The following is a 56,201-nucleotide window of genomic DNA, read 5'->3' as shown; positions in this document are numbered from 1 at the left end:
ATCGTCTGGGACACGATCGGGAAGGCGGACAGGTACGCCTCACCCCACGCCTGCACCAGGCCGATGCCGAAGCCGGCGGCGACCGAGCCGAAGATCGAGCCCAGCCCACCGATCACCACCACGGCGAAGACCACGATGATGAGGTCCGCGCCCATCAGCGGGTTGACTGCCCGCATCGGCGCGGCCAGCACGCCGGCCAGCCCGGCGAGCCCGATCCCGAAGCCGAACACCGGGGTGACCCAGCGCCCGACGTTGATGCCGAACGCGCGGGTCAGCTCCGGCCGCTCGGTCGACGCGCGGACCACCATGCCGACCCGGGTACGGGTCAGCGCCCACCACACGCCGACGCAGACCGCCACGGCGAACCCGAGGATGAACACCCGGTACGTCGGGAAGTCGAAGAGCCCGAAGTCGACCGACCCGCTCAACGCGGACGGGGTCTCGTACGGGCTGGACTGCACGCCGTACCGGAGCTTCACCAGGTCCTGGAGGATCAGCGTGAGGCCGAAGGTGAGCAGGAAGTTGTAGAGCGGGTCGAGCCGGGTGAGCCGGTGGATGAAGGCCCGTTCGAGGGCCATGCCGAGCAGCGCGAGCCCCAGCGGCATGATCACCAACGCCGCCCAGAACGGCACGCCCGCCTCGCTCAGCAACACGTACGCGCCGAACGCGCCGAGCATGTAGAACGCGCCGTGGGCGAAGTTGACCACCCGGAGCATGCCGAAGATGACCGCGAGCCCGAGGGCGAGCAGGGCGTAGAACGCCCCGCTCACCAACCCGTTGAACGTGTTCTGGAGAAAACCGGTCACAGCTTGCAGTCCGGGGACGGGGTGCGGAACGCCTCCGCGGCCGGGATGGTCTTCAGGATCTTCACGTAGTCCCACGGCTCGGTGACCTCGGACTGCGGCTTCACCTGGGCCAGGTACGCGTCGTGGATCACCCGGTGGTCCTCGGCGCGGATCTTGCCGTTGCGCAGGAAGACGTCGTTGACCTCCTTGCCCTCCAGCTCCTTGACCACCGTGTCGGCGTCGTCGGTGCCGGCGGCCTGCACGGCCTCCAGGTACTGCATGGCGGCGGAGTAGTTGGCCGCGTGCGCGAACGACGGCCGGGTGCCGGTCTCCTTCTGGAACCGGTCGGCGAACTCGCGGTTCTGCTGGTCGAAGTTCCAGTACCAGGCGTCGGTGTACGTGGTGCCGGCCAGCGCCGCCGGGGTGAGCGAGTGGATGTCGGTGATGAACATCAGCCCGACGGCCAGCCCGACGCCCTTGTCCCGGAGCTTGAACTCGTTGTACTGCTTGACCACGTTGACCAGCTCCGCGCCGGCCTGCATGGTGCCGAGCACGTCCGGCTTCGGGTTCAGCGTCGGCGCCTTGAGCAGGAAGGTGGAGAAGTCGCCGCTGGTGTTCGGGAACGGCGCGCCGTCCTTGCCGACGACCTTGCCGCCGGCGGCGGTGATCGCCGTGGAGAAGCTCTTCTCCATGTCCTGGCCGAAGGCGTAGTTCGGGTAGAGGATGTACCAGTTCTTGCCGACCTGCTCGGTCGTGGTCTTCCCGGTGCCGTTGGCCAGCATGTACGTGTCGTACGCGTAGTGGAACGTGTACTTGTTGCAGCTCTTGCCGGTCAGGTCGGTGGTCGCCGCGCCAATGTTGAAGTAGAGCTTCTTCTTCGCCTTGGCCACGTCGGCCACCCGCAGCGCCGCCGACGAGGTGGGCACGTCGAGGATGATGTCGGCGCCCTGCCGGTCGTACATCTCCTGGGCCTTGCTGTTGGCCACGTCCGGCTTGTTCTGGTGGTCGGCGGTCTCCACGGTGATGTCCTTCGCGACCGCCTTGTCGCCGTGCTTGGCCTTGAAGTCGGCGATGGCCATCTCCACGGCCTTGACCGAGTTCTTGCCGGACAGCTCCGAGTACGCGCCGGACTGGTCGTTGAGCACGCCCAGCACGATCTTGCCCCCGGTCAGCTTCTCGTCGCCGCCCGACTGGGGACCACCGCCGCCGCAGCCGGCGACCACCATCATCGCGGCCGCCGACGCGGCGGCCACACCCACCGTCCTACGCATGCTCATCCCTTTCGTCCGCGCGGCGCGCGGGGTCGGTCGTCGGTAGAGAAATCAGATGCCGAGGTACGACAGCAGTTCGCGTTCCCGCGACCGCACCTCGGAGTTGTCCATCGCCTCCGCGATGCGCCCCTCGGCCAGCAGGTAGTGCCGGTCGGCGACGCCGATGGCGAAGTGCAGGTTCTGCTCGACCAGCAGCACGGTCACGCCGTGCTTCTTGGCCTCGCGCAGGAGGTCGCCGACCTGCTGCACGAGCAGCGGCGAGAGCCCCTCGGTCGGTTCGTCGCAGAGCAGCAGCCGGGCGCCCATCCGCAGCACCCGGGCCAGCGCCAGCATCTGCTGCTCGCCACCGGAGAGCATGGTGGCGGCCGAGTCGCGCCGCTCGTACAGGGCCGGGAACGCCTCGTACACCCGCTCCAACGACCACGGGTCGGGCCCCACCGTCGGCGGCAGCGTCAGGTTCTCCGTCACCGTCAGCGTGGCGTAGCTGCCCCGGTCGTCCGGCACCCAGCCCAGCCCGAGCCGCGCCCGCTTGTACGCCGGCAGCCTGCCGACGTCCTTCCCGTCCAGCTCGACGGTCCCCCGTTGACCGCCGTGCAGGCCCATCACGCAGCGCAGCAACGTGGACTTGCCGGCGCCGTTGCGGCCGACCAGCGTCACCACCTCGCCGGCCTGCACCTCCAGGCCGACCTCCCGCAGCACCTGCGCCTCGCCGTACCAGGCGGACAGGTTCTCAATGCGCAGCATCAGCGGCTCCCAGGTAGGCGGTGATCACGCGCTCGTCGGTGCGGACCTGCTCGTACGGGCCCTCGACCAGGACCTTCCCGGCCTGAAGGACGGTGACGGTGTCGGCCAGCCGCCCGACGACGCTCATGTTGTGCTCGACCATGACGACGGTCCGGCCCTGCCGGACCCGGCCGATCAGGTCGACGGTGCGATCGACGTCCTCCAGGCCCATGCCGGCGGTCGGCTCGTCCAGCAGCAGCACCTTCGGGTCGAGGGCGAGGGCGATCGCGAGCTCCAGCGCCCGCTTGCGCCCGTACGCCAGGGCCTCGGCGGGCGCCTCGGCCAGGTCGGCGAGCCCGACCATGTCCAGCAGTTCGGCGGCCCGGTCGGTGTAGCGCCGCATGAGCTTCGCCGATCGCCAGAACCGCCAGCCCAGCCCGCTCCGGCTCTGCAACGCCAGCTCGACGTGCTCGCGTGCGGACAGCTGCGGGAAGAGGCTGGTGATCTGGAACGAGCGCGCCACGCCGAGGCGGGCGACCTGCTCCGGGGCCAGCCCGGTGATGTCCCGGCCGTCCAGCTCGATCCGCCCGCCGCTGGGCGCGAGGAACCCGGTGAGCAGGTTGAACAGGGTCGTCTTACCGGCGCCGTTCGGGCCGACCAGCGCGTGCACGCTGTCCGGTGCCACGTCGAGGTCGACACCGTCGACCGCCCGGAAACCCCGGAAGTCGCGGGTCAGCCCGCGAGCCGACAGGAGCGCTTGCCCGGCCATCGCCACATCCTCCGCAGTTCTGGCGCGACGTCCGGTTCGGTGACCGTGGTCACAGGGCCGTCGCGTGCAGGAAACCTACGGCCGGGCCGCCGAACGCAGCCATGTTGACGGCCCACATAATCCCCGGCCCGGAACCGGGCCCGACAGCCACCTCGACCGCCGGCCGGGTCATCGAGGACGGTGACTGTGTGCGCTCCCGGCCGTGCCGGCGTGGGCCGCCCACACCCCACGCCGGCAACCCGTCACGACGTGCCCGCGGTGCATGGACGCAGCGTGCACGACGTGCCCGCGGCGCGAGGGCGCAGCGCGCCGGGCGTGCCGGCGGCCCTGGACGCTACGTGGCGGCCGGGGTGGTCACCCCGCGAGGGCGTCGAGGGCCAGATCGACGTCGTCCGTCGTGGAGTACAGGTGGAAGGACGCCCGGACCCGGCCGGCCCGGACCGCCGCCCGCACACCGGCCCGTTCCAGCTGCTCCTGCGCGCCCGGCACCTCCACGGTGACGATCGCGCTGTCGCCCGGCGGCCGGCCCAGGCCGGCGAGGAACCGGTTGGCCAGCGCCACGTCGTGGGCGTGCACCGCCGGCAGCCCGATCTCCGCCAGCAGCTCCAGGGCCGGGGCGGCGCCGACCCAGCTGAACCAGGCCGGGGAGATGTCGAAACGCCGAGCGTCGTCGGCCAGCCGCAGCGGCGGCCCGTAGTAGGCGGCGTGCGGGTCGGCACCGGCGTACCAGCAGGCGGCGTCGGGGCGCATCCGGTCGCGCAGCTCCGGCGCGTAGTACGCCAGGGCCACGCCACGCGGGGCCATCAGCCATTTGTACGCGGCGACCACCACCGCGTCGGCCCGGGAGGCGTCGAACGGGAGCCAGCCGCAGGCCTGGGTGGCGTCGACCGCCACGAGGGCGCCGTGCGCGCGGGCGGCGGCCACGATCTCCTCGTACGGGGCCACCGTCCCGTCGGACGACTGCACCAGGCTGAACGCGACGAGGTCGATGTCGGCGTCGATCGCGTCGACGAGACCGGCCAGCGGGACCGTGCGGACGCGGACCCCGCGCTGCTCCTGCACCAGCCAGGGGAAGAGGTTGGAGGTGAACTCGACCTCGGGGACCACCACGGTCGCGCCCGCCGGCATCGCCGCCGCCACGGGCGCCACCAGCTGCGACGCGGTGCTGCCGACCGTCACGTCCGCGACGGCCACCCCGACCAGCCGGGCGAACGCGGCGCGGGTCCGTGACGTGGCGATGTCCCAGCTCTCCCACGCCATCCGCCCGACCCGCCAGCCGGCCAGCGCCTCCTGCAACGCCTCCCACGCCGGGTCCGGCGGCAATCCGTAGGTGGCCGTGTTCAACCAGCCGGGCTGGGGCTGCCAGAGCTGCTGCGCCTTCTCGATCTCCACCTCACCGACGCTAACCGGGCGGTGCCGGCCCGAGGAGGACCAATCACGCGCTGCTGGCCCGCGCCGGGGTCACCTCTCGATCCGCACGTGCTGCAGGGCGCGACTGCTGCCGGCCATGGCGAACACGATCTTCGCGCCGCAGCACATCCCCGGTGGCTGGTGGGTTCCAGGTGATAGCCGAGCTGGGGGCCGGCCGCCGTCAGCTGACGTTGGCCGGGCCGAGGACGCTCTTCAGGTCACCCATCAGCGCGGTGGTGGCCGCCACCCGGAACGGGCCCAGCCGCAGCGTGGTCACCTTGCCGCCGTTGAGCAGCTTGACGTGCACCTCGGTGTCGCCGGGGTGCAGCACGAGCGTCTCCTTGAGGCGTTCCACCAGCGGCGGCGTGCACCGGTGCACCGGGATGGTGAGCGTCACCGGCTTGTTGGCCGGGTTGCTGCTGATGTCCGGCATCGACATGTCCATCGCCATGATCCGCGGGACGTCGTCGCGGCGGTCGACCCGCCCCTTGACCACCACGATCGCGTCCTCGGCGATGTACTGCCCGATCACCTCGTAGGTGTTGGGGAAGAACAGCGTCTCCACGCCGCCGGCGAGATCCTCCAGCGTGGCCGACGCCCACGCGCGGCCCTGCTTGGTGACCCGGCGCTGCACACCGGAGAGGATTCCGGCGAGGGTCACCACCGCGCCGTCCGGGACGGTGCCCTCCTCGGAGAGCGCGGCGATCGTGCAGTCCGCCGCCGCGCCGAGCACGTGCTCCAGGCCGAACAGCGGATGGTCGGAGACGTACAGGCCGAGCATCTCGCGTTCGAAGGCGAGCTTGTCCCGCTTGTCCCACTCCCCCTCGGCGATGGTCGGCATCACCGTGGTGCTGGCGGGGGCGTCCGTGTCGCCGAAACCGGCGCCGAACAGGTCGTACTGGCCGACCGCCTCCTTGCGCTTCACGTCGGCGTACGCGTCGATGGCATCGGCGTGCACGGCGAGCAACCCCTTGCGCGGGTGCCGCAGCGAGTCGAACGCGCCCGCCTTGATCAGCGATTCGATGGTCTTCTTGTTGCAGACCACCGCGTCCACCTTGGACAGGAAGTCGTAGAAGTCGGCGTACGCGCCCTTCTCGTCACGGCAACGCATGATCGCGCTCACCACGTTGGCGCCGACGTTGCGGATCGCGGCGAGGCCGAAGCGGATGTCCCGGCCGACCGGGGTGAACGGCCCGGCCGAGTCGTTGACGTCGGGCGGCAGGACCTGAATGCCCATCCGGCGGCACTCCGACAGGTACAGCGCCATCTTGTCCTTGTCGTCGCCGACGGACGTGAGCAGCGCCGCCATGTACTCGGCCGGGTAGTGCGCCTTCAGGTACGCGGTCCAGTACGACACCAGCCCGTACGCCGCGGAGTGCGCCTTGTTGAAGGCGTAGCCGGCGAACGGCACCAGGACGTCCCACACCGCCTGGATCGCCTGGTCGGAGTAGCCGCGCTCGCGGCAGCCGTCCCGGAACGGGATGAACTCCTTGTCCAGGATCTCCTTCTTCTTCTTGCCCATCGCCCGGCGCAGCAGGTCGGCCTGGCCGAGGCTGTAGCCGGCGAGGATCTGCGCGGCGCGCTGCACCTGCTCCTGGTAGACGATCAGGCCGTAGGTGGGGGCCAGGATCTCCCGCAGCGGCTCCTCCAGCTCCGGGTGGATCGGGGTGATCTCCTGGAGCCTGTTCTTGCGCAGCGCGTAGTTGGTGTGCGAGTCGACGCCCATCGGACCGGGCCGGTACAGCGCCAGCACCGCCGAGATGTCCTCGAAGTTGTCCGGCTTCATCAGCCGCAGCAGCGAGCGCATCGGCCCACCGTCGAGCTGGAACACGCCCAGCGTGTCGCCGCGGGCCAGCAGGTCGTAGGCGGGCTGGTCATCCAGCGGCAGGGCCAGCAGATCGAGCTTGGTGCCGTGGTTGAGCTCGATGTTCCTGACCGCGTCGTCGATGATGGTCAGGTTGCGCAGGCCGAGGAAGTCCATCTTCAGCAGCCCGAGCGACTCGCAGGTCGGGTAGTCGAACTGCGTGATGATCGTCCCGTCGGCGTCCCGCCGCATCAGCGGGATGTGCTCGATGATCGGCTCGGCGGACATGATGACGCCGGCGGCGTGCACACCGGTCTGCCGGATCAGCCCCTCGATGCCGCGCGCGGTGTCGATGACCTTCTTGACGTCCGGGTCCGACTCGTACAGCCCGCGGATCTCGCCGGCCTCCGCGTAGCGGGGGTGCTTCGCGTCGAAGATGCCGGTCAGCGGGATGTCCTTGCCCATGACGGCCGGCGGCATCGCCTTGGTGATCCGGTCACCCACCGCGTAGGGGTAGCCGAGCACCCGCGCCGAGTCCTTGATCGCGGCCTTCGCCTTGATCGTGCCGAAGGTGGCGATCTGCGCGACCTTGTCCTCGCCGTACTTCTCGGTGACGTACTGGATGACCTCGCCGCGACGCCGGTCGTCGAAGTCGATGTCGACATCCGGCATCGAGACCCGCTCGGGGTTGAGGAACCGCTCGAAGATCAGGCCGTGCGGGATCGGGTCCAGGTCGGTGATGCCGAGGGCGTACGCGACGAGCGAGCCGGCGGCCGAGCCACGACCCGGACCGACGGCGATGCCCTGGCTCTTGGCCCACTGGATGAAGTCGGCGACCACGAGGAAGTACGACGGGAAGCCCATCTGGATGATGACGCCCAACTCGTACTCGGCCTGCTTGACGTGCCCCTCCGGGATGCCCTGCGGGTAGCGGCGGGCCAGGCCGACGAACGTCTCCTTGCGGAACCAGGACTCCTCGGTCTCCCCGTCGGGCACGGGGAAACGCGGCATGAGGTTGTGGAACTCGAACATGCCGGCCGGGTCGACCTTCTCGGCGACCAGCAGGGTGTTGCGGCAGCCCTCCAGCCAGAGGTCGGACGTGTCGACGCCGCGCATCTCCTCGGCGGACTTGATGTAGTAGCCGCTGCCGTCGAACCGGAACCGGTTCGGGTCGGCGACGTTCGCCGCGGTCTGCACGCAGAGCAGCACGTCGTGCGCCTCGGCCTGCGACTCGTGCGTGTAGTGCGAGTCGTTCGTGACCACCGGCGGGATGTCCAGTTTGCGGGAGATCTCCATCAGCTCCTGGCGCACCCGGCGCTCGATGCTGATGCCGTGATCCATGATCTCCAGGAAGTAGTTGTCCTTCCCGAAGATCTCCTGGTACCTGGCCGCGGCCTTCAACGCCTCGTCGTACTGGCCCAGCCGCAACCGGGTCTGCACCTCACCCGAGGGGCAGCCGGTGGTCGCCATCAGGCCGTCGGCGTGCTCGGCGAGCAGTTCCGCGTCCATCCGCGGCCACTTGACGAAGAAACCCTCGGTGTACGACCGGCTGGTGAGCTTGAACAGGTTGTGCAGGCCGGCCTTGTTCCGCGCCCAGATCGTCATGTGCGTGTAGCCGCCGCTGCCGGAGACGTCGTCGCTCTTCTGCTCCGGGCGGCCCCACCGCACCCGCTGCTTGTGGAACCGTGACTCCGGCGCCACGTACGCCTCGATGCCCAGGATCGGCTTCACGCCGGCGGCCACGGCCTGCTTGTAGAAGTCGTTCGCGCCGTGCATGTTGCCGTGGTCGGTCATCGCGACCGCCGGCATCCCCTGCCGACTGACCTCGGCGAAGAGATCCTTGAGCCGGGCGGCACCGTCGAGCATCGAGTACTCCGTGTGCACGTGCAGATGCGCGAACGAATCGCCCATGCGTGGCGCCCCCCCGGGTCGGCTTCATGGATGGTGAGAAGTCGGTCGGCTCACCCTATCCCCGCCCGGGAAGGCACCTCCAGCAGCCGCGCGGACAGATCACCGTCGGGTGGTGTGGATCTCCACGGACGGTCCCGCTGCACCGGGGACAGCGTTGTGACGGAGCACGTTGTTCTACCCGTAGACAATACTGTGTGTCACACACTATTGTGTGATGCATGGTCAGCGAAGAGATCCTCCGGACCCACCTCCAGGAGCTGCGCCGAGGCACGGTCGTGGTGGCGAGCCTCGTCGCCCTGCGCCGCCCCGACTACGGCTACGCGCTGCTGCAACGCCTGACCCACCACGGCTTCCCCGTCGACGCCAACACGCTCTACCCGCTGCTGCGCCGCCTCGAGGACCAGGGGCTGCTGACCAGCGAGTGGAACACCGAGGAGAGCCGGCCGCGCAAGTTCTACCGCACCAGCCCCGACGGCGAGGCGGTCCTCGACCGGCTCCTCACCGACCTGTCCGCCGTCCAGACCTCCATGACCGCCCTGCTCGAAGGAGTGGACCGATGACCACCCTGACCGACCGCTACGTCGCCGCGACCCTGCGCTCGGTACCCGCCGCGCGGCGCGAGGAGATCGCCACCGAGCTGCGGGCCTCGATCGAGGACATGATCGAGGGCCGGGCGGCCGCCGGGGAGGACACCTCCGCCGCCGAACGGGAGGTGCTCACCGAGCTGGGCGACCCGGCGCAGCTCGCCGCCCGGTACGCCGACCGGCGCCTCCAGCTCATCGGCCCCACCTACTACCTGGTCTGGCAGCGACTGCTGGTCACCCTGCTCAGCGTCATCCCCGGCATCGTCGGCGTGGTCGTCGGTGTCGTGGAGGCCACCGCCGGCGACAACCCGGGCGGCGCCATCGGCGCCGGCGTCGTCGCGGCCGTGCAGACCGCCGTGCAGATCGCGTTCTGGGTGACGGTGGTCTTCGCGGTGCTCGAACGGCTGGGCACCCCGCTGAACCTGCCCGGCTGGACCGTCGACGACCTTCCCGACGAGCCCGTCGAGCGGGACGTCACGCTGACCGACACGTGCGCCTCGCTCGTCGCCGTGGTCCTGACCGCCGCGTTCCTCGTCTGGCAGCACTTCCAGACGCTGGTCCCGGCCGACGGTGACCGCCTGGCGATCCTCGACCCCGCACTGTGGACGTCCTGGCTCCCGGTCCTGCTCGCGGTGCTGGTCGTCAGCGCCGGCCTGGAGATCACCAAGTACCGCGTCGGCCGCTGGACCTGGCCCCTCGTCGCGCTCAACGCCCTGCTGCACCTGGCGTTCGCGGTGCCGGCGATCTGGCTGCTGCTCACCGACCGGCTGCTCAACCCGGAGTTCGTCGCCCACATCCCCTGGCTGCGCGACGGCGACAACCTCGACACGCTCTCGAACGGCGTCGTGATCGGCATCGTGGCCGTCGTGATCTGGGACATGGTCGACAGCGTGGTCAAGGCGCTACGTGCCCGCCGCTGACACACCCGGTCCCGGCGGCGCATGATCGACTCGATGCCGGCGGCATCGCGGTGTCCCGCCGCCGTAGATCACGCGATGCCGGCGGCACGGAGTGGATCACACCGACCGGGCGAACGCCGTGCCGCCCCGCCCGTCGGCCGGCGCGGCGGCCAGGTGGGGTTCCGAACGGGCGCCGGCCGGTCGGATGAGATCCTGACCAGGATGAGCACGGAGGCGGGTGAGGACTGGCGTCGGCCCGGACCGACGCCGGAGCAGCAGCGGCGCGACGTCTACGTGGGGCTGGCGGTGACCGTGCTCGCCCTGGTCAGCCTCACCCTCGCCCGCAGCACCGGGACATTCGTCCTGGGCCCGCCGCCGTGGGTGGCGGAGCAGATCCTCTGGACCGTCGCGACCACTCTGCCGCTGATCTGGCGGCGGCGGTTCCCCGCCGCGGTCACGCTGGTCGTCTCCGCCGCGTACATCGCGGGGCAGGCCCGCGCCGCACCGGAGTTCCAGGTGACCTCGGGCGCGCTCTTCGCCGCCCTCTACACGCTCGGCGCGTGGGGCCGGGACCGCCGCCTCGCGCGGCGACTGCGGATCGGCGTGATCGCCGCCATGTTCGTCTGGCTCGGCGTCTCGTACGCGATCAGTGTCGCCCGCATCCCGCCCGACGCGTTCGCCGGCGCCGTCGGGCCGGTCCCCCCGGTGATCGCGATGATGGTCAACGGGGTGCTGCTCAACGGCCTGTTCTTCGGCTTCGCGTACTTCTTCGGGGAGACCGCCTGGCTGGCCGCCCGCCGGTCGCACGCCCTCCGGGCGCAGGCGGAGGAGCTCCGCCGGTCGCAGGCCGAGGTCCGCGAGCACGCCGTGGTCGGCGAGCGGGTCCGCATCGCCCGGGAACTGCACGACGTCGTCGCCCACCACGTGTCGGTGATGGGCGTACAGGCGGCCGCCGCCCGCCGGGTCCTCGACCGGGACCCGGCCAAGGCCCGCACCGCGCTCGGCGCCGTCGAGGAGTCGGCCCGCACGGCGGTGGACGAGCTGCGCCGGATGCTCGGCGTCCTGCGCGCCCGCGACCGCGAGCCGGCGGCTGTCGGGCAGCCCGCCGGGATCGACCAGGTCACCGCGGTGGTCGACCGGGCCCGGGAGGCGGGGCTGCGGGCCAGCCTCGGGGTGTACGGGAACCCGGTGCCGCTGCCGGACTCGGTCTCCCAGGCCGCGTACCGGGTGGTGCAGGAAGCGGCGACGAACACGCTGAAACACGCGACCGGGGCGACCGCGCTGGACGTGCGGATCCGCCACCTGGCGCACGACGTGGAGGTGGACGTGACCGACGACGGACGGCCCACCCGCCCACCCAATCCCGACGGGATGGGCCTGGTCGGGATGCGCGAGCGGGTCGCCACCCACGGCGGTGTGCTCGAGGTCGGCCCACGCGCCGGCGGCGGCTGGCGGGTACGGGCCCGCTTCCCGCTGCCCGCCCCGGCGGAGCGCCCGGCATGAGCGCCGAGGCGACGGCCGGCCGGCCGATCCGGGTGCTGCTCGCCGACGACCAGCACCTCGTCCGCACCGGGTTCCGGGTCATCCTCGAGGTGGAGGACGACATCGAGGTGGTCGGGGAGGCCGCCTACGGCGAACGGGCGGTGAGCATGACCCGGGCGCTGCGCCCCGACGTGGTGCTGATGGACGTGGAGATGCCCGGCGTCGACGGGCTGGAGGCCACCCGGCGGATCACCGCCGACGCGGACCAGTCGGGCGGGCCGGCGGTGCTGATCCTCACCACCTTCGACCGGGACGACTACCTGTTCACCGCGCTGCGCGCCGGGGCGAGCGGGTTCCTGCTCAAGAACGGCACCCCGGAGGCGCTGGTCGAAGCAATCCGGGTGGTGGCCCGCGGCGAAGGGCTCATCGCCCCGGAGCTCACCCGGCGGGTGATCGCCACCTTCGCCCGCTCCGGCGCCTCGGCCACGGCGGGGACGGCACCGGAGGCGGCGCTGCGGGACCTCACCCCCCGGGAGCGGGAGGTGCTGGTCCTGGTCGCCGGAGGCGCGAGCAACGCGGAGATCGCCGCCGCCCTGCACCTGGGCGAGGCGACGGTGAAGACACACGTCAGCCGGGTGCTGACCAAACTCGGCCTGCGCGACCGGGTCCAGGCGGTGGTCTTCGCGTACGAGCACGGGGTGGTACGCCCCGGCGGATGATCTCCGGTCCGTCCCGCGGGGGATCCGGAGGCTCAGCCCGTGGACGGACGGCGGACGGCGCCCGGTGACCTAGCGTGGCCGCCGTGACGAACGTCCTCCGTCTCGACGGTGTCGACCGCAGCTTCGGCGACCGTCGGGTGCTCCAGAACGTGTCCTTCGAGGTGCCGGCCGGGCGGATGACCGGCTTCGTGGGCGGCAACGGCGCCGGCAAGACGACAACCATGCGGATCATCCTCGGCGTGCTCGCCGCCGACGCCGGTCAGGTGACCTGGCAGGGCAGACCACTGACGCGGGAGGACCGCCGACGCTTCGGCTACATGCCGGAGGAACGCGGCCTCTACCCGAAGATGAGCGTCCGGGAGCAGGTGACCTACCTGGGCCGGCTGCACGGGATGACCACGGCGGCGGCCCGCCGCAACACCGACGTGCTGCTGGAGCGGGTCGGCCTCGCCGAACGCGGCGACGACCTGCTGGAGACGCTCTCGCTGGGCAACCAGCAGCGCGCCCAGATCGCCGCCGCGCTGGTGCACGACCCCGAGGTGCTGGTGCTCGACGAGCCGTTCTCCGGCCTCGACCCGCTGGCCGTGGACACGGTCGTCGCCGTGCTGCGCGAGCGCGCCGCGGCCGGCGCACCGGTGCTCTTCTCCAGCCACCAGCTCGACGTCGTGGAACGGCTCTGCGACGACCTGGTGATCATCGCGGGCGGCGTGATCCGGGCCGCCGGTAGCCGCGAGCAGTTGCGCTCGACGTACACCTCGCCCCGCTACGAGCTGGTGGTGGAGACCGACGCCGGCTGGCTCCGCGACCAGCCGGGGGTGACCCTGGTGGACCTGGACGGCGCCCGCGCCGTCTTCGACCTCCCGCCGGGCACCGACGAGCAGCCGGTGCTGCACGCGGCGCTCGCCCGGGGCCCGGTCCGCGCGTTCCGCCCGGTCAGCCCCTCCCTCACCGAGATCTTCCGAGAGGTCGCCCAGTGAACACCCTGCAGGCCACCCGCCTGGTCGCCGCCCGGGAGGTCCGGGTCAAGCTGCGCGACCGGACCTTCCTCATCAGCACGCTGTTCTTCCTGCTCATCGCCGCCGCGGCGACGATCCTGCCGCCGCTGCTCTCCGGCGGTCCGTCCACCGTGGCCGCGACGGAGGCGGTGGCCGGTCCGCTGCGCGCGGCGGGGCTCGAGGTACGGACGCTGCCGGACGACCGCGCCGCCGAGCAGGCCGTCCGCGACGGCGACGTGGACGCCGCCGTCGTGTCCGGCCCGACCGTGCTCGCGATGGACGAGGCGCCCGACGACGTCGTGACCGCCCTGAGCACCCAGCCGCCGGTGCGGCTGCTGAACCCCGACGCGGTGGACCCGGCGGTGGCGTTCCTGGTGCCGTTCGCCTTCGCGTTCGTCTTCTTCGTGACGTCACAGACGTTCGGCGTGCAGATCGCGCAGAGCATCATCGAGGAGAAGCAGACCCGCATCGTCGAGATCCTCGTCGCCGCGGTGCCGGTCCGGGCACTGCTGGCCGGCAAGCTGGTCGCCGGGACCCTGCTGGCGCTGGGGCAGATCGCCCTGGTCGCCCTGGTCACGGTCGCCGGCATGACGTTCGGTGACAGCGGCGGGCTGCTCTCGCTGCTCGCGCCCGCGATCGGGTGGTTCCTGCCGTTCTTCCTGCTGGGCTTCGTGCTGATCGCGGCCATGTGGGCGGCGGCCGGGGCCCTGGTCAACCGCCTCGAGGACATCGGCGGGGTGTCCACACCGGTGCAGCTCGCCGTGATGCTGCCGTTCTTCGCGGTCATCTTCCTCAACGACAACGCGACCGCCATGCGGGTGATGTCCTACCTGCCGTTCTCCGCGCCGACGGCGATGCCGCTGCGGCTGTTCACCGGTGACGCCGCCGGCTGGGAACCACTGGTGTCGCTGGCCCTGCTGCTGGTCACCGCCGCCGCGTTCCTGGCCGCGGGAGCCCGGGTGTACGAGGGCTCGCTGCTGCGTACCAACGGCCGCACCTCGATCGGCACGGCCTGGCGCTCCCGGGAGACGCTGGGCTGACGCGGACGCGAAACGGGCCCGGCACCACCGATGGCGGGTGGTGCCGGGCCCGGCGCGAAGCGCTCCCGGCGGCGGATCAGCCGACGGCGGCCATGATCTCGTCGCTGACGTCGAAGTTCGCGTAGACGTTCTGCACGTCGTCGCAGTCCTCCAGGACGTCGATCAGCTTGAAGATCTTCCGGGCGCCCTCCTCGTCCAGCGGGACGTTGACGCTCGGGATCAGCGAGGACTCGGCCGACTCGTACTCGATGCCGGCGTCCTGCAGCGCGGTGCGGACCGCGATCAGGTCGGTCGGCTCGGAGACCACCTCGAACGCCTCGCCGAGGTCGTTGACCTCCTCGGCGCCCGCGTCCAGGACGGCCATCATCACGTCGTCCTCGCTGGTGCCGGCCTTGGGGACGATCACCACGCCCTTGCGGGAGAACATGTACGACACCGAGCCGGCGTCGGCGAACGAACCGCCGTTGCGGGTCAGCGCGGTGCGCACCTCGGTGGCGGCGCGGTTGCGGTTGTCGGTGAGGCACTCGATCAGCAGCGCGACGCCGTTCGGGCCGTAGCCCTCGTACATGATCGTCTGGTAGTCGGCGCCGCCGGCCTCCAGGCCGGAGCCCCGCTTGACCGCGCGATCGATGTTGTCGTTGGGGACCGAGTTCTTCTTGGCCTTCTGGATCGCGTCGTAGAGGGTCGGGTTGCCGGCCGGGTCGCCGCCGCCGGTGCGCGCCGCCACCTCGACGTTCTTGATCAGCTTGGCGAACATCTTGCCGCGCTTGGCGTCGATGACCGCCTTCTTGTGCTTGGTCGTCGCCCACTTTGAGTGGCCGGACATCAGTTACCTCCGTTGCTACCCGCCGTCTGCATCGACCGCACCGCACTCGCCCCCGCTCCCGCCGGCGCACGCGGAGAGTGCCGGTCAGCTCTGGTGGAAGCCGTGGCGGGCAGATGGCCCTGCCGAATCTCGGCAATCCTACCGGCGGGCCGCGGGTGGATGTCACGCACCGCACGCCGCCGGCCCGCCCCGTGCGGCCCGAACAGGCACAACGGGGCGGGCCGGGTGGTCATTCCCCGAAGCCGTACGACCCGACCTCGGTGAATCCGGAGGTGCTCCGCTCCGCACACCGGTCCTCCAGCCCGGCGCGGTACCGGCGGAACGATTCCAGCTGCGGCAGCGGTCCCGGCAGCTCCGGGGCCAGGGCGATGTCGACGAAGCTGCGCCCGTCGTCCAGTTGCAGCGTCACGAAGCGCAGCCCGGCCGGCCGGGTCCGGGACAACTCGGCGTAGACGGCACGCAGGAGGGCCAGGTGCGTCCCGACGTGTTCGGGACGCACCTGGTACTGGATGACGATCGTCTCCACCGCTCACCCCACCAGCTCGGGCCGGCGGTCCGTCGCGACCCGCAGCGCGGTCGTCCAGGTCAGGATCTCGGTGAGCATGGTCGTGAGCGACTGCTCCCGCCCGTCCTCGGGAGCGAGCCGGGCCGGGTGGGTCGGGTCATCCGGCGCCGCGTCGGAGAAGTCGAAATCGGTGAAGAGCCCCAGGGCCACCCGCGTCGGTACGACCACGACCCGCACCTCGCCGAGGACGGTCTGGAGGTGGTCGCCGGCCCGGGTGCCGCCCTGCACGCCGTAGGTCAGCACCCCGGCGACCTTGCCGTTCCACTCGGCGTACAGGTAGTCGACGGCGTTCTTCAACGCGGCCGGGACGGACCGGTTGTAGTCCGGGGTGACGAACAGGAAGGCGTCGTACCCGCCGACCACGCCCGCCCAGCGCCGGGTGTGCGGGTTGCGGTAGTCGCCGAAGAACGCCGGCACCGGCTCGTCGAGCAGCGGCAGGTCCTGCTCGGCCAGGTCCACCAGCTCGACGGCGGCGTCGCCGTCGCGAACGGCCGGGTGCCGGGACGCGACCCGGGTCACCCAGCCGGCGACGGCGGTGCCGCGCCGGCCCGGTCGGGTGCTGCCCACGATCACGCCGATCCGGACCGGCGCGGAGGTCTGTGTGTTCTGCATGACCTGAGCCTCGCGCCGGGGCGGCTGGGTGGGGAGGCCGGCGCGAGGGTGGCCCCGGCAGGGACACCCTTCGCCGGGTGTCCGGTGTCAGACTGGGCCGGTGATGGACGGAGAGCTCGGCGCGTTCCTGCGCAGCCGGCGGGAAGCGCTCCCGCCCGGACGGGTCGGCCTTCCCGAGGGGCCCCGGCGCCGGACGCCGGGACTGCGCCGCGCCGAGCTGGCGACGCTCGCGCAGGTGAGCGTGGAGTACCTGACCCGCCTGGAACAGGGCCGCGACACCCGCCCGTCGCCGGAGATCCTCGCCGCGCTCGCCGACGCGCTGCGGTTGGACGACGCCGACCGCGAACACCTCCGCCAGCTCGCGGCCGCCCACCACAGCAGGCAGCTCTGCCCGCGCGGGAGGACCGCGGTCACGCGTACGGTGCGGCCGTCCGTCCGCGCGCTGCTCGACGCCTTCCGCGACGCGCCGGCGCACCTGGCCAACCGGCTCGGCGACGTCCTGGCGTGGAACGACCCCTTCGACCGGGTCGCCCGGCCGCTGGGTCTGCTCGACGGCTCCCGCCCCAACCTGACCTGGTACGTCTTCACCGACGAACGGGCCCGGGAGGCGTTCGCCGACTGGGCCGGGACGGCCGACCACCAGGTCGCCGAGCTGCACCGGCTGCGCCAGGGCGACCCGGCGACCGACGAGTTCGCCGGCCGGCTGGTCCGGACCGTGGGCACGCCGTTCGCCGACCGGTGGCGGCGGCGTCCGGTGCCGGCGGCGCACCACGGGGTACGCGAGCTGCGCCACCCGCACGTCGGGCCGCTACGGCTGTCCTACGAGACCCTGACGGTCGGCGACACGGGCGACCAGTGGTTGATCGCCCACATGCCGGCGGACGCGGCCACGGCCGCCCGGCTGGACAAGCTCCTGGGCCGCGTACCCGGCCGCCTGCGCGCCGTCGCAGGCTGAGCCCTTCGCCCACCCGCCCGGTCGATCACCCGCTCGGGTCGATCAAGAGGCGGCCGCGCAAACCTCTTGATCGACGAGCGCCGGCGCGCGGGTCGGGCGGGGTCAGCGGGCGGCGCGCACGAGGTTCACGAAGTACGCGTGCAGGCGCCGGTCGCCGGTCAGCTCCGGGTGGAACGAGGTGGCCAGCAGGTTGCCCTGCCGGACCGCGACGATCCGCCCGGCGGCGGGGCCCTCGGTCACCGTGCCGAGCACCTCGACGCCCGCACCGACGCGCTCCACCCAGGGCGCCCGGATGAACACCGCATGGAACGGCCCGCCGCCGACGCCGGTGACCTCCACCGGCGCCTCGAACGAGTCGACCTGGCGGCCGAACGCGTTGCGCCGGACGGTCATGTCGATGCCGGCGAAGCCGCGCTGGTCCGGCCGGCCGTCGAGCACCTCACCGGCCAGCATGATCATGCCGGCGCAGGACCCGTAGACGGGCATGCCACCGGCGACGCGCTTGTCGATCGGCTCGCGCAGCTCGAAGATGTCGGCCAGCTTGCTGATCGTGGTGGACTCGCCGCCCGGGATGACCAGGCCGTCGACCGCGTCCAACTCCTCGCGGCGGCGGACCGGTCGGGCGTCCGCTCCGGCGGCGGCCAGGGCGTCGGCGTGCTCCCGGACGTCGCCCTGGAGGGCGAGCACACCGATCAGGGGTGCCGTCACGTTCGCTCCTTCCGCAGTCGTTGAGAGGGGGCCCCTTCTCTACCGGAGGCGTAAGAAGGGGCCCTTCCTTCACCAGCCGCGCTCGGCCAGGCGGTGCGGCTGCGGGATCTCGTCGACGTTGATGCCGACCATCGCCTCGCCGAGGCCGCGGGAGACCTTGGCCAGCACGTCCGGGTCGTCGTGGAAGGTGGTGGCCTTGACGATCGCGGCGGCCCGCTGCGCCGGGTTGCCGGACTTGAAGATGCCGGAGCCGACGAAGACGCCCTCGGCGCCGAGCTGCATCATCATGGCGGCGTCGGCCGGGGTGGCGATACCACCGGCGGTGAACAGCACCACCGGCAGCTTGCCGGTCTCGGCGACCTCCTTGACCAGCTCGTACGGCGCCTGCAGCTCCTTGGCGGCGACGTACAGCTCGTCGGCCGGCAGCGACCGGAGCCGGCGGATCTCCTTGCGGATCTTGCGCATGTGGGTGGTGGCGTTGGAGACGTCACCGGTGCCGGCCTCGCCCTTGGAGCGGATCATGGCCGCCCCCTCGGTGATCCGGCGCAACGCCTCACCCAGGTTGGTGGCGCCGCAGACGAAGGGGACGGTGAAGGCCCACTTGTCGATGTGGTTCTCGTAGTCGGCCGGGGTCAGCACCTCGGACTCGTCGACGTAGTCCACACCGAGGGACTGCAGGATCTGCGCCTCGACGAAGTGGCCGATCCGGGCCTTGGCCATCACCGGGATGGAGACGGCGTTGATGATGCCGTCGATCATGTCCGGGTCGCTCATCCGGGAGACGCCGCCCTGGGCGCGGATGTCGGCGGGCACCCGCTCCAGCGCCATCACGGCGACGGCGCCGGCGTCCTCGGCGATCTTGGCCTGCTCGGGGGTGACCACGTCCATGATCACGCCGCCCTTGAGCATCTCGGCCATGCCGCGCTTGACCCGGGCGGTGCCGGTCACGGGGGTGGCAGTGGTGTTCGGGGAGGTGGTTTCGGGCACGGGTCATCGCTCCTAGAGACGTGCTGGGAGGGTGGCTGCGGAGATGCTACGACGGGGTGAACGCGCGTCCGACAGCCAATCAGACCCACGGTGGCCTGCTGTGTGGCAGCCGTCACGGGCCGGGAGGTGTCGCGCGCTCAGCCGGCGGGGACGTCGGCGGGTGCGGTCAGCGTCGGATCGTCGATGTCGAAGTACCGCGGCCAGGGCTGCCGTCGCCCCATCCGTAACAGGCGCACCAGCGGTCGCCCCCGCGCCGCCCGGGCGTCACGGACCAGGTCGGTGTGCACCTGCCGGGCCAACGCCAGCCGCCGGCTCGCGGCGATCACGGCCTCCGCGTCCGGATCGCCCGGATCGAGCTGAACCGCGCGCAGTTGGCGGGTGAGGTCGTTCTCGGCCGCCTCACGCTCGTCGGGGCGGGCATCCAGCGCGATCCGCGCGGCCGCGTACAGCTCGACACCGTAGCGGCGCTCGGCGAGGACCGCGGCGGCCGCCGCGCGGCGCAGCAGGTGGGCGTCGAGCGCCCGGGCCGCCGACTCCGCCCGCGCCTGCAGGCGCCGAACCCGTCCGGCGGTCCAGACGAGGTACGCCGCCAGCAGCCCGACGACCAGCGTCGCGCCCACCGCCCACCACATGCCCGGCATCGTAGTGTCGCTCCGTTCCCGTCTCCGCCGGCCAAGGCCGGCCGACCGCCGGCCTCCCCCGCACCACCGGCCCCACCGGTCAGCCCAGCCCCACCCATTCCTGGTCGATGACCCGACCGTCGGTGGCCTCGATCGCCGCTGCGTATACCTCCAGAACCCGGCGGGCAACCACGGGCCAGTCGAAATTCGCCACCACCTGGTCGCCGCAGGCGGTCAGCGTGGCCCGCGTCTCCGGGTCGTCGAGCAGGTCGGCGAGGGCGGTCCCCAGTGCCGACGGGTCGCCGGTGCGGAACAGCCGGCCGGCCCGGCCGCCGTCGAGCACCCGGCGGAAGGCGTCCAGGTCACTCGCGACGACCGTCGTCCCCGCCGCGAGCGCCTCCGTGAGGATCATCCCGAACGACTCGCCGCCGGTGTTCGGCGCCACGTAGAGGTGGACGCTGCGCAGCATCCGGGCCTTGTCCGCCTCGGAGACCAGGCCGAGGAAGGTGATCTGGTCACGCAGCTCGGCCGGGAACTTCTCGTACAGGTCGTCGGAGTCACCGGGCCCGGCGACCAGCAGCCGCAGCCCGGGGCGTTCGGACGCGAGGTGCACGAATGCGTCCCGAAGCACCGGGAAGCCCTTGCGGGCCTCGGTGAACCGGCCGAGGAAGCCGATCGTGCCGCCCCGTCCCGGTGCGCACTCCCCCGGCCAGCCGGGCAGCGGCTCGGCGTCGGTGAACTTCGCGACGGCCACCCCGTTCGGGATCTCCACCGCCCCGCCGTCCATGTGCTCGACCTGCACCTTGCGGGCCAGGGCGCTGACCGCGATCCGGGCGGTGATGCGCTCCAGCACGATCTGGAGCACGCCCTGCGCGGCGGCGAGCACCCGGGAGCGGGTCATCGCGGTGTGGAACGTGGCCACCACCGGCCCCCGCGCGGAGAGCACGGCGAGCATGGACAGGCTGAGCGTCAGCGGCTCGTGCACGTGCAGCACGTCGAAGTCGCCCCGGATGATCCACCGGCGGACCCGGGCGGTGGAGACCGGGCCGAAGGCGATCCGGGCCACCGAGCCGTTGTACGGCAGCGGCACCGCCCGCCCGGCCGGCACGACGTACGGCGGCAGCGGCGAGTCCTCGTCGGCCGGGGCGAGGACGCTCACCTCGTGCCCGAGGCCGATCAGCGCCTCGGCGAGGTCCATCACGTGGTTCTGCACGCCGCCCGGTACGTCGAAGGAGTACGGGCACACGATGCCGATTCGCACGTTGGCGCCCTTTCCCTCAGGCCTGTCCGGTTGCCGGCGAGGGCTGAGCCACGCCGGTCGTGGCGGCGTGCTGCTGGTCCAACCACATCCGCTGCAACATGTGCCAGTCTTCCGGATGGCGGGCGATGCCCGCCGCCAGACCGTCGGCGACCCGCTGTGTCAGGGCCCGGACCCGCGCGTCCAGCGGGCCCTCCTCCGGGCCGGGCACCGGCACCGGCCCCTCGATCGAGGCGTGCGCGGCGTCCGGCTCGTACCACATCGATGCCACGTAGAGGGGCGCGCCGGTGCGCAGCGCGAGCAACGCCGGACCGGGGGGCATCCGGGTGCGGGCGCCGAAGAAGTTCACCTCGACGCCGCGCGCCGAGAGGTCCCGGTCGGCGAGGAGCGGGACGATCGCACCGGCCTGGATCCGGTCGACCAGCACGTCGAAGGCGGGCCGCTCCCCACCCTGGGTGGGCAGGATCTCCATGCCGAGATTCCGCCGGAAGGCGAGGAAACGCCGGTAGACGCCCTCCGGCTTGAGCCGCTCGGCGACGGTGGTGATCGGCCAGCCCATCGCCGCGACCCAGGCGCCGGCGGCGTCCCAGTTGCCGGCGTGCGGCAGCGCCACGACCGCGCCCCGGCCGGCGGCCACGTCGGCCGCCAGCACGTCCTCACCGTCCAGCCGGAAGGCGGCGAGGATCTCCGCGCGGCTCAGCGCCGGCAGGCGGAACGCCTCCAGCCAGTACCGGGCGTAGGAGCGCAGGCCGGCGCGGACCAGCTCGTCCAGCTCGGCCTCCGGCATCTCGGGTCCGACGACGCGGCGCAGGTTGGCGCGGAGTCGGGCCGTACTCGGGCCGCCGCGACGGTGGGCGCGGTCGGCGCCCGCCCGGAAGGCCGCGGCCGCGACGGGCCGGGGCAGCGCGCGGACGGCGCGCCACCCGGCGAGGTAGGCCAGCTCGGTGAGGGTCACCGGCGCCGGCCCCGCACGGCCCTCACCCCTGCCCGCCCGACGCGGTGGGGACCTGCTGGGACTGCCGGTACACGTGGGCCATCCGCTGCCCGACCGTGAAGATCGACACGGCGGCGAGCAGCCAGAGCGCGATGGGCAGCGCGACCGGCAGGCCGAGGCCGGCGAGCAGGCCGCCGACGCCGACGATGAGCAGTCGCTCGGTGCGCTCGGCGATGCCCACGTTGCAGGTCATGCCGAGCCCCTCGGCGCGGGCCTTCACGTAGGAGACGAGACTGCCCGCGGCCAGACAGAGCAGGGCCGCCGCGACACCGGCGTGGTCGCCCTCGGTGGCCAGGTAGTAGGCCACGGCGCCGAAGACGGCGCTGTCGGCGATCCGGTCCATGCTCGAGTCGAGGAACGCCCCGAACCGGGTGGAGCCGCCGCTCATGCGGGCCATCGTCCCGTCGAGCAGGTCGGTCAGCGCGAAGACCGTCACGATCAACGCTCCGGCGACGAGGTGGCCGCGGGCGCCGAAGCCGAGCGCGCCGACGAGCACCCCGAGGGTGCCCGTCACGGTGACCGCGTTGGGGGTGACGCCCGCGCGCAGCAGTCGGCGCGCGAGCGGTTCGACGATGCGGGTCATGCCCGCGCGGGCCGTCACTTGGAAGATCTTCGCCATGGCGGTCCCACGATAACGGTCGCCGGGCCAGCGGCGATACGGCCGGTCAGGTGACCCGCGCGGCGAGGCTTGTGCGGCCCGGTCATCGGGTGTCTGATCGACCCAGGAAAGGTGAGCCAGCTCACCGGTCCGCCCGTCCCGTTCCCGCTTGGCAGCAGACCACCGGAGGATATCGCCGCGCACCCGCCCCGGGCCGCACCCCGTCGCGCGCGGCGGTCGCCACCAACCACCGGCTGAGGGAGGTGCGCCCCATGGCGCAGAAGAGTCAGGAGAAGGGGGTCACCGGCGGCGCGCCGGTGGTGACCGACCCCGGCAGGGTCCGCAACGTGGTGCTCGTCGGCCACTCCGGGGCCGGCAAGACGACCCTGGTCGAGGCGTTGCTCGCCGCGACCGGCACGATCGGTCGCGCCGGGAGCGTCACCGACGGCACCACGGTCTGCGACCACGACCCCGCCGCCGTACGCCAGCAGCGCTCGGTGAGCCTGGCCTGCGCGCCCCTGACCCACGACGGGATCAAGGTCAACCTGCTGGACAGCCCGGGGTACGCCGACTTCGTCGGTGAGCTGCGGGCCGGGCTGCGGGCCGCCGACGCCGCACTCTTCGTCGTCTCCGCCGTCGACGGGATGGACGCCGCGACCGCCGCGCTGTGGGAGGAGTGCGCCGCCGTCGACATGCCCCGGGCGGTCGCCGTCTCCCGGCTGGACCACCCGCGCGCGGACTTCGACGAGGCGGTGGCGCTCTGCCAGCGGGTCTTCGGCGACAACGTGCTCCCGCTCTACCTGCCGATGCTCGGTGACGACGGCATCTCCACCGTCGGCCTGCTCGGGCTCATCACGAGGCGGGTCTTCGACTACACCGGCGGCCTGCCGGCGGAGGTGCGCGAGCCGGACCCGGAGCACCTGCCGGCGATCGCCGAGTCCCGCAACGAACTGATCGAGGGGATCATCGCCGAGAGCGAGGACGAGACCCTCATGGACCGGTACCTCGAGGGTGAGGAGATCGGCACCGACATCCTCGTCGAGGATCTGGAGAAGGCGGTGGCGCGCGGCCACTTCTACCCGGTGGTGCCGGTCTGCGCGGAGACCGGGGTGGGGCTGGACGCGCTGCTGGAGGTGCTCACCGCGGGCTTCCCGTCGCCGCTGGAGCACGACGTGCCGGCGGTGACCGGCGTGGACGGCGCGCCCCGGCCGCCGCTCACCTGCGATCCGGACGGCCCGCTGGTCGCGGAGGTCGTCAAGACGACCATCGACCGGCACGTCGGCCGGGTCTCGCTGGTACGGGTGTTCTCCGGCACGCTGCGCCCCGAGCAGACCGTGCACGTCTCGGGGCACGGCATGGCCGAGCGGGGCCACCCCGACCACGACGCCGACGAGCGGGTGGGGCACATCTACTCGCCGCTCGGCGCGACGCTGCGGGAGGTGGGCCTCTGCGTGGCCGGCGACATCTGCGCGATCACCAAGTCGGGCAGCGCGGAGACCGGTGACACCATCTCCGCCAAGGAGGACCCGCTGCTGATCGCGCCGTGGGAGATGCCGGAGCCGCTGCTGCCGGTGGCGATCGTGGCCCGCAGCCGCTCCGACGAGGACGCGCTCGCCCGCAACCTGGCCCGGCTGGTGGCCGGTGACCCCACGCTGCGGCTGGACCGCAATCCGGAGACTCACCAGCTGGTGCTGTGGTGCATGGGCGAGGCGCACGCGGACGTGGTGCTGGAGCGGCTGCGCACCGGCGGTGTGGAGCTGGACACCGAGCCGGTGCGGGTGGCGCTGCGCGAGACGTTCACCGGGTCGGCCAAGGGGCACGGCCGGCACGTCAAGCAGTCCGGCGGCCACGGCCAGTACGCGGTCTGCGACATCGAGGTGGCGCCGCTGCCGCGCGGCGCCGGTTTCGAGTTCGTCGACCGGGTGGTGGGTGGCGCGGTGCCGCACAACTACATCCCGTCGGTGGAGAAGGGGGTACGCGCCCAGATGGAGCGCGGCCTGGTCGCCGGCTATCCGGTGGTGGACCTGCGGGTGACGCTGTTCGACGGCAAGGCGCACAGTGTGGACTCCTCCGACGCGGCGTTCCAGACGGCCGGGGCCCTGGCGCTGAAGGACGCGGCCGAGAGGGGCCAGCCGGCGCTGCTGGAACCGGTCGACGAGGTGGTCATCCGGGTGCCCGACTCGTCGGTGGGCGCGGTGATGGGCGACCTGTCCGGCCGGCGCGGCCGGGTGCTGGGCACCGAACCGGACACCACGGCCGAGGGCCGCACGCTGGTCCGTGCCGAGGTGCCGGCGACCGAGCTCCTCCGGTACGCGGTGGAGCTGCGCTCGATGACCTCCGGCACCGGCACCTTCCGCCGCCAGTTCGTCCGCTACGAACCCATGCCCGCCCACCTGGCCGACCAGATCCGCAAGGAACACACCTAACCCCCTCCCCCACCCCCCGACGCGTTGATCATGAAGTTAGCGGAGACAAATCGGACAGATTTGGCCGCTAACTTCATGATCAACGCGGAAGACCCCGCGCGTTGAGCCCCGCAACGGGGTGGTCAGGGTCGGGCGGTGGGGAGGGTGGGGCTGGGCCAGTAGGGGCGGTCGGCTTCGCGGAGGGCCGCCGCCCGCAGAGCCGCCAGCTGGCGTTCCACCTCGGCGAACTGGTCCGGCGGGAGCGGGCCACGGGCCAGCGCCGCCGCGTTCTCCTCGACCTGGGCGACCGTACGGCAGCCGGGGATCGGGACGCTGCGGTCGCTGCGCGCCCAGATCCAGCCCAGCGCGCCCTGGGGCAGGGTCCGGCCGTCGGCGGTGAGCGCGGCGCGGACGGCGCTCACCCGGCGCAGCCACTCCGGCGCCGGTCGGCCGCCCCGAAACCACTCCAGCCAGCCGGGCGCGTGCCCGCGCAGGTCGTCCCGGGGCAGCGTGGAGCCGGTCGTGTACTTGCCGGTGAGCAGGCCCATCCCGAGCGGGCACCGGGCGACGCTGACGAGGTCGTACTTGTCGCAGACCGCGAGCAGCTCGGGGGCGTCCCGCAGCACCGACAGGGTGTGCTGCACGGCGGTGGCGCCCCGGGCCGCCTGGCCCCACGCGGCGGCCCGGTCCACCCGGTCGGTGCTCCATCCGTACGCGCGCACCAGCCCGTCGGCCACCAGGTCCTCCAGCGTGCCGATCAGGGCCTCCGCGCGCGGGACCGGAAGGTCGCCCAGGTGCAGCTGGTAGAGGTCGATACGGTCGGTGTCGAGCCGGCGCAGCGAGTCGGTCAGCGCCCGCCGCAGGTACGCCGGGGACGCGTCCTCGCCCGTCGCCTGGCGGGCCGCCTCGTCGAACGTGTAGCCCCACTTCGTGGCGACGACCGCCTCGTCACGCCGGCCGGCGAGGGCCCGCCCGAGGACCCGCTCCGAGTGCCCCGCCCCGTACGTGTCGGCGGTGTCGAAGAGGGTCACGCCGAGGTCGAGCGCGCGGCGGACCGCAAGGACGGACTCGTCGTCGTCGACGACGCCCCACCCCAGCGGCTGGAGCCCCTCCGCCCACGGGCCACCGATCGCCCAGCACCCCATGCCGAGGGCGCTCACCTCGATGCCGCTGCGACCCAGCGTCCGCGTCATGACTGCCATCGACGCATCCTGTCACCTCCGGCCGACCGGAGGGAGAAGATCGCGCCGGGTGTCAGGACGGCCAGGCGCGGGCCAGCAGGTCGCGGGTGTCGCCCAGCAGCTGCGGCAGGACCTTGGTACGGCCGATCACCGGCATGAAGTTGGCGTCACCGCCCCACCGGGGCACCACGTGCTGGTGCAGGTGCGCGGCGATCCCGGCGCCGGCCACGCCGCCCTGGTTCATCCCCAGGTTGAAGCCGTGCGCGCTGCTGACCTTGCGGACCACCCGCATGGCGGTCTGCGTGAACGCGGCCAGCTCGGCCGTCTCCGGGCCGTCGAGGTCGGTGTAGTCGGCGACGTGCCGGTAGGGGCAGACCAGCAGGTGCCCCGGGTTGTACGGGTAGAGGTTGAGCACCACGAAGACGTGCTCGCCGCGTGCCACGACGAGGCTCTCCGGCGCGGGCCGGCCGGGCGCGAGGCAGAACGGGCAGCCGCTCGGCTTCTCGTACCCGCCCTCGGGACGGTCCTCGCCGGAGATGTAGGTCATCCGGTGGGGCGTCCAGAGCCGGTCCAGGCCGTCCGCCATGACCTCGTTGCTGTCGGTGTGTCCGTCCGCCCCAGTCACAGCAGCGATCCTACGACCCGGCGCGGGGCGTCACCGAACCGCGCCGTCCCGCCGGGGCCCGGGCGTGTGTTAACCGGGTGCCCTTTTACTACCTGAGGCGTTAAGAAGGGGCCCTTCCTTACACCTCGGCGGCGGACGGGCCGATGTTGCTGCGCGAGGACACCACGTCGGCGACGTGGTTGACCGCCTCGGCCATCGGTACGCCGTTGCGCTGCGAGCCGTCCCGGTAGCGGAACGACACGGTGCCCGCCGCGACGTCGTCGTCGCCGGCGATCACCATGAAGGGGATCTTCTGCTGCTGGGCGGTGCGGATCTTCTTCTGCATCCGGTCGTCACCGGCGTCGACCTGGGCACGGATGCCCTCGGCGCGCAGCGCGGCGACGAAGCCGTGCAGGTAGTCGGTGTGGTCCTCGCGGATCGGGATGCCGACCACCTGCACCGGGGCGAGCCAGGCGGGGAAGGCACCGGCGTAGTGCTCGGTGAGCACGCCGATGAACCGCTCGATCGACCCGAACTTCGCGCAGTGGATCATGACGGGCTGCTGCCGGGTGCCGTCGGCCGCCTGGTACTCCAGCCCGAAGCCCTTCGGCTGGTTGAAGTCGTACTGGATGGTCGACAGCTGCCAGGTGCGGCCGATGGCGTCCTTGGCCTGCACGGAGATCTTCGGGCCGTAGAAGGCCGCGCCGCCCGGGTCCGGCACCAGGTCGAGCCCGGTCTCCCGCGCGCACTGCTCCAGCACCGCGGTGGCCGTGGCCCAGTCCTCGTCGGAGCCGACGAACTTGTCCGGCTTGGACTCGTCGCGGGTCGACAGCTCCAGGTAGAAGTCGTCGATGCCGAAGTCCTTCAGCAGGCTGAGCACGAAGTGGAGCAGGTGCTTGATCTCGGCCGGCGCCTGCTCCCGGGTGCAGTAGGAGTGCGAGTCGTCCTGGGTCAGGCCGCGCACCCGGGTCAGCCCGTGGACCACGCCCGACTTCTCGTACCGGTAGACCGACCCGAACTCGAACAGCCGCATCGGCAGCTCGCGGTAGGACCGCCCGCGCGACCGGTAGATCAGGTTGTGCATCGGGCAGTTCATCGCCTTGAGGTAGTAGTCCGCGCCCTCGAGTTCCATGGGCGGGTACATGCCATCGGCGTAGTAGGGCAGGTGGCCCGAGGTGTGGAACAGCCCTTCCTTCGAGATGTGCGGGGTCCCGACGTACTGGAAGCCCTCCTCGATGTGGCGGGTGCGGACGTAGTCCTCCATCACCCGCTTGAGCACGCCGCCCTTGGGGTGGAAGACCGGCAGGCCGGAACCGATCTCGTCGGGGAAGCTGAACAGGTCCAGGTCCGCGCCGAGCTTGCGGTGGTCGCGCCGCGCGGCCTCCTCGAGGAGCTTCAGGTACGCCTTCAGCTCGTCGCGCGTCGGCCACGCGGTGCCGTACACCCGCTGGAGCTGCGGGTTCTTCTCCGAACCCCGCCAGTACGCGGCGGCCGAGCGCATCAGCTTGAACGCGCCGATCAGCCGCGTGTTCGGCAGGTGCGGCCCCCGGCACAGGTCCGACCAGCAGACCTTGTCCTCGGTGGCGGCGAGGTTGTCGTAGATGGTCAGCTCGCCGCCGCCGACCTCCATGACCTCGTCCGAGTCCAGGCCCTCGCCCTTGACGTCGATCAACTCCAGCTTGAACGGCTCGGCGGCCAGTTCGGCCTTCGCCTCGTCCAGGCTGTTGAAGCGCCGGCGGCGGAACCGCTGGCCGGACTTGACGATCTCCTGCATCCGCTTCTCGAGCTTCGCGAGGTCCTCCGGCTGGAACGGCTTGTCGACGGCGAAGTCGTAGTAGAAGCCGTTCTCGATGGGCGGGCCGATGCCGAGCTTCGCCTCCGGGAGGACGTCCTGCACGGCCTGGGCGAGCACGTGGGCGGTGGAGTGCCGCAGCACGTTCAGCCCGTCGGGAGTGTCGATGGCCACCGGCTCGACCTCGGTGTCGACCTCCGGCCGCCAGTCCAGGTCGCGCAGCTGACCCTGGGCGTCGCGGACCACCACGATCGCCTTGGGCCCGGTCGCCGGCAGGCCGGCCGCCGCCACCGCGTCGGCCGCCGTCGTCCCGGCGGCCACGACGACGGGGTCGGCCACGACGGGGATACGGGGTGCGGACACGGTGACTCCTCACGGGCAGGCGGTACGGATGCTGCCGATGCTATCGGTCGTCCCGACCATCACCCGCTGCGGTGTAAGGAAGGGCCCCTCTTAACGCCTGCGGTAGAGGAAGGGCCCCTTGTTAACGCCCCCCTCAGGCGTTGAACCTTTCCGTCCCCGCGTCCGAACTACCAGGTGTGGCTGGAGCCGGTTCCGGCCACGTGGACACGGATGGGGACGACGATGGCGAGGACGCGCGAGAGGCGCGGCCGCCGGGCCGGGGCGGTGACCGCCCTGGTCGCCGGCGCACTGCTGGCCTGGCCCGGCACGGCGTACGCGGCGGACGTGACGGTCCAGCCGACGCAGGCCCGGCAGGGCGAGGCGGTCAAGCTGGAGTTCGTGGTGCCGGAGGAGCGGGCCGGCACCCGCACCGAGCGGATCGAGATCCGGTTGCCCGCGGACGCCCCGATCGCCGAGGTCTACCCGATGTCGGTGACCGGCTGGGCACCCCGCATCGCCACCCGCGAGCTCGACCGGCCGGTCGCCGGCATCCACTCCTCGGGCGTGACCACGGTGACCAGCGCCGTGACCTGGTTCCGCATGCCCGGGTCGGAGACCGGGCCGGCCCGGCTGACGTTGTCGGTGGGCCCGTTGCCGCAGGTGGAGCGGTTGACCTTCGAGGTGCTCCAGACGTACGCCGACGGCACGGTCGTCCGCTGGTCGGAGCCGGCGGGTGACAGGACGGCGCCCGCGCTCACCCTGCTGCCGCCGGCGCCCGGCGCGGCCGGCGGCGGACACGGCCACGGCGCGGCGCCGGGCGCGCCGGGCGCGGGCGACCCGGCGGGTACGGCGGACGCCTCGGACCCGGACGGGGGCAACGCCGACGGCCTGCTCGTCGCCGGTCTGCTCGCTGGCCTGGGCGGCGGCGTGGCGGGCGGCTGGCTGCTCAGCCGCTGGCGCCGCCGGGAGCCGTCGGACGGGCGTACCGACCTGCGCGCGGTCCTCGACGGCGACCCGCCCGCCGACGCGCCTCAACCGGAGGAGCGGATCACCGCACCGGACACGGCGGCGCGGACGGACGCGGTGGCCCCGACGGAGGCGGTGGCCCCGACGGAGGCGGTGGCGCGGACGCGCTGACCTCGCTCCAGCCGCCCCCGCTCGCCCCCCTTTGCTCTGCTTCAACCCACGCAACGGATTCCGGCCGGAACCGTTGCGTCCGGTGAAGCAGAGCAAAGGGGCCGCATGCCTTCGGTGGCGGCCGACGGACCAGGCGAGCAGCGGAGCGACGGGCGGCAGGGCCGGCGCCGCGACACCATGGCGGGTCGGCGCCCGCCGGCTGACGGCTCAGGGGAGCCAGTCGGGCAGCGGCTCGCGGGCGTCGCGCCACTCCGTCGGCACGCCGCCCGGGGTGCCGACCCCGGTGTACGCGGCGACCACCGCCCCGACGATCGCCGCGGTGGTGTCGACGTCCCCGCCCGCGTCGACGCAGGACCGGATCGCGGCCGGGTAGTCGTCGAGGTGCCCGGCGGCGACCCAGCAGGTGAAGGCGACGGTGTCCTGGGCGGTGATCCGGGAGCCGTTGCCGAGGGCGTCCACGACCTCGGGCAGCGGACGGCCGAGCAGTCCGGTGGCCCGCCGTACCCCCCGGTGCACCTCGGTGGCGGGGTCGAGCGCGGCGGCAACCCCGGCGAGCAGCCGGTCGGGCTCGGGGCGGTGCCCGTCCAGCCGGCCCCGGGCGGACAGGGACGCGGCCACCGCGACCGCGACCGCGCCGGCGATGCCCTCCGGATGGGCGTGGGTCACCTCGGCCGACGCCCGGGCCTGGTCCGCCGCCCGGCCGGTCGAGTCGGCGAAGTACGCCCCCAGCGGCCCCACCCGCATGGCGGCGCCGTTACCGCACGAGCCCTGCCCGTCGAAGGCCGACGCGGCGGCCACCGGCCACGGTGTGCCGGTGCGGATCAGCCGCAGGACGGCCACCGCTCCCGGGCCGTAGCCGCGGTGCGGCTCGCAACGGTCGGCGAACGCGAGGGCGAGCGCGTCCCGGTCGATCCGGCCGGTGTCGGCCAGGGCGGCCACGACCGAGCACGCCATCTCGGTGTCGTCCGTCCACGCCCAGGGCGGAGGTGGGAGCCGGCCGGCGGCCAGGTCGGCCGGTCGACGACCGGGCACGAAGAACTGGGCGCCGAGCGCGTCGCCGACCGAGAGGCCGGCGAGCGAGTCCCGGGCGAGCGCGAGTCGGGTGTCGGCGAAGAGGGTGAAGGACATCGTTGTACCAGCTTGCCGGGTTCGTAGGGGCGCCGCAACGCGATCGACGGGTCCCGCCGGCACCGTCGCGGCGTCGTCCTGGCCTGCTCGGGCGCGGGTCGACGGTGTGATCAACTTGCCACGCCGAGTACCGTCTTGGCGTGGCCACCGTGCTCCTGGTCGAAGACGACCACGTCGTCCGCGGCGCGATGCTGCGATCCCTCGCCGACCGCGGGCACGCCGTGCACGCGGTCGGCACCGCGCTCGACGCGCTGCGCCGGGTGGCGGCCGAGACACCCGACCTCGTGGTGCTCGACCTGGGGCTGCCGGACCTCGACGGCTCGGACGCGCTGCGCATGCTGCGGGGCATCACCGACGTGCCGATCATCATCGCCACCGCCCGCGACGACGAGCAGTCCGTGGTCCGGCTGCTGCGGGCGGGCGCCGACGACTACATGGTCAAGCCGTTCACCGGCGCGCACCTGGACGCCCGCATCACCACCGTGCTGCGCCGCGCCGGCCGGGCCAGCCGGAGCGTGCAGCCGGCCGTGCACGAGGTCGGCGGGCTGCGCGTCGACGTCGGGGAGCGCAGCGCCCACCTCGACGGTGAACCCCTGGCGCTGACCCGCAAGGAGTTCGACCTGCTGGCGTATCTCGCCGCACGACCCGGTCGGGTAGTGTCCCGCCGCGAACTCTTGGAGGAGGTATGGCGGCAACCGTCGGTCGGCGAGGATCAGACCATCGACGTTCATCTGTACTGGCTGCGTCGCAAAATGGGCGAGTCCGCAGCGAAGCCACGCTACCTGCGCACCGTGCGGGGGGTGGGCTTCCGACTGGTGCCGCCGGACTGAGGCGAACCCTCGCACTGGTCACGGCCGGCATGTGCACCCTGGTGGCGCTCGCGTTCCTGGTGCCGCTCACGTCGAGCCTCGGCGACCGCGCCCGCGAGGAGGCCATCGCCGACGCGGCCCGGCGCAGTGCGCTGGTCACCGGGGCGCTCGCCGTGAGCACCGCACCCGAGGTGGTCGAGCGGGCGGTCGCGGCCAGCGGCGACGATCCGGCCACCCGGCCGGTGGTCCACGGGCTGGACGTCGACGCGTCCGGGGGCCGGGCCGCCGCGGCGGACCTGGACCGGGCCCGGGCCGAGGGGCGCTCGGTCGTCGTCGACGTCGACGGTGGCGCGGTACGCCTCGACCCGGTGCTGCTCGGCGACCGGACGGCGGTGGTCGAGGTCTTCGTGCCCGAGTCCGAGCTCGACGAAGGCTCCGGTGGGCGGTGGCTCCTGCTGCTCGGCGTGACCGTCGCCCTGGTCGGGGCGGCGGTGCTGATGGTGGACCGGGTGGCTACCCGCACGGTGGACGCGGCGCGCAATCTGGTCCGGGCCGCGGGCGCCCTCGGCGGCGGCGATCTCAACGTCCGCGTGGAGCCGACCGGCCCGCGGGAGCTGGCCGAGGCCGGCTACGCGTTCAACCGGATGGTCGAGCGGCTGGTCGACGCCCGTGCCGACGAGCGGGAACTGGTCGCCGACCTGTCGCACCGGCTGCGTACGCCGCTGACCGCGCTCCGGCTCGACGCCGAGGCGCTGGATCCCGACGACACCAGCATCGGCACGTTCAGCGAGGCCGAGCTTGACCGTCGGCGCGGGATCCGGCGGATCCGGCAGGCGATCGTCACCCTGGAGGGCGAGGTCGACCAGCTCATCAAGACCACCCGCAAGGCGGTCACCCAGGAGACCGCGCCGGCGACGTGCGACGTGAGCGAGGTGGTACGGGAGCGGATGGTGTTCTGGTCCGCCCTGGCGGGCGACCAGAACCGGCAGCACCGGGTCACCGGCGCGCAGCTGCGCATCCCGGCGCCGGTGCCGCGGGCGGAACTGGCAGCCGCCCTGGACGCGGTGATCGGCAACGTCTTCCGGTACACGCCCCAGGGCACCGCGTTCGAGGTGGCCGTCTCGCGGCGGGACGGCTACGTCGCGATCCGCGTCGACGACGCCGGGCCGGGCATCGCGGACCCGGACCGGGCGCTGCGCCGGGGCGCGAGCGACCGCGGCTCGACCGGTCTCGGGCTGGACATCGCCAAGCGGGTGGCGTTGCAGGCGAACGGGTCGGTCAGCATCGACCGGGCCCGGCTGGGCGGGGCGAGCGTCGTCATGCTGCTGGCCGATCCGGACGCGACGCCCCGTCAGGTGAGCCGGTTCGGGCTGGTGGGCCGGATGGCCCGGGACGTCCGTGACCAGAAGGGCAGCGGCCGCCGGTGGCCGCGGCAGCGCCCCACCGACGGCTGACGCACGCCCGGCCCGTGCGCCGGCGGGTTGTGGGCCGGCGCAAGTCTTCCTTAGATCCGGGTTAACACCGGCGCCGTCCCGGGGCGCAGCTGTCAGGATCGAAGGCACGAACCCATCAGTTCCACCGGCTACCTGCCCCGCGCACCTGCGGCCGGTGGAGCCGTGCGCGCGGCGGGAGAATCGGTCCCCCCACACCTCCTCCCGCCGCGCGCCACTCCTTCATCACGGCGGTGCCGGGGTCAGCGCGGGGCGGTCGCCAGGTACGCGTCGATCTCGCCGACGAGGCGCTGCTTCGCGGCCGGGTCGAGGAAGGACGCGGTCACCGCGTTGCGCGCCAGTGCGGCCAGCCCGTCCGGGCCCGCGCCGAGGAGGCGGGCCGCCACCGCGTACTCGTCGTTCAGGGTCGTGCCGAACATCGGCGGGTCGTCGGAGTTGATCGTCACCAGCACGCCGGCCGCCATGAGCCGGGGCAGCGGGTGGTCCTCGATCCGCGCCACGGCCCGGGTACGGACGTTGGAGGTCGGGCAGACCTCCAGGGCGATCTGCCGCTCGGCGAGGTACGCGAGCAGTTGCGGGTCGTCGGCGGCGGAGATGCCGTGCCCGATCCGCTCCGCGCCGAGGTCGCGCAACGCGTCCCAGACGGTCTGCGGGCCGGTGGTCTCCCCCGCGTGCGGCACCGACCGCAGGCCGGCCGCGCGGGCCTGGTCGAAGTACGGCTTGAACTGCGGCCGCGGTACGCCGATCTCCGGGCCGCCCAGCCCGAAGCTGACCAGCCCGTCGGGGCGCTCCTCCAGGCAGATCCGCAGGGTCTCCTCGGCCGCCGGGAGGCCGGCCTCACCCGGAATGTCGAAGCACCAGCGCAGCTCGATGCCGAAGTCCGCCTCGGCGCGCTTGCGGGCATCCTCGATCGCCTCGCAGAACGCCGGCGCCGGAATGCCGCGGTGCACGTGCGAGTACGGGGTGACGGTCAGCTCGGCGTAGCGGACCTGCTGGCGGGCCAGCTCGCGGGCGACCTCGTGGGTGAGGATCCACACGTCCTCCGGGTCCCGGATCAGGTCCACCACGCTCAGGTAGACCTCGATGAAGTGCGCGAAGTCGCGGAAGGCGAAGTAGTCGGCGAGTGCGGCCGGGTCGGCCGGGACCGGGCTGCGCCCCTCGTGGCGGGCGGCCAGCTCGGCGACGATCCGGGGCGAGGCGGAGCCGACGTGGTGCACGTGGAGCTCCACCTTGGGCAGTCCCGCGATGAAGGTGGGCAGGTCGGTCACAGGTTCTCCTCTGCACGGGCGCCGGTTCTGGCGACGAAGAAGACGCGTCGGAATGGGAAGTACACCCGCCCCCCGCAAACCGGGTACGCCTCGGCGAGGCGTACGCCGAGCTCGGTCCGGAAGGCGGACCAGCCGGCGGCGTCCAGCGCCGCCCGGACCGGGCGCAGCGCGGTCCCCTCCATCCAGGTGAGGACGGGGTGGTCGCCGTCGGCCGGGGCCGGGAGCAGGTGCACGTAGGTAGTTTCCCAGGCGTCCACCGCGCAGCCGGCGGCGACCAGCAGGTGCGCGTAGCCGACCGGGTCGTCGACGGGCGCCTCCCGCAGCAGCGGGCCGAGCACGTCGCGCCAGGCGGGACGGCCGGCGACGGCGCGGAGCGCCCGGTGCGAGGGGGCGTCGAAGTTGCCCGGAACCTGCACCGCGATCACGGCACCGGCGGGCAGCTCGCGGGCCCAACGGGTGAGCAGGTCCCGGTGCCCGGGCACCCACTGGAGCACGGCGTTGCTGACCACGACGTCGGTGTCCGGGTCGGGGCGCCAGTCGCGGAGGTCGGCGACGCCGAAGTCCACCGGGACGCCCAGGGCGGCGGCGCGGTGCACCATCTCCGGTGCGGAGTCCAGACCGGTGACCCGGCTGTCCGGCCACCGGTCGGCCAGGGTCGCGGTCAGCGTGCCGGGACCGCAGCCGAGGTCGACCACCGCGCGCGGGCGGCCGGCGGGGACGCGGGCGAGGAGGTCGTGGAACGGCCGGGACCGTTCGTCGCCGTAGCGAAGGTACGCCGCCGGGTCCCACATGCCAGCCTCCCAAACCGTACGTCCGTCTTGCTAACCGTACGGCCCGGCGCGCGGCCCGGCAAGGCGGAGTCGGGCCCGGACACCGGTGTCGTACTCCCACGCCGCCGGTCGTCGTCCGGGCCCGCCGGGGCGCGGCGAGCGTTCCTGGACACCGCACTAGGCTCTGGGGCATGGAGCAGCGCACCTTCCCCCGGCTGGGCCGGACCGTCGGCGTGATCGGGCTCGGTGCCTGGCAACTCGGCGCCGACTGGGGCACCGTCAGCGAGGACGACGCGATGGCGGTCCTCGCCGCCGCCGTCGACTCGGGGGTCTCCTTCCTGGACACCGCCGACGTCTACGGGGACGGCCGCAGCGAGCAGCTGATCGGGCGGTTCCTGGGCATCCGGCCCGGCGCCGGGCTCACGGTGGCCACCAAGATGGGGCGCCGGGTCGCCCAGACGCCGGAGGCGTACACCCTGGCGTACTTCCGGGAGTGGACCGACCGGTCCCGGAAGAACCTCGGTGTCGACACCCTCGACCTGGTGCAGCTGCACTGCCCGCCGACGCCGGTCTTCGCCGACGACGGTGTGTTCGACGCCCTCGACACGCTGGTCGCCGAGGAACGGATCGCCGGGTACGGCGTGAGCGTCGAGACCTGCGACGAGGCGCTCACCGCGATCGCCCGCCCCGGCGTGGCCAGCGTGCAGATCATCCTCAACGCCCTGCGCCTCAAGCCCCTGGAGCGGGTGCTGCCGGCCGCGACAGCGGCCGGGGTCGGCATCATCGCGCGGGTGCCCCTGGCCAGCGGGCTGCTCTCCGGCCGGTACGACGAGCACACCACCTTCGCCCCCGACGACCACCGCACCTACAACCGGCACGGCGAGGCGTTCGACGTCGGCGAGACCTTCTCCGGCGTCGACTTCGCGCTCGGCCTGGAGGCCGTCCGTCGCCTCGCGCCGCTGGTCGGCCCGGACCGCACGATGGCGCAGTTCGCGCTGCGCTGGGTCGCCGACCAGCCCGGTGTGACCGTGGTGATCCCCGGCGCCCGGGACGCGGCCCAGGCCCGGGCCAACGCCGCCGTGGCCGATCAGCCACCACTGTCCGACCAGGACCGCGCGACGGTCGCCGAGGTGTACGACGAGCTGATCCGACCGCAGGTGCACGACCGGTGGTGAACGGGACGGACCCGGGGCGGAGACGGGAGAACGTGATGAAGGGCTGGCTGACGCTCACGGTCGGCCTGCTGGCCGTGGTCCTCGGTGCGCTCTGGACCGTGCAGGGGCTCGGGCACGTCGAGGGCAGCGTGATGACCGGCGTGGACCTGTGGGTCGTCGTCGGCCCGGTCGTCGCGCTCGCCGGGCTGGTCCTGCTGTGGCTGGGCGTACGCGCCCGCGACCGACGCTGACGCTCCCGGCGCACCGCGGTTCCATTCCGGACACGGTGAAAGCCCCGCATCCCGGACGGGATACGGGGCTTCGCGTCGATCCGGGGGGCCGGATCACCCACTGGCCGGCGGCTGCCGGCCGGCACCACTCAGAGGGGGCGGACCTGCTCGGCCTGCGGACCCTTCTGACCCTGGGCGATCTCGAACTCCACCCGCTGGTTCTCCTCCAGCGTGCGGTAGCCGCTGGTCTGGATGGCCGAGAAGTGGACGAACACGTCAGCACCCCCGCCGTCGACGGTGATGAAGCCGAAGCCCTTGTCAGCGTTGAACCACTTCACGGTTCCCTGCGCCATGTGCAACTCCTTCTAAAACTGGCGGCCGAGCACGCCGTGCGGCCGGTTGGCCGTTTTCGAGCAGCGGCGCCTGAGGCGGCCCCCGATGAAGGAGACTTCTCTCAACCCACGCCATCTCTACAACAGCGTGGAACAGCAAACCACGTACGCAAAAACTCTGCACAGCCTACCGGACGAAATTCTCCGACATGTGACCTGTCGGATGCCAGAGATCAGTCCGGTGGGTGCCTGCGGACCGGCGAAAAGGCCCCCTCGCCGGTGGTGTTCCGGCACGGGGGCCCTGGTCGACCGCGGGTCAGTCCGGCCACCGGCCGGTCAACCGGCGTACGCCGATCGCGCCGCCCCGGTCGACGGCGGCCCGGACCACCGCGAAGATGGCCCCCTGCAGCGCCGCCGCCGCGAGGATCTCACCCCAGCGGCGGTCCTCGTCGGTCGCGCTCGGCGCCTCGCCGTCGCCCGCGGTCACCTTCCACACCTGCCGGAAGATGGCGCCCGCGACGGTGCCGGCGGCGATACCCATCAGGACGCCGACCGGCTTGTAGGCGGCCTTACCGATAGCCCGGCTCACCGGCGCCTCCCTCGGATGATCATCAGCACGACGGCCGCGGCCAGCGCACCCGCGGCCAGCGCGGCGAACGGCGCCGGGTTGCCCCGCACCCGCTCGCCCCGTTGCCGGGCCTGCCCGCGCACCCGGGCGACCGTCAGCGTGGCCTGCTCCCGCATCCGCTCCTTCGCCTGTTCGGTGGAGGACTTGAGGCGCTTCTTCACGTCGGCCTTGGCGGCCAGCGCCTCCACGGTCTCGCCCAGCTCGACCCGGGTCCGCCGGATCTCCTCCCGGAGGGCCTCGGTGTCCCCGGTGCCGCGCCCGTTGCCCGTCATGGCCGTCTCCCGTCCTTCACCGCCGCGGTGACGGTGTCGACGTCGGCGCGGACGCTGCGCACCGTCGCCGCCGGCACCGGCGGAACCGCCTGGCTGACCTGCTTCTTGCCGACCAGGGCGAGGATGCCCGCGCCCAGGAAGAGCATCACCGCGACGATCAGCGCGGCCGCCCAGGCGGGCAGGACCAGGTCCAGCAGCAGGATCGCGGTCGCGACCAGGGCACCGAGGCCGTACAGCGCCAGCGCGCCGCCGCCGCCGAAGAGGCCGATGCCGATACCGGCGTGCTTGCCCTTCTGGGTCAGCTCCGCACGCGCGAGGGCCAGCTCGTCGCGGACCAGGCGGGAGACCTGCTCCGTGGCCCGCTGCACAAGCTCGGCGGTGGACGGCTCGCTCCCGGTCCGGGTCGTGCGGGCATTCGCCACGTCAGCCATGCTGTCCTCCTTTCATCATCACCGCGCGCTGTATGCCCGGAGTCGCCGCCCGTCAATCCTCCCGGCCGTCCGACCGCCGCGTCCCCGCGACCTGCTGCAAGGCGCGGGGTGTCGGGCAGCACGTCCCCGGAAATGCGGGACCCAAACCTTCGTGCTTCCCGGTCCGCCCAACGTCCGCCTCGACGCGAGGTCACGCGACACCCGCCTACTCCTGGCCGCAATCGTGCACATCCAGCGCCTCGTTGCGGATTGTGCACTGGTTCGTCAAGGCAGGACGCGCATGATCGACGCCGGTCGGGTCGGGATGCCGACACGAACGAGCTTCCCGGCACCTGGGGCGGTCGGACGATTCGGGCGGAACGGGGTCGGGTCAGCGGCGGGCGTCCACCGGTTCGTCCGGGCCGACGAAGGCCTCGCTGCGGGCGTCGCCGTCGTCGCTGCCGCCGAAGACGCGGGCGTCGTCGGGCACGTCGCCGTCGGCGAGGCGGCGGGCCGGGCGGCGGGGCTGGACCCACTGCCACGCCAGGTTGCTGTCGGCGTCGCCGACCTCCGCGCGCATCCGCGGCATGGCGGTCGGCCGCTGGTCCCGGACCCAGGCGACCAGGTGCTCGCGGACCAGGCAACGCAGGTCCCACAGGCTCCCGGCGCCCGCCGCGCTGACCAGCGCCCGAACCTTGACCATGCCGCCGGTCGCGTCGGTGACCTGGAGTACGCAGACCCGGCCGTCCCACAGCTCGCTGTTCTCCACCAGGCGGCGCAGTTCCTCCCGCATCGCCTGCACCGGTACCGACCAGTCCACGTCGAACTCGGCGGTGCCGAGCACCGCCGCCTCGGTGCGGGTCCAGTTCTGGAACGGCGTGCTGGTGAAGTACGACGTCGGCAGGATCAGCCGCCGGTCGTCCCAGATCTGCACCACCACGTAGCTGAGGGTCAGCTCCTCGATCCGGCCCCACTCCCCCTCGACCACGACGACGTCGTCGAGGCGTACGGCGTCGCTGAACGCGAGCTGGAGGCCGGCGAACACGTTGCCGAGCAGGCTCTGCGCGGCCAGCGCGGCCACCACACCGACCACACCGGCGCTGGTCAGCACACCGGCGCCGATGCCCCGGACGGCCGGGAAGGTCATCAGCATCACGCCGAGGGTCAGCACCACGATCACCGCGATGGTCAGCCGGCGGAGCATGACCACCTGGGTGCGTACGCGCCGGGCGTGCCGGTTGTCGGGCACGTCGACCCGGAACCGGGCGAGCGCCGTGTCCTCCGCCACCACCAGGAGCGCGGCGACCAGCCAGGCGGTGGTGGCGATAACGGCGAGAACCAGCAGGTGGAGCAGGACCTGCCGCCAGCCGCTGCCGACCGCGTACCCGGTGGTGAACCGGACGGCGAAGTGGACGGCGAGAACGGTGGCCGCGACCTGGAACGAACGGTGCGCGTGCTGGGTCAGCTCCGTCATCAGCAGCGACCGCCGGCCGAGCCGCCGGATCAGGCGGTGGACGACCTCCACCACGAACAGGGCGATCGCCGCCGCGGCGAACACGGCGACGATCGTCCCGAGGTAGCTCTGCACAGGTGGTTCCTCTCCTCAACCGGACGCCGAGCGCATCGGGGCAAAACCCCAATGGTGCCGGTCGACGGCGGAATCGACCAGTTAGACCTTCCGGTAGCGGGACTGGAGGAAGCAGAAGACGCCGAACGCCGCGATGCCGAGGGCGACCACGGTGAGCAGCACCTGCCCGTACGCCTGCTCGCGCAGTGTCCGCAGCGCGGCGTCGAGGCCGCGGGCCTGCTCCGGGTCGTAGTTGACGGCGGCGACGACGACCAGCAGGCCGGTGATCCCGTACGCGACGCCCTTGGCGACGTAGCCGGCGATGCCGAGCCGGCGGGCGAGTTGGCGGGCCTTCGGGCTCATCTCGCCCGTCTTCAGGTGCTTCTCGAAGCGCTTCACCAGCCCGTAGATCACCAGGCCGACGCCGATCGCGGCGAGCACGACGCCGGCCAGGCCGACCAGCCAGCGACCGCCGGCGGACTCCATGGCCCGGCCGGTGAGCGCCTCCTGCTGGTCCGCGCTGTTGGAGCCGGCGTCCCTGAAGACCTTGAACGCGGTCCAGGCGAAGTAGAGGTAGACGAGGGTGCGGCCGAGGGAGGCGAGGCGTTCCCAGACCCGCTCCCGGCCCCGCTCGACGCGGTGGCCGACGGCGGCCTCGAGGGCCTGCCAGATCGCCATCGCCGCGAGGCCGATCGCGATCGTGACGACGAGAACCTTGCCGAGGGGCTGGGCGGCGAGGGTCCGCAGCGCGCCGGACTGGTCGCCGTCGGCGGCGGGGTTCCCGAACGCGATCTGCAGTGCCAACCAGGCGAAGAGAAGGTGCACGACCCCGTAGCCGATGAAGCCGGCCCGGGCGAGGAGTTCCAACCACCGGCTGTTCGCCGTGCGGGCGGCGGTGGCTTCGGCGTTCCGGGTGAGAGACATGGCGCCTCAATCTCCGGACGCGAAGGTTTCCAAACGTGGCGCCACCGCCGCCGCCCGGGCTCAGCCGCCGTTGGCCGCCACCTGGATCTTGATCTCCTGGTCGGTCACGCTGTCGAGGGTGACCGAGAAGTCGCCGACCTGGGCGGCCTGCTGGCCGGTCGTCAGCGTCACCTGCTCGCCGGCGACCTCGACGGTCACCTGGTCGTCCTCGGCGCCGATCAGCTTGGCCTCGACCCCGAGGATGCTGGCGGAGGCGTCGACACCCCGGTCGAAGGTGACGGTGCAGGAGCCGGCCAGCGAGCAGTCGGTGGAGGCACCCTCGGAGCTGCAACCGGCCAGCACGGCCACGCCGAGGGCCAGACCGGCGAGCAGGCCGACGGCCCGGCGGGCGGGGGGCAGGGGGAACATGCGTCGGTTCGTCACGGCGCCAAGAGTACGAGATGCCCGCGACCCGGCCATGATCGACAGCGGGAGCCGGTGCGGTGTCCGGAACTGGCAACGTCACTGGCCACCGCACTAGGGTCCCGGTCATGCCGTTCGACATCGCCCGCACCCGGGCCGCGTACCCCGCCCTGGCCGAGGGCCACGTCCACCTCGACGGGGCCGGCGGCACCCAGACCGCCGGACCGGTGATCGAGGCGGTCGCCGAGGCGATGCGGACCGCGATCGGCAACCGCAGCGCCGCCAACCTGCCCGGCCGCCGGTCGCTGGATCTGGTCGACGCGGCCCGGACGGCGGTGGCGGATCTGGTCGGCGCGGTCCCGGAGGGTGTCGTGCTGGGACCAAGCGCGACCGCGCTGACGTACACGCTGGCCCGGACGCTCGGCGCGTCCTGGCGGCCCGGTGACGAGGTGGTGGTCTCCCGGCTCGACCACGACGCCAACGTCCGGCCGTGGATCCAGGCCGCCGAGGCCGCCGGCGCGACCGTGCGCTGGGCCGAGTTCGACGGGCGCACCGGCGAGCTTCCCGCCGGCCAGTACGCCGACCTGGTCGGCGAGCGGACCCGGCTGGTCGCGGTGACGGCCGGCAGCAACGCGATCGGCACGGTCCCGGACGTGGCGGCGATCGCCAAGACCGCCCACGCGGCCGGCGCGCTGGTCTGCGTGGACGGCGTGCACGCGGTGCCCCACGGGCCGACCGACCTCGCCACCCTCGGCGCGGACTTCCTGGTCACCAGCGCCTACAAGTGGTCCGGGCCGCACCTGGCGGCCATGGTCGCCGATCCGGCCCGCTGGGAGCGGCTGCGCCCGGCGAAGCTGCGCCCTTCCTCGGACGCGGTGCCCGACCGGTTCGAGTACGGCACGCCGAGCTTCCCGCTGCTGGCGGGCGTGGCCGCCGCCGTCGACCACCTGGCCGGGCTGGACCCGGCGGCGACCGGGCGCCGGCGGGCACGGCTGCGGACCAGCCTCGCCGCCGCCCAGGCGTACGAGGAGGCGCTGCTGGCGCGGCTGCTCGACGGCCTCGCCGGGCTGCCCGGGGTGACCGTGCTCGGCTCCCCCGCCCGGCGCTGCCCGACGGTGTCGTTCCGGCTGGCGAACCTGTCCCCGGCGGCGACGCAGGAGGCGCTGGGCGCGGCCGGGCTCTGCCTCTCCTCCGGCGACTACTACGCCTACGAGTACTTCCGGACGCTGGGGCTGCGGGACAGCGGCGGGGCGGTCCGGGCCAGCATCTACCACTACAACACGGCTGCCGAGGTGGACCGGTTGCTCGCCGAACTGGACGTCCTGGCCGGCACCGGAGGCAGAATGGCCGGGTGAGCACCCTGGTCGAGGACAATCCCGCCAAGCACCGCTTCGAGATCCTGGTCGACGACGGCCTCGCGGGCTTCACCGCCTACCTGCCGCGGGACGGGTACCTGATCTTCACGCACACCGAGGTGGACGAGAGGTACCAGAACATGGGCGTCGGCGCGGCGCTGGTCCGGGGCACCCTCGACCAGCTGCGCGAGCGTGGCACGAAGATTGTGCCCCAGTGCCCCTTCGTGGCGGCCTTCATCAAGCGCCACCCCGAGTACGCCGACCTGGTGACCGACCGGACCTGACGCGGAACGCCGATCCGCGTCCCTCAGGCGAGGCCGGTGAGGATCTCGGCGGCGGCGGCGCCCGCGGCACGGGTGGCGCCGTGGGTGGCGAGGTGCACCCGCCCGGCGACCAGCTCCGGCACGCCCAGCTCGACGACGACCGCGTCGGGCCGGGCCGCCAACGCACGGTCGACGGCCGCCCGCATCCACCGGTGCCGGTGCAGGTCACGCACCACCAGGACGACGCGGCGGTCGGCGGCGCCGGCCGTCGGGTCCCGGGGCACGTCGGCCTCGGCGTACCGGACGGCGGTGGTGCCCGGCACCAGGTCGGCGAGCGGGGCGGCGAGACCCCACGGGGTGTCCGGGCCGATCGCGATGTTGGGCGGCGGCTCGAACTCGACCACGTGCGCCGGGCCGGTCAGCGGCAGCAGGCCGATCCCGCCGCGGGCCGTGGTGACCCGTACGGCTCGGCGCGCGGCGGCGAGCCCGACGCCGGAGCTGTCGCCCGGCAGCCGGACGGGCCGGTCGGCGCGGGCGGCGACGGTCCAGGCGGAGAGCTGGCCGACCCGCTTCGCGGCCTCGGTGAGTCGTTCCTCCGGCAGTTCCCCGGAGACGACGGCGGCCACGATGGCGTCCCGAAGGTGCCGCGCCGATTCCTCGTCGGCCCGTTCGCCGCCGACGCAGATCGCGTCGGCGCCGGCGGCCAGGGCGCGCACCGCCGTACCGGCGAAGCCGTACCGGTCGGCGACGGCCCGCATCTCCACCGCGTCGGTGACGATCACGCCGGAGAACCCGAACTCGTCGCGCAGGAGCCCGGTGAGGATCCGGCCGCTGAGGGTGGCCGGCAGCTCCGGGTCCAGCGCCGGTACGAGCAGGTGCCCGGTCATCACCGCCTGGACCCCGGCGGTCACCGCCGCGCGGAAGGGGGCGAGTTCCACGGCGTTCAGCCGCAGCCGGTCACCGGTGATCCGGGGCAGGTCGTGGTGGGAGTCGACCCGGGTGTCGCCGTGCCCGGGGAAGTGCTTGGCGCACGCGGCCACGCCACCGGACTGGAGCCCGCGTACCCAGGCGGCGGTGTGCCGGGCGACCAGGGCCGGGTCGGCGCCGAACGAGCGGACGCCGATCACCGGGTTGTCCGGGTTCGAGTTGACGTCGGCGTCCGGCGCGTAGTTCAGGGTGACGCCGAGGGCGGCGAGTTCCGCGCCGAGGTCGTGGGCGACCTCCTCGGTCAGGGCCGGGTCGTCCACCGCGCCGAGGGCGAAGTTGCCCGGCCGCGAGCTGCCCCGGCCGGATTCGATCCGGGTGACGTCGCCGGCCTCCTCGTCGATGGCGACGACGACGTCCGGGCGCTCGGCGCGCAGGGTCGCGGTCAGCCCGGCGACCTGCTCGGGATCGACGACGTTGCGGGCGAAGAGGACCACCGAGCCGAGCCCCTCGGCGAGCCAGCGGCAGACCCAGGGTGGCGGCGTGGTGCCGACGAAGCCGGGCTGGAGGACGGCGGCGGCCAGGGACGCGAGATTCCCCTCGGGCATGGTCACGCTCCCACTCCGGCCTGCTCCTCGTTCAGATCGCTCATGCGGTGGTCGTCCCCCCCCGTCTCTGCACGGCCCGGCACCTCCGCGACCGGCGGCGGTGCTGCCATGCTCACACCGCGCGACCAAATAGTCAATAAACCTTACAGTTGCTGTCCCGACATCTGGCAGCGACAGTGCGGGGATGGACCCCGTGCTGCTGGCCGAGGCGACGAACCCGGCCGACGTCCCCGGCGTACGCCTGCTCGGCGTGGTGGTGGGCGGCCTGCTGCTGCTCGCCGCGATCCGCGCGATGTTCCGCCGCTGAGACGCGCGACGCCGCCCCCGCGGCGACCGGCGCGCACGGCGACGCGTCGCCGAAGCCCGTGCGGCCCGGCGGGTTCCCGCGGCGATCCCCGGGGTACGACCCGTCCACGGTTTCGGCGAGGGGGCGACGATGAGGATCGGCTACTTCCTGTCCAGCGAGGAGTTCACGCCGGCCGAGCTGCTGGCGCAGGCACGCGGCGCCGAGCGCGCCGGCTTCGAGGCGCTGTGGATCTCCGACCACTACCACCCGTGGACCGACGCGCAGGGGCAGAGCCCCTTCGTCTGGTCGGTCATCGGGGCGCTCAGCCAGGTGTGCCGACTGCCGGTCACCACCGCGGTCACCTGCCCCACCGTCCGCATCCACCCGGCCGTGGTGGCGCAGGCGGCCGCTACCAGCGCGGTGCTGCACGAGGGGCGCTTCGTGCTCGGCGTCGGCAGCGGCGAGGCGCTCAACGAGCACATCCTCGGCGACCCGTGGCCGCACACCGACACCCGGCTGGAGATGCTGGAGGAGGCCGTCGCGGTGCTGCGCGACCTGTGGAAGGGCGACTTCGTCAACCACCGCGGCCGGCACTACACCGTCGAACACGCCCGCGTCTACACGCTGCCCGAGACGCCCCCGAAGGTCTACGTCTCCGGTTTCGGCCCGAAGTCGGTCGACCTCGCCGCCCGCATCGGTGACGGCTACATCAACACCTCACCCGACGCCGAGCTGGTGCGGCGGTTCCGCTCCGCCGGGGGCGGCGACAAGCCGGTCCAGGCCGGCTTCAAGGCGGCGTACGCGGACAGCGAGGACGAGGGCGCGCGGATCGCGTACCAGCGTTGGCCGAACGCGGGCGTACCCGGTGAGCTGTCCCAGGTGCTCACCTCCCCGCGCCACTTCGAGCAGGCCGCGAGCATGGTGCCGCAGGAGACGATGACCTCCGCGTTCGTCTGCGGCAGGGACGCCGACGCCCACGTGGCGAAGATCGAGGAGTACGCGAAGGCCGGCTTCGACGAGGTCTACGTCGCCAACGTGGGCCCGAACTGGCAGGGCCTGTTCGACCTCTATCAACGCGAGGTGCTCCCCCGGGTCCGCTGACGGGGTGGCGGACAGTGGCGGCAAGAAGCGATTGAGTCCGCCGGGCACACCGTGGCACTCGCCTTCTACCTGGCGCCAGCCCTACGCGAAGCGGCGCCGGAGGGGTGAGCAGCGCGCGCCAGACGAGAGCACCGCCGACCCCCGCCTAGACTTAGCCCGCCCCTGACCTGCCCGGACATGCGACAACGGAGACGACATGCAGGTGACCGAAGCCCTTGACGCCATGGCGGCACTGATCCGCGCCAGCGAGCACCCCGACATCACGGACGTTACGCGCTATGGCACGGACACCCGCCCGGGCGGACAGTCGCCGTCCGGCGTGAAGGTGATCTACCAATCCGGCTCCGCCGCGATGCTCTGGGCTGCCGACGCACCCCGCCCGGCGCCGGCACCCGTGCCGCTTCCCGCCGAGATGCCGCCGCCAGCACAGCGGGCCGCTCGGCTGCTCATGTTCACCGTGCAACTCCTCGACGTCGCCCGTCCGCCGATCTTCAGGAGCTGGGAGCCGTGCGGCTTTCCCGATGTTCACCTGACGCCGGCTGCTTTGCGGATCACCTACCAAGACGGAAGCACGCTCTACCTTCGCGTGACTGCCGCAACCGGCCCGACCGGCGACCCGACCGAGGACCCTCATCCCGATTACCGATTCCCCAAAGGAGTCCGCACATGGCCCCCGGTTGTCAGTGCACAGTCTGCGGTGCCCGAGTAGGCGTCTCCCCCGGCAAGCCGTGCCCGCCGCACCAGGCGATGGGTAGCCGAGGCACCTGCCCCGGCTCGGGACAGCCGACGTACTGACCGCTGCAACGACGATGGAGCCCCGGCCGCTCGCCTCGCAAGTGAGGGAGAGCCGGGGCTCTGTCGTGTGCCGGCCGGTGGGGCATGACCCCTTCAGCCCGGCCGCGGTTTCGCCGCTGATCAGCCGGGGTACCTCCGGCCCTCGATGAAGCTGTCCACGCACTCGATGACCTTGCGCCGCGCCGCGAAGAGCCTCTTCGGCTGGACCGCGCTGCGGCCCCACCAGCTCGCCGCGATGCGGGCGGTGATGAAACGCCGTGACGCGCTGGTGGTGCTCCCCACCGGCGCCGGCAAGTCGGCGATCTACCAGATCCCGGCCAGCCTGATTCCCGGTCCCACGGTGGTGATCTCCCCGCTGCTGGCCCTGCAGCAGGACCAGATCGCCGCGCTGAACGAACGGCAGAGGCCCGAGCTGCGGGCGGTCCGGATCAGCTCCGACGAGTCGCCGGCCCAGCAGGCCGAGGCGATCGAGGAGATCCGGGCCGGACGGGCCGAGTTCCTCTTCATCACGCCGGAGCAGCTCGCGAACCCGGACCGGATGGCCGAGGTGCGGTCGCTGAAGCCGGCGCTGGTGGCGATCGACGAGGCGCACTGCATCTCCGCGTGGGGCCACGACTTCCGCCCCGACTACCTGGCCCTGGGTCACCTCGTCGAGGGGATCGGGAGGCCGCCGGTGGTCGCGTTGACGGCCACCGCCTCCCCGCCGGTCCGCGACGACATCGTCGCCCGGCTGCGGTTGCGGGACCCCGAGATCGTCGTCTCCGGCCTGGACCGGCCCAACCTGTTCCTGGAGGTGGCCCACTGCCCGACCGAGGACTACCGCTGGCGGCGGTTGATCGCGTTGCTGCGCGACGACGAGCGGCCCGGCATCATCTACGTCCCCACCCGGCGGGCGGCGGAGGAGCTGGCCGGGCGGCTGACCGACGCCGGGTTCCCGGCGCAGTACTACCACGGCGGCATGGCGGCCGGCGCCCGCGCCGAGCTGCACGAGGCCTTCCTCGCCGACCGGGTGCCCATCATGGTCGCCACCTCGGCGTTCGGCATGGGCATCGACAAGCCCAACATCGCCTGGGTGGTGCACATGGCGCTGCCCGACTCGCCGGACAGCTACTTCCAGGAGATCGGGCGCGCCGGGCGCGACGGCCAGCCGGCCCGGGTGCTGCTGCTGTGGCAGGCGGAGGACGTCGGGCTGCAACGCTACTTCACCGGCGGCCTGCCGGACGAGAACGAGCTGCGGGACCTGTCCGCGCTGCTGCGCCGCAGACCCTGCACCAGGAAGGAGTTGCGGGAGCTGACCGGCCTGGGCCCGCGCAAGCTCGGGCAGTACCTCGCGCTGCTGGAGCAGGTGGGCGCGGCCGAGCCCGGGGGCCGGCAGCGAGTCGGCGCGCCGCGCTACTCACCGACACCCGTGGCGGCCGCCGCGGCGGCCCTCGCGGAGGCGGAACGGCAGCAGACGGTGACGCGTTCGCGTACCGACATGATGCGTGCCTTCGCCGAGACCACCGCCTGCCGCGGCCAGACCCTGCTCGCGTACTTCGGCGAGCAGATGACCGCGGTCTGCGGGCACTGCGACAACTGCCACGCCGGCACCAGCACGGCGGACAACGGCGCGGTCGGCCCGTTCCCGGTGCACAGCCAGGTCCGGCATCCCGAGTGGGGGCCGGGCCTGGTGCTGAGCTACGAGGACGACCGCATGACGGTTCTCTTCGACGAGGTGGGGTACAAGACGCTGTCCGTCAGCGTGGTGTCCGAACAGGGCCTGTTGACGCTGGACTAGCCTGAGGCGGCCGCCCTCGGCGGGGCGGCCGGACGCCGCGACGCAGCGCGGCGGTCGGAGACGCCGCGGCGCGGGCGGCCGTGGCGAGCACGAGCGAGAGAAGGAGCGGTGCCGTGATCGAGCAGCCGGCGTACACCGGGTTCGGTTTCACCGACGGGGAGTGGGGGCTGCTGGTCGGCCTGCCGCAGTCGGTGCTGACGGCGGCGAGCGCCGCGGAGTCCGACGGCGCCCGGCGCACGATGGCCGAGAACGCGGCCGGCATGGACACCATCTCCGCCGGGCGCGAGTCGGCCAGCCCGCTGGTCGCCGCGGTCGCCGGCGAGGTGGTCTCCCGGGTGGGCGATCCGGAGGCCGGCGCGGAACTGCCGGTGATCGAGCCGGCGGACCCGCGGGCGCTCATGGAGGACGTGCTGGGCCGGGCGAAGGAGGCGGCGGCGCTGCTCGCCGCCAAGGTGGACGAGGGCGAGGCCGGGGCGTACAAGCACTGGCTGGTCGAGATCGCCGAGCAGGTCGTCGGCGCGGCGTCCAGCGGCGGCATCCTGGGCCTCGGCGGGGATGTGGTGAGCGACATCGAGCGCCGGTTCCGGGACCGGCTCGCCCAGGTCCTCAACGACTGACGGGATCGACAGCGGCGGTGGTCCGGGCGAGGACCACCGCCGCCGTCGTTTCGTGTCGGCTGCCGGCCGGTCAGGCGACCCGGCGGCGGAACAGCAGCGCGGCGAGCACCATCGACGCCAGCAGGATGCCGAGGCACCAGGCCACCGCTCGAGCCGGCGCCGCGCCCGCGGGGGTGGCCAGCAGCAGCGCGCGCAGCGTCTCGATGACCGGGGTCACCGGCTGGTGGTCGGCGAACCCGCGCAGCCAGGCCGGCATGGTCTCCACCGGCACGAACGCGCTGCTGGGGTACGGCAGGAACATCACCAGGAAGGTGAAGCCGCTGGCCGCCTCGGGGGTACGGGCGAGCAGGCCGAACGCGGCGGACAGCCACGACACGGCGAGCAGGAACAGCAGCAGCACCCCGGCCGCGGCGAGCCAGCGCAGCGGGTCGGCCGCCGGGCGGAACCCGATGGCCACGGCGACACCCAGCACCAGCACGGTGGAGACCATGTTGCGGGCGACGCTCGCCGCGACGTGGCCGCCGACGATCGCGGTGGCCGCGACGTCCATCGTGCGGAGCCGCTCGACCACCCCGTTGGTCAGGTCGGTGGTGACGCTGACCGCCGTGCCCGCCGCACCGAACCCGGCGCACAGCAGCAGCACGCCGGGGACGACGTACGTGACGTACGCGTCACCGGTGTCGATCGCGCCCCCGAAGAGGTAGACGAAGAGCAGCATCAGGATCACCGGCAGCAGCAGCGACGTGAGCAGCGCGTCGATGTTGCGACGGGACAGCCGTACGCAGCGTCCCACCAGGACGGACAGCTCGGCCGGTCGGGCGGTCAGCTCAGACACCGGCTACCTCCCGCGCGTCGGCGGGCGCCGGCTGCCCGGTCAGGGTGAGGAAGACGTCGTCGAGGGTTGCCGTACGCAGGTGGAACCGGGCGACCCCCTGCCGGTCGGGGTCGACCTCGTCGAGCAGCCCGCGCACCTGGGGCGCGCTGCCGTCGGTCGGGACGGCCAGCTCACGCCGGACGCCGTCGGTGTGGGCCACCCGGTCACCGAGCCGGCGGACGGCCGCGGCGAAGCGGTCGTCGTCGCGCATCGTGAGCTCCAGCCGGTGGGCGCCGAAGCGCCGCTTCAGGTCCGCGGCGGTCCCCTCGGCCGCCAGCCGCCCCCCGTGCAGGACCGCGACCCGGTCGGCGAGCCGGTCGGCCTCCTCCAGGTACTGCGTGGTGAGCAGCACGGTGACGCCGCCCGCGGCCAGCTCCCCGACGACCTCCCACAGGGCCTGCCGGCTGCGCGGGTCGAGCCCGGTGGTCGGTTCGTCCAGGAAGATCACCGACGGCTCACCGACCAGGCTGGCGGCGAGGTCGAGCCGGCGGCGCATCCCGCCGGAGTAGGTGGCCACGCGCCGGCCGCCGGCCGCCGTCAGGTCGAAACGCTCCAGCAGCGCGGTCGCGCGGCGCCGGGCGGCGGCGCGGGGCAGCCTGGTGAGGCGCGCCATCATCTCCAGGTTCTCCATGCCGGTCTGCCCGTCGTCGAGGGCGGCGTGCTGGCCGGCCAGGCTGATCACCCGGCGTACGCGCCGCCGCTCGCGGACGACGTCGTGCCCGTCCACCCGGACGCTGCCCCCGTCCGGCGCGGTCAGTGTCGCCAGGATCCGCACCGTGGTCGTCTTCCCCGCGCCGTTCGGACCGAGCAGGGCGTGCACGCTTCCCCGGGCCATTCGCAGGGTCAGCCCGTCGAGCACCGTCACCGCCCCGAAGGACTTCCGCAGGCCGACGACTTCCACCGCCGGTCCCGTCCACTCCCCCATGGCTGCCACCCTCCGTGTTCTGTGTATGGCATACGCTTTACTGCGTAGACCATACGCAGAAGCTAGGATGGCGGTCAACAGCGATCGAGAGGCGAGGATGAGCGAGCCGGACGTCGACCTGCCCGACAGCGTGGCGGCCGCCTGGGGGCTCCAGGAGCGACCCGGCAAGGGCCCCCGGCGCAGCCTGACCCTGGAGCGGGTGGTGGCCGCCGCCGTCCGGGTCGCCGAGACCGACGGCCTGGCCGCCGTCTCGATGAGCCGGGTCGCCGGCGAGCTGGGCGTCGCCACGATGTCGCTGTACCGGTACGTGTCGACCAAGAACGACCTGGTCGACCTGATGGTCGACGCGGCGTACGGCGAACCACCGTCACCACGCGGGTCCGACGAGGGGTGGCGGCCCGCGCTCGCCCGGTGGGCCGAGGCGAACGTCGCGGCCATCCGCCGCCGCCCCTGGCTGCGTCACGTGCCGATCAGCGGCCCGCCGATCCGCCCCAACCAGGTCCACTGGATGGAGCAGGGCCTCGGCACGCTCCGCGGCACCGGCCTGCGTCCGACCGAGCGCCTGTCGACCGTCCTGCTGGTCAGCGGGTACGCGCGCACCTGGGCCACGCTCACCGTCGACCTCGCCGAGGCGGCCGCCCGGTCCGGGGTCGGCCCCGACGAGGCCAACACGCGTTACTGGCAGCACCTCGAACTGCTCACCCGGACCGGCACCTTCCCGGCGGTCCGGGAACTGCTCACCGAATGGGCCCAGGAGGAGGACGAGGAGTTCGACGCGGAGTGGGAGTTCGGCCTGAACCGGATCCTCGACGGTGTGGACGCCCTGGTCCGGAGCCGCCGATGACCGCCCTGCGCACCGAAATCCTGGACACCACCGCCGTGCCACCCGCGGACCGGTGGCCGTACTTTCTGGACATCGCCGAACGGACCGCCGCGCGGGTGGACCTCGACAGCGCACACGTCACCGATTTCCGCGCTGTCTCCCGAAGCGTCGACCTGGGCACCGTCAAGCTCAGCCGGCTGCGTTACCAGTCGCTGAGCGCGCAGCGCACCCCCCGACTCATCCGTCAGGCCGATCCGGAGGTCTTCCAGGTCGCCATGGTGCTGAGCGGCGCGAGCGCCATCAGCGCCCGCCGGCGGGAGACCTCGATGACCCGCTCGGACCTCACCCTCGTCGACTGGAGCCGGCCGCACCGGTTGATGCACGACAGCGCCAGGGACGGGCGGGAGCAGGCATCGTCGATCACCGCCGTGTTCCCCCGGGCGCTGCTACCGGTACCTCCCGACCGGGCCGACCGGCTCGTCGCGTCCCGGATGTCCGGCACCGAGGGACCCGGCGCGCTGCTGGCGCAGCACCTCAACCACCTGACGCGTCACCCCGAGCAGTTCCGCGACGCGGACGCGCCCCGGCTGGCCGAGGTGACCCTCAGCCTGGTGGCCATGCTGCTCGCGCACCACCTCGACGCGGAGGATCAACTCCCGGTCGACGTACGGCAGCAGGCGACGTTCGCCCGGATCCACGCCTTCATGGACCGGCATCTCGGCGATCCCGACCTCACGCCGCGCGCCGTGGCCGAGGCGCACCACATCTCCCTGCGCACCCTGCACCGGCTCTTCGAAGGTGAGGAGGAGACCGTGGCGCAGTCGATCCGCCGTCGTCGGCTCGAACGCTGCCGGAAGGACCTGCTCGAACCCGTCCAGCGGCCGCTGCGGGTGCAACAGATCGCCCGTCGGTGGGGGTTCACGGATCCGGCCCACTTCAGCCGCGCCTTCCGTAGCGCGTACGGCATGAGCCCGGCGGCGTACCGGGAACGGCACGCCGAGCCCCCGACGGGAGGCCGGACAGAATGACCCGACCGAGGCGGAGAGGGGATCAGTGATGACGGCGCTGCCGGTCGAGACGATGGACACCACGCGGGTGCCGCCGGCGGACCGGTTCCCGCTCTGGGTGGCGATGGCGGGCGAGGTGTCCGCCCCGGTGGCTTTCACGAGCGACCACGCGCTCGACTTTCACGGTCACGCCCGGCTGATCAGCCTCGGCGACATCGCGGTCACCCGCTTCCGGTACCAGTCGCTGGTCGGGCGACGCACGCCGAGACTCATCAGACAGGGCGACCCGGAGGTCTACCAGATCGCGCTGCCGTTCGCCGGCACCTGCACGATCAGCGCGCGCCGGTGCGACTCCGCCATCCCCAACCGCGACTTCACACTCGTCGACTGGGGGCGGCCCCACGACCTGTCCCACACCCTGGGGCCCGACGGGCGGGAGCCGGCCGGGTCCGTCACGGTCGTCATCCCCCGCGCCCGGCTCCCGCTCGATCCCGACCGGGTGGACCGGCTCACCGCCGCCCGGCTCCCCGGCGCGACGGGCCCCGGCGCGCTGCTGGCCCAGCACCTGCACCACGTCACCCGGCATCCCGAGCAGTTCACCGCCGCCGACGCGCCGCAACTCGCCGAGATCACGCTCAGCCTGGTGTCGATGCTGCTCGCCCGTCACCTCGACGCCGAACGCGGCCTTCCCGCGGACATCCGGCGCCAGGCTCTGCTGGCACAGGTCCGGAGCTTCCTCGACCGCCACCTGCACGACCCGGCCCTGGACCCGCAGATGGTCGCCGACGCCCACCACCTCTCCCTGCGCTCCCTGCACCGGCTCTTCGAGGGCGAGGAGGAGACGGTCGCGGAGTCGATCCGGCGACGCCGGCTCGACGGATGCCGGCGGGACCTGCTGGCCCCGCTGCTGGGGCACCTTCCGGTGGCCCAGATCGCCCGCCGGTGGGGCTTCACCGACCCGGCCCACTTCAGTCGCGCCTTCCGGACCGCGTACGGGATGAGCCCGCGGGCGTACCGGGCCCGGCACGGTGTGCCCGCCACGGGGCGGCACCCCACCCGCTGACCGGACACAATGGTCGGCGCCGACACGGGGAGGGACGATGCTGACGCCGGTGGTCGTGGACACCGAACAGGTCGCCGCAGCGGACCGGTTCGGGATGTGGCTGGAGATGGTGGCACGCACGGCGGCGCCCCTGCGGATTCACACCGCGCACGCCCACGACTTCACCGCCCGGGCCGAGTTCATCGACTTCGGCCCGATCCAGGTGGTCCGCTACCAGTACCCGTCGCTGGACTGCGTCCGCACCCCGAAGCTCGTCCGGCAGTCCGACCCCGAGGTCTACCTGCTCGCCCTGAACACCGCGGGCAGCACCAGCGCGACACAGGACGACCGGTGCAGCACCGGCCGACCCGGCGATTTCACCTTCTACGACGGCTCCCGCCCGCACGAGGTGCACCACCACGGCGACGACGCCGGCCGGGAGCCGGCAAGCTCCATCGCCGCGCTCATCCCGCACACCGCGCTCCCGCTGCCACCGCAGCGGCTGGCTCCCCTGTTCGGCGGCGGAATGTCCGGCACGACCGGGGTCGGTGCCCTGCTGGCCCAGTTCCTCACCCAGGTCGCCACCCATCCCGAGCAGTACCACGCGGCGGACGCCGCCCGACTCGGCACGATCGGTCTGGACCTGGCCACCACCCTGCTCGGCCGGCACCTGGTGTCGGAGCACGAGATCCCCTCGGAGGTACGCCGACGGGCACTCGTCACGCAGGTGCGGGCGTACGTCCAGCGGCACCTGGACGACGCCACGCTGAACCCGCAGACCATCGCGGACGCCCACCACATCTCGCTGCGCTCCCTGCACCGGCTCTTCGAGGCCGAGGAGACGACCGTCGCCTCGTACATCCGTGGCCTGCGGTTGGAGCGGTGCCGGCACGACCTCGCCGACGCGGTGCTGCGTGCCCAGCCCATCCAGACCATCGCGGCACGCTGGGGTTTTCCCGACAAGGCCCACTTCAGTCGGATGTTCCGGGCAGCGTACGGGATGACGCCGCAGTCCTGGCGACAAGCCAGCCGGGACTAGGCACGGATCGTCAACCGCGCGGCGTCCACGGTCAACCCGTCCGGGGCAGACTGGGAAACCGAAGCGGCCGCCCCCTCCGGACGCCATGCCGGCGCGGGCGGCCCGCCGAACGGGGGCCGTGGCGGGGCGCCCGCCGCCCGAACGGCGGCGGGCGGTCGCCCGGCGGTACCCCGAGCCACCTCCCGATTCCGGTTCCGCCGCTGGCATCCCCAGGTGCCACCGGCGGAGCCGGTCAGGCTTCCTCCAGCAGTTCCAGAACGGCCCGCTCGGCCTCCTCGCGGGGTGTCCTCGGATCGACCGGCGCCACCACACCGTCGTGGTAGAGGTCCACCACGCGCGGGTCCACGTAGGACGTGCGTGCCACCGTCGGCGTGTTGCCGAGCAGTTCCGCCACCTCCCGCATGACGGCGGCGACCGCCCTGCGGCGGGCGGTGACCGACCGCTGCCGGCCCACGGTGGCCAGTTCGGTGGCCGCCAGCACGGTGGCGTGCCAGGTACGGAAGTCCTTCGCCGTCATCTCGCCGCCGCTGGCGTCCCGCAGGTACTCGTTGACCTCGTCGCTGCGCACGTCCCGCCAGTCCCGGCCGTCCCAGTACCCGAAGAGCCGGTCGGCGGCGCGGCGACGGCGACGCAGGTTGGTCAGCACCCGGCACAACTCCGGATCCTCGATCCGGCGGACCTGCTCGATGCCGCCCTTGGCCGGGAACTCGAAGACCACGCAGCCCCGGCGGGAGCGGGCGTGCTCCGGGCGCAGGGTCGAAACGCCGAAGGTGGGGTCGTCCCCGGAGGCGTACTGGTCGTTGCCGACCCGGAACATCCCCATGTCGAGCAGCCGGGCCACGGTGGCGAGGACCCGGTTCCGGTTCAGTCCCCGGCCGTCGAGGTCGTTCGCGATGCGCTCGCGGAGCGTCGGCAGCCGGTGGGCGACCTCCAGGATGTGGTCGAACTTCGCCTCGTCGCGCTTGCGCCGCCACTCCGGGTGGTAGAGGTACTGCTTGCGGCCGGCGGCGTCGATGCCGGTGGCCTGGATGTGCCCGTTCGGGTACGGCGAGATCCACACGTCCTGCCAGGCCGGCGGAATCACCAGGTCCCGCAGCCGCGCCACCTGCTCCGGATCACGGACCTGCTCGCCCGCCGGGTCGAGGAACACCCAGCCCTCGCCCCGCCGGCGGCGTCCGTACCCCGGCCTGCCCGGATCACTACGCCGCAACCGCACCGGTAGTCCGCACCGCCTGTTCCACCTCGGCCACGGCGGCCAGCACGTCGCCCACCCCGACAGCCGCCAACGTCGGGTGGCTTCCTACCCCGTCCCACCTGGGCCAATCGTGTCCGTCGGCCCACAGCACCCGGTGGCAGGTCCGGTCGGGTGGTGGGCCCCACTGGGTGGGTGGGACGGGGCCGAAGAGGAGGACCGACGGGGTGTGGTAGGCGGTGGCGAGGTGGG

The 56,201-nt window shown here is 72.9% G+C and carries 56 protein-coding genes and 1 pseudogene (1 of these 57 running past the window's edge); 24 read left to right on the top strand and 33 right to left on the bottom strand.

All coding sequences use genetic code 11. The annotated features are described in order from the left end of the window. From AB0873_RS24820 to dnaE, 6 genes are all read right to left on the bottom strand, one after another. Positions 1-806, bottom strand: partial view of a branched-chain amino acid ABC transporter permease gene (locus tag AB0873_RS24820; RefSeq protein WP_366602518.1) — the 5' portion only. Its footprint begins 76 nt before the window's first position; 806 of the gene's 882 nt are visible here — the first part of the coding sequence; the start codon lies at positions 804-806; its stop codon lies off the left edge, out of view. Beyond that, entirely contained in the window at positions 803-2,062 is a 1,260-nt protein-coding gene (locus tag AB0873_RS24815) for an ABC transporter substrate-binding protein (RefSeq protein ID WP_155332791.1), read from the bottom strand. The genes AB0873_RS24820 and AB0873_RS24815 overlap by 4 nt, the downstream gene beginning before the upstream one ends. A gap of 45 nt (positions 2,063-2,107) precedes the next feature. Next, positions 2,108-2,800, bottom strand: coding sequence for an ABC transporter ATP-binding protein (locus AB0873_RS24810; protein WP_366602516.1), 693 nt, complete (start codon positions 2,798-2,800; stop codon positions 2,108-2,110). After that, a complete protein-coding gene (locus tag AB0873_RS24805; RefSeq protein WP_155332793.1) occupies positions 2,787-3,548 on the bottom strand; it encodes an ABC transporter ATP-binding protein in 762 nt (253 codons plus the stop codon). The genes AB0873_RS24810 and AB0873_RS24805 overlap by 14 nt, the downstream gene beginning before the upstream one ends. Before the next feature lie 354 nt (positions 3,549-3,902). Beyond that, positions 3,903-4,940 carry an aminotransferase class V-fold PLP-dependent enzyme gene (locus AB0873_RS24800; protein ID WP_366602514.1) on the bottom strand — a complete coding sequence of 346 codons (1,038 nt, stop codon included), beginning with the start codon at positions 4,938-4,940 and terminating at the stop codon, positions 3,903-3,905. Positions 4,941-5,139: 199 nt separating this feature from the next. Continuing rightward, positions 5,140-8,673 (bottom strand): DNA polymerase III subunit alpha, encoded by a 3,534-nt coding sequence (gene dnaE, locus AB0873_RS24795; protein WP_366602512.1) that lies wholly within the window; start codon positions 8,671-8,673, stop codon positions 5,140-5,142. 218 nt (positions 8,674-8,891) lie between these two features. Here dnaE and AB0873_RS24790 point away from each other — a divergent pair, with 218 nt between their 5' ends. The 6 genes from AB0873_RS24790 (at position 8,892) to AB0873_RS24765 (ending at position 14,392) form a co-directional block, all read left to right on the top strand. Further along, complete coding sequence (locus AB0873_RS24790) at positions 8,892-9,233, top strand: PadR family transcriptional regulator (protein WP_366602510.1); 342 nt, start codon at positions 8,892-8,894, stop codon at positions 9,231-9,233. After that, on the top strand, positions 9,230-10,177 hold the full coding sequence (locus tag AB0873_RS24785; protein ID WP_366602509.1) for a permease prefix domain 1-containing protein: 948 nt from the start codon (positions 9,230-9,232) through the stop codon (positions 10,175-10,177). The genes AB0873_RS24790 and AB0873_RS24785 overlap by 4 nt, the downstream gene beginning before the upstream one ends. Positions 10,178-10,378: 201 nt before the next feature. After that, on the top strand, positions 10,379-11,659 hold the full coding sequence (locus AB0873_RS24780) for a sensor histidine kinase (protein ID WP_366602507.1): 1,281 nt from the start codon (positions 10,379-10,381) through the stop codon (positions 11,657-11,659). Beyond that, positions 11,656-12,357 (top strand): response regulator transcription factor, encoded by a 702-nt coding sequence (locus tag AB0873_RS24775; protein ID WP_366602505.1) that lies wholly within the window; start codon positions 11,656-11,658, stop codon positions 12,355-12,357. The genes AB0873_RS24780 and AB0873_RS24775 overlap by 4 nt, the downstream gene beginning before the upstream one ends. 83 nt (positions 12,358-12,440) lie before the next feature. Beyond that, complete coding sequence (locus AB0873_RS24770; RefSeq protein WP_366602503.1) at positions 12,441-13,334, top strand: ATP-binding cassette domain-containing protein; 894 nt, start codon at positions 12,441-12,443, stop codon at positions 13,332-13,334. Beyond that, positions 13,331-14,392, top strand: a complete 1,062-nt coding sequence (locus AB0873_RS24765; RefSeq protein ID WP_366602501.1) for an ABC transporter permease — start codon at positions 13,331-13,333, stop codon at positions 14,390-14,392. The genes AB0873_RS24770 and AB0873_RS24765 overlap by 4 nt, the downstream gene beginning before the upstream one ends. Before the next feature lie 76 nt (positions 14,393-14,468). On the opposite strand, the gene AB0873_RS24760 is transcribed toward AB0873_RS24765, so the two are convergent. The 3 genes from AB0873_RS24760 to AB0873_RS24750 all read right to left on the bottom strand — a co-directional run bounded on the left by AB0873_RS24760 (position 14,469) and on the right by AB0873_RS24750 (position 16,395). Next, complete coding sequence (locus AB0873_RS24760; RefSeq protein WP_155332804.1) at positions 14,469-15,218, bottom strand: YebC/PmpR family DNA-binding transcriptional regulator; 750 nt, start codon at positions 15,216-15,218, stop codon at positions 14,469-14,471. A gap of 229 nt (positions 15,219-15,447) precedes the next feature. Continuing rightward, entirely contained in the window at positions 15,448-15,744 is a 297-nt protein-coding gene (locus AB0873_RS24755; RefSeq protein ID WP_366602499.1) for a hypothetical protein, read from the bottom strand. Between the two features lie 3 nt (positions 15,745-15,747). Then, positions 15,748-16,395 (bottom strand): NAD(P)H-dependent oxidoreductase, encoded by a 648-nt coding sequence (locus tag AB0873_RS24750; RefSeq protein ID WP_366602497.1) that lies wholly within the window; start codon positions 16,393-16,395, stop codon positions 15,748-15,750. 103 nt (positions 16,396-16,498) lie between these two features. Here AB0873_RS24750 and AB0873_RS24745 point away from each other — a divergent pair, with 103 nt between their 5' ends. Beyond that, a complete protein-coding gene (locus AB0873_RS24745) occupies positions 16,499-17,350 on the top strand; it encodes a helix-turn-helix transcriptional regulator (protein WP_366602544.1) in 852 nt (283 codons plus the stop codon). Between the two features lie 102 nt (positions 17,351-17,452). Here the strand turns inward: AB0873_RS24745 and pdxT are convergent, their stop codons facing one another. From pdxT to pgsA, 6 genes are all read right to left on the bottom strand, one after another. Beyond that, a complete protein-coding gene (pdxT, locus tag AB0873_RS24740) occupies positions 17,453-18,058 on the bottom strand; it encodes a pyridoxal 5'-phosphate synthase glutaminase subunit PdxT (RefSeq protein ID WP_366602495.1) in 606 nt (201 codons plus the stop codon). 69 nt (positions 18,059-18,127) lie between these two features. After that, the gene (gene pdxS, locus AB0873_RS24735; protein ID WP_366602493.1) at positions 18,128-19,045 is read right to left on the bottom strand and encodes a pyridoxal 5'-phosphate synthase lyase subunit PdxS; all 918 of its coding nucleotides are present in this window, start codon (positions 19,043-19,045) and stop codon (positions 18,128-18,130) included. Positions 19,046-19,182: 137 nt separating this feature from the next. Continuing rightward, a complete protein-coding gene (locus AB0873_RS24730; RefSeq protein WP_196255694.1) occupies positions 19,183-19,677 on the bottom strand; it encodes a hypothetical protein in 495 nt (164 codons plus the stop codon). Between the two features lie 88 nt (positions 19,678-19,765). Continuing rightward, complete coding sequence (locus tag AB0873_RS24725; RefSeq protein WP_366602491.1) at positions 19,766-20,926, bottom strand: glycosyltransferase family 4 protein; 1,161 nt, start codon at positions 20,924-20,926, stop codon at positions 19,766-19,768. A 16-nt stretch (positions 20,927-20,942) separates the two neighbouring features. Further along, positions 20,943-21,878, bottom strand: coding sequence for a phosphatidylinositol mannoside acyltransferase (locus AB0873_RS24720; RefSeq protein WP_155332812.1), 936 nt, complete (start codon positions 21,876-21,878; stop codon positions 20,943-20,945). 22 nt (positions 21,879-21,900) lie between these two features. Further along, on the bottom strand, positions 21,901-22,536 hold the full coding sequence (pgsA, locus tag AB0873_RS24715; protein ID WP_155332813.1) for a phosphatidylinositol phosphate synthase: 636 nt from the start codon (positions 22,534-22,536) through the stop codon (positions 21,901-21,903). 251 nt (positions 22,537-22,787) lie between these two features. Between pgsA and AB0873_RS24710 the strand changes: the two genes are divergently transcribed. Further along, positions 22,788-24,941: an elongation factor G-like protein EF-G2 gene (locus tag AB0873_RS24710; RefSeq protein ID WP_155332814.1), complete on the top strand. Its 2,154-nt coding sequence runs from the start codon at positions 22,788-22,790 to the stop codon at positions 24,939-24,941. A 122-nt stretch (positions 24,942-25,063) separates the two neighbouring features. Here the strand turns inward: AB0873_RS24710 and AB0873_RS24705 are convergent, their stop codons facing one another. The 3 genes from AB0873_RS24705 to thrS all read right to left on the bottom strand — a co-directional run bounded on the left by AB0873_RS24705 (position 25,064) and on the right by thrS (position 28,860). After that, entirely contained in the window at positions 25,064-26,122 is a 1,059-nt protein-coding gene (locus AB0873_RS24705; RefSeq protein ID WP_366602489.1) for an aldo/keto reductase, read from the bottom strand. A 52-nt stretch (positions 26,123-26,174) separates the two neighbouring features. Beyond that, entirely contained in the window at positions 26,175-26,687 is a 513-nt protein-coding gene (locus tag AB0873_RS24700) for an HIT domain-containing protein (RefSeq protein ID WP_196255946.1), read from the bottom strand. Between the two features lie 157 nt (positions 26,688-26,844). Continuing rightward, on the bottom strand, positions 26,845-28,860 hold the full coding sequence (gene thrS, locus AB0873_RS24695; RefSeq protein ID WP_366602487.1) for a threonine--tRNA ligase: 2,016 nt from the start codon (positions 28,858-28,860) through the stop codon (positions 26,845-26,847). A gap of 222 nt (positions 28,861-29,082) precedes the next feature. Here thrS and AB0873_RS24690 point away from each other — a divergent pair, with 222 nt between their 5' ends. Then, the gene (locus tag AB0873_RS24690) at positions 29,083-29,976 is read left to right on the top strand and encodes a DUF1775 domain-containing protein (protein WP_366602485.1); all 894 of its coding nucleotides are present in this window, start codon (positions 29,083-29,085) and stop codon (positions 29,974-29,976) included. Positions 29,977-30,183: 207 nt separating this feature from the next. Here the strand turns inward: AB0873_RS24690 and AB0873_RS24685 are convergent, their stop codons facing one another. Then, a complete protein-coding gene (locus AB0873_RS24685; RefSeq protein WP_366602484.1) occupies positions 30,184-31,104 on the bottom strand; it encodes an ADP-ribosylglycohydrolase family protein in 921 nt (306 codons plus the stop codon). A 140-nt stretch (positions 31,105-31,244) separates the two neighbouring features. Here AB0873_RS24685 and AB0873_RS24680 point away from each other — a divergent pair, with 140 nt between their 5' ends. Together AB0873_RS24680 and AB0873_RS24675 are read left to right on the top strand one after the other, a co-directional pair. Then, positions 31,245-31,934 (top strand): response regulator transcription factor, encoded by a 690-nt coding sequence (locus tag AB0873_RS24680; RefSeq protein WP_155332820.1) that lies wholly within the window; start codon positions 31,245-31,247, stop codon positions 31,932-31,934. Positions 31,935-31,963: 29 nt separating this feature from the next. After that, positions 31,964-33,367, top strand: coding sequence for a HAMP domain-containing sensor histidine kinase (locus AB0873_RS24675; RefSeq protein ID WP_366602482.1), 1,404 nt, complete (start codon positions 31,964-31,966; stop codon positions 33,365-33,367). A 239-nt stretch (positions 33,368-33,606) separates the two neighbouring features. Here the strand turns inward: AB0873_RS24675 and AB0873_RS24670 are convergent, their stop codons facing one another. Both AB0873_RS24670 and AB0873_RS24665 read right to left on the bottom strand, forming a co-directional pair. Next, the gene (locus AB0873_RS24670) at positions 33,607-34,632 is read right to left on the bottom strand and encodes an adenosine deaminase (RefSeq protein WP_155332822.1); all 1,026 of its coding nucleotides are present in this window, start codon (positions 34,630-34,632) and stop codon (positions 33,607-33,609) included. Next, positions 34,629-35,423 (bottom strand): trans-aconitate 2-methyltransferase, encoded by a 795-nt coding sequence (locus tag AB0873_RS24665; RefSeq protein ID WP_366602480.1) that lies wholly within the window; start codon positions 35,421-35,423, stop codon positions 34,629-34,631. The genes AB0873_RS24670 and AB0873_RS24665 overlap by 4 nt, the downstream gene beginning before the upstream one ends. 170 nt (positions 35,424-35,593) lie before the next feature. Here AB0873_RS24665 and AB0873_RS24660 point away from each other — a divergent pair, with 170 nt between their 5' ends. Together AB0873_RS24660 and AB0873_RS24655 are read left to right on the top strand one after the other, a co-directional pair. After that, complete coding sequence (locus AB0873_RS24660; RefSeq protein WP_366602479.1) at positions 35,594-36,577, top strand: aldo/keto reductase; 984 nt, start codon at positions 35,594-35,596, stop codon at positions 36,575-36,577. Next, positions 36,571-36,807 (top strand): hypothetical protein, encoded by a 237-nt coding sequence (locus tag AB0873_RS24655; RefSeq protein ID WP_366602477.1) that lies wholly within the window; start codon positions 36,571-36,573, stop codon positions 36,805-36,807. Before AB0873_RS24660 ends, AB0873_RS24655 begins: the two co-directional genes overlap by 7 nt. Positions 36,808-36,935: 128 nt before the next feature. Here the strand turns inward: AB0873_RS24655 and AB0873_RS24650 are convergent, their stop codons facing one another. From AB0873_RS24650 to AB0873_RS24620, 7 genes are all read right to left on the bottom strand, one after another. Beyond that, entirely contained in the window at positions 36,936-37,139 is a 204-nt protein-coding gene (locus AB0873_RS24650) for a cold-shock protein (RefSeq protein ID WP_011905669.1), read from the bottom strand. Between the two features lie 295 nt (positions 37,140-37,434). After that, on the bottom strand, positions 37,435-37,707 hold the full coding sequence (locus tag AB0873_RS24645; RefSeq protein WP_366602474.1) for a DUF4235 domain-containing protein: 273 nt from the start codon (positions 37,705-37,707) through the stop codon (positions 37,435-37,437). Then, positions 37,704-38,018, bottom strand: a complete 315-nt coding sequence (locus AB0873_RS24640; protein WP_155332827.1) for a DUF3618 domain-containing protein — start codon at positions 38,016-38,018, stop codon at positions 37,704-37,706. Before AB0873_RS24640 ends, AB0873_RS24645 begins: the two co-directional genes overlap by 4 nt. Continuing rightward, positions 38,015-38,449: a phage holin family protein gene (locus AB0873_RS24635; protein WP_366602472.1), complete on the bottom strand. Its 435-nt coding sequence runs from the start codon at positions 38,447-38,449 to the stop codon at positions 38,015-38,017. The genes AB0873_RS24640 and AB0873_RS24635 overlap by 4 nt, the downstream gene beginning before the upstream one ends. Positions 38,450-38,819: 370 nt before the next feature. Further along, on the bottom strand, positions 38,820-40,016 hold the full coding sequence (locus tag AB0873_RS24630) for a mechanosensitive ion channel domain-containing protein (protein ID WP_366602470.1): 1,197 nt from the start codon (positions 40,014-40,016) through the stop codon (positions 38,820-38,822). An 81-nt stretch (positions 40,017-40,097) separates the two neighbouring features. Further along, the gene (locus AB0873_RS24625; RefSeq protein WP_366602468.1) at positions 40,098-40,919 is read right to left on the bottom strand and encodes a DUF1206 domain-containing protein; all 822 of its coding nucleotides are present in this window, start codon (positions 40,917-40,919) and stop codon (positions 40,098-40,100) included. A 60-nt stretch (positions 40,920-40,979) separates the two neighbouring features. Further along, positions 40,980-41,342, bottom strand: coding sequence for a hypothetical protein (locus AB0873_RS24620; protein ID WP_366602466.1), 363 nt, complete (start codon positions 41,340-41,342; stop codon positions 40,980-40,982). 107 nt (positions 41,343-41,449) lie between these two features. Between AB0873_RS24620 and AB0873_RS24615 the strand changes: the two genes are divergently transcribed. Together AB0873_RS24615 and AB0873_RS24610 are read left to right on the top strand one after the other, a co-directional pair. Then, positions 41,450-42,676, top strand: a complete 1,227-nt coding sequence (locus AB0873_RS24615) for a cysteine desulfurase-like protein (RefSeq protein WP_366602464.1) — start codon at positions 41,450-41,452, stop codon at positions 42,674-42,676. Next, entirely contained in the window at positions 42,673-42,960 is a 288-nt protein-coding gene (locus AB0873_RS24610) for a GNAT family N-acetyltransferase (protein ID WP_366602463.1), read from the top strand. The genes AB0873_RS24615 and AB0873_RS24610 overlap by 4 nt, the downstream gene beginning before the upstream one ends. Before the next feature lie 23 nt (positions 42,961-42,983). On the opposite strand, the gene AB0873_RS24605 is transcribed toward AB0873_RS24610, so the two are convergent. Continuing rightward, positions 42,984-44,477: a glycoside hydrolase family 3 protein gene (locus tag AB0873_RS24605; protein WP_366602462.1), complete on the bottom strand. Its 1,494-nt coding sequence runs from the start codon at positions 44,475-44,477 to the stop codon at positions 42,984-42,986. Positions 44,478-44,655: 178 nt separating this feature from the next. On the opposite strand from AB0873_RS24605, the gene AB0873_RS24600 reads away from it, so the two are divergent. From AB0873_RS24600 to AB0873_RS24580, 5 genes are all read left to right on the top strand, one after another. Beyond that, on the top strand, positions 44,656-44,778 hold the full coding sequence (locus AB0873_RS24600; protein WP_366602460.1) for a hypothetical protein: 123 nt from the start codon (positions 44,656-44,658) through the stop codon (positions 44,776-44,778). Between the two features lie 129 nt (positions 44,779-44,907). Beyond that, positions 44,908-45,858 (top strand): TIGR03557 family F420-dependent LLM class oxidoreductase, encoded by a 951-nt coding sequence (locus tag AB0873_RS24595; RefSeq protein WP_366602459.1) that lies wholly within the window; start codon positions 44,908-44,910, stop codon positions 45,856-45,858. A 196-nt stretch (positions 45,859-46,054) separates the two neighbouring features. Beyond that, on the top strand, positions 46,055-46,567 hold the full coding sequence (locus tag AB0873_RS24590; RefSeq protein ID WP_366602457.1) for a hypothetical protein: 513 nt from the start codon (positions 46,055-46,057) through the stop codon (positions 46,565-46,567). 231 nt (positions 46,568-46,798) lie between these two features. Continuing rightward, positions 46,799-48,430, top strand: a complete 1,632-nt coding sequence (locus AB0873_RS24585; protein ID WP_366602455.1) for a RecQ family ATP-dependent DNA helicase — start codon at positions 46,799-46,801, stop codon at positions 48,428-48,430. Between the two features lie 113 nt (positions 48,431-48,543). Further along, positions 48,544-49,047 (top strand): hypothetical protein, encoded by a 504-nt coding sequence (locus AB0873_RS24580; protein WP_366602453.1) that lies wholly within the window; start codon positions 48,544-48,546, stop codon positions 49,045-49,047. 70 nt (positions 49,048-49,117) lie between these two features. Here AB0873_RS24580 and AB0873_RS24575 read toward each other — a convergent pair whose 3' ends face one another. Together AB0873_RS24575 and AB0873_RS24570 are read right to left on the bottom strand one after the other, a co-directional pair. After that, complete coding sequence (locus tag AB0873_RS24575) at positions 49,118-49,882, bottom strand: ABC transporter permease (protein WP_366602451.1); 765 nt, start codon at positions 49,880-49,882, stop codon at positions 49,118-49,120. Further along, positions 49,875-50,846, bottom strand: coding sequence for an ATP-binding cassette domain-containing protein (locus AB0873_RS24570; RefSeq protein ID WP_366602449.1), 972 nt, complete (start codon positions 50,844-50,846; stop codon positions 49,875-49,877). Before AB0873_RS24570 ends, AB0873_RS24575 begins: the two co-directional genes overlap by 8 nt. Before the next feature lie 97 nt (positions 50,847-50,943). Here AB0873_RS24570 and AB0873_RS24565 point away from each other — a divergent pair, with 97 nt between their 5' ends. Genes AB0873_RS24565 through AB0873_RS24550 form a run of 4 tightly spaced genes read left to right on the top strand, consistent with a single transcriptional unit; the run spans position 50,944 to position 54,757 of the window. After that, positions 50,944-51,690, top strand: coding sequence for a TetR/AcrR family transcriptional regulator C-terminal domain-containing protein (locus AB0873_RS24565; RefSeq protein WP_366602447.1), 747 nt, complete (start codon positions 50,944-50,946; stop codon positions 51,688-51,690). Further along, positions 51,687-52,697: a helix-turn-helix domain-containing protein gene (locus tag AB0873_RS24560; RefSeq protein ID WP_366602445.1), complete on the top strand. Its 1,011-nt coding sequence runs from the start codon at positions 51,687-51,689 to the stop codon at positions 52,695-52,697. Before AB0873_RS24565 ends, AB0873_RS24560 begins: the two co-directional genes overlap by 4 nt. A gap of 28 nt (positions 52,698-52,725) precedes the next feature. Beyond that, positions 52,726-53,739: a helix-turn-helix domain-containing protein gene (locus tag AB0873_RS24555; RefSeq protein WP_366602444.1), complete on the top strand. Its 1,014-nt coding sequence runs from the start codon at positions 52,726-52,728 to the stop codon at positions 53,737-53,739. Positions 53,740-53,776: 37 nt separating this feature from the next. Next, positions 53,777-54,757 (top strand): helix-turn-helix domain-containing protein, encoded by a 981-nt coding sequence (locus AB0873_RS24550; protein ID WP_366602442.1) that lies wholly within the window; start codon positions 53,777-53,779, stop codon positions 54,755-54,757. 232 nt (positions 54,758-54,989) lie between these two features. Here the strand turns inward: AB0873_RS24550 and AB0873_RS24545 are convergent, their stop codons facing one another. Both AB0873_RS24545 and AB0873_RS24540 read right to left on the bottom strand, forming a co-directional pair. Then, entirely contained in the window at positions 54,990-55,973 is a 984-nt protein-coding gene (locus AB0873_RS24545) for a DNA topoisomerase IB (RefSeq protein ID WP_366602440.1), read from the bottom strand. Next, positions 55,957-56,201 (bottom strand): annotated as a pseudogene (locus tag AB0873_RS24540) (glycosyltransferase family 9 protein); the annotation flags it as partial. The gene AB0873_RS24545 and the pseudogene AB0873_RS24540, both read right to left, overlap by 17 nt.

Origin of the sequence: Micromonospora sp. NPDC047707, assembly GCF_040704235.1 — a bacterium.
GTDB lineage: Bacteria > Actinomycetota > Actinomycetes > Mycobacteriales > Micromonosporaceae > Micromonospora.
Note: the sequence above shows the minus strand (reverse complement) of the source record. Positions and strands in the feature narration are given on the sequence as shown.

Coding starts and splice junctions, on each gene's coding strand:
- AB0873_RS24815 (WP_155332791.1), bottom strand. CDS start 2,062: ATGAGCATGCGTAGGACGGTGGGTGTGGCCGCCGCGTCGGCGGCCGCG.
- AB0873_RS24810 (WP_366602516.1), bottom strand. CDS start 2,800: ATGCTGCGCATTGAGAACCTGTCCGCCTGGTACGGCGAGGCGCAGGTG.
- AB0873_RS24805 (WP_155332793.1), bottom strand. CDS start 3,548: ATGGCCGGGCAAGCGCTCCTGTCGGCTCGCGGGCTGACCCGCGACTTC.
- dnaE (WP_366602512.1), bottom strand. CDS start 8,673: ATGGGCGATTCGTTCGCGCATCTGCACGTGCACACGGAGTACTCGATG.
- AB0873_RS24790 (WP_366602510.1), top strand. CDS start 8,892: ATGGTCAGCGAAGAGATCCTCCGGACCCACCTCCAGGAGCTGCGCCGA.
- AB0873_RS24785 (WP_366602509.1), top strand. CDS start 9,230: ATGACCACCCTGACCGACCGCTACGTCGCCGCGACCCTGCGCTCGGTA.
- AB0873_RS24780 (WP_366602507.1), top strand. CDS start 10,379: ATGAGCACGGAGGCGGGTGAGGACTGGCGTCGGCCCGGACCGACGCCG.
- AB0873_RS24775 (WP_366602505.1), top strand. CDS start 11,656: ATGAGCGCCGAGGCGACGGCCGGCCGGCCGATCCGGGTGCTGCTCGCC.
- AB0873_RS24760 (WP_155332804.1), bottom strand. CDS start 15,218: ATGTCCGGCCACTCAAAGTGGGCGACGACCAAGCACAAGAAGGCGGTC.
- AB0873_RS24750 (WP_366602497.1), bottom strand. CDS start 16,395: ATGCAGAACACACAGACCTCCGCGCCGGTCCGGATCGGCGTGATCGTG.
- AB0873_RS24745 (WP_366602544.1), top strand. CDS start 16,499: ATGGACGGAGAGCTCGGCGCGTTCCTGCGCAGCCGGCGGGAAGCGCTC.
- AB0873_RS24730 (WP_196255694.1), bottom strand. CDS start 19,677: ATGTGGTGGGCGGTGGGCGCGACGCTGGTCGTCGGGCTGCTGGCGGCG.
- pgsA (WP_155332813.1), bottom strand. CDS start 22,536: ATGGCGAAGATCTTCCAAGTGACGGCCCGCGCGGGCATGACCCGCATC.
- AB0873_RS24710 (WP_155332814.1), top strand. CDS start 22,788: ATGGCGCAGAAGAGTCAGGAGAAGGGGGTCACCGGCGGCGCGCCGGTG.
- AB0873_RS24705 (WP_366602489.1), bottom strand. CDS start 26,122: ATGGCAGTCATGACGCGGACGCTGGGTCGCAGCGGCATCGAGGTGAGC.
- AB0873_RS24700 (WP_196255946.1), bottom strand. CDS start 26,687: ATGGCGGACGGCCTGGACCGGCTCTGGACGCCCCACCGGATGACCTAC.
- AB0873_RS24690 (WP_366602485.1), top strand. CDS start 29,083: ATGGCGAGGACGCGCGAGAGGCGCGGCCGCCGGGCCGGGGCGGTGACC.
- AB0873_RS24685 (WP_366602484.1), bottom strand. CDS start 31,104: ATGTCCTTCACCCTCTTCGCCGACACCCGACTCGCGCTCGCCCGGGAC.
- AB0873_RS24675 (WP_366602482.1), top strand. CDS start 31,964: ATGTGCACCCTGGTGGCGCTCGCGTTCCTGGTGCCGCTCACGTCGAGC.
- AB0873_RS24665 (WP_366602480.1), bottom strand. CDS start 35,423: ATGTGGGACCCGGCGGCGTACCTTCGCTACGGCGACGAACGGTCCCGG.
- AB0873_RS24660 (WP_366602479.1), top strand. CDS start 35,594: ATGGAGCAGCGCACCTTCCCCCGGCTGGGCCGGACCGTCGGCGTGATC.
- AB0873_RS24650 (WP_011905669.1), bottom strand. CDS start 37,139: ATGGCGCAGGGAACCGTGAAGTGGTTCAACGCTGACAAGGGCTTCGGC.
- AB0873_RS24640 (WP_155332827.1), bottom strand. CDS start 38,018: ATGACGGGCAACGGGCGCGGCACCGGGGACACCGAGGCCCTCCGGGAG.
- AB0873_RS24635 (WP_366602472.1), bottom strand. CDS start 38,449: ATGGCTGACGTGGCGAATGCCCGCACGACCCGGACCGGGAGCGAGCCG.
- AB0873_RS24625 (WP_366602468.1), bottom strand. CDS start 40,919: ATGTCTCTCACCCGGAACGCCGAAGCCACCGCCGCCCGCACGGCGAAC.
- AB0873_RS24615 (WP_366602464.1), top strand. CDS start 41,450: ATGCCGTTCGACATCGCCCGCACCCGGGCCGCGTACCCCGCCCTGGCC.
- AB0873_RS24600 (WP_366602460.1), top strand. CDS start 44,656: ATGGACCCCGTGCTGCTGGCCGAGGCGACGAACCCGGCCGACGTCCCC.
- AB0873_RS24595 (WP_366602459.1), top strand. CDS start 44,908: ATGAGGATCGGCTACTTCCTGTCCAGCGAGGAGTTCACGCCGGCCGAG.
- AB0873_RS24590 (WP_366602457.1), top strand. CDS start 46,055: ATGCAGGTGACCGAAGCCCTTGACGCCATGGCGGCACTGATCCGCGCC.
- AB0873_RS24585 (WP_366602455.1), top strand. CDS start 46,799: ATGAAGCTGTCCACGCACTCGATGACCTTGCGCCGCGCCGCGAAGAGC.
- AB0873_RS24570 (WP_366602449.1), bottom strand. CDS start 50,846: ATGGGGGAGTGGACGGGACCGGCGGTGGAAGTCGTCGGCCTGCGGAAG.
- AB0873_RS24565 (WP_366602447.1), top strand. CDS start 50,944: ATGAGCGAGCCGGACGTCGACCTGCCCGACAGCGTGGCGGCCGCCTGG.
- AB0873_RS24560 (WP_366602445.1), top strand. CDS start 51,687: ATGACCGCCCTGCGCACCGAAATCCTGGACACCACCGCCGTGCCACCC.
- AB0873_RS24555 (WP_366602444.1), top strand. CDS start 52,726: ATGACGGCGCTGCCGGTCGAGACGATGGACACCACGCGGGTGCCGCCG.
- AB0873_RS24550 (WP_366602442.1), top strand. CDS start 53,777: ATGCTGACGCCGGTGGTCGTGGACACCGAACAGGTCGCCGCAGCGGAC.